The sequence below is a fragment of the Sphingopyxis sp. SCN 67-31 genome (assembly GCF_001725095.1).
The window spans coordinates 1-57544 of sequence record NZ_MEFH01000054.1 but is presented as its reverse complement, the minus strand read 5'-3'; the positions used below and the strand labels follow the sequence as shown (position 1 = coordinate 57544).

Genomic DNA, 57544 nt, shown 5'->3' with positions numbered 1-57544 from the left:
CATCCGTCGCAACGAGACGCTGGGCGGCAAGGTGTTGCAAGGCAGCCTGGATACACTGACGCCGGGATCAGGCAATGTCGCGATCGGCAGCGAACTGGCAAAGAATCTCGGCGCCACCGTGGGGTCGAACATCACGATCATCAACCCGGCGGGCCGTTCGACGCCCTTCGGCACCGTCCCGCGCGAAATCGGCTATCGCGTCTCCGCCATCTTCGAGATCGGCGTCTATGATTTCGACAAGGCCTATGTCGTGATGCCGATGGAGGATGCGCAGTTGCTGCTCCTCACCGGCGACCAGGTCGGGATGATCGAGGTCAAGGTGACCGATCCCGACAAGGTCGGCCCGATCCTTCAGCCGCTTGCCGAGAAGGTGGCGGCGAAGGCGGTCATTTCCGACTGGCGGTCGATGAACAGCGCGCTGTTCGAGGCGCTGTCGGTCGAGCGCGTCGCGATGTTCGTCATCCTGTCGCTGATCGTGCTGGTCGCCGCGTTCAACATCGTCTCCTCGCTGATCATGCTGGTGCGCGCCAAGACGCGCGACATGGCGATATTGCGCACGATGGGAGCGCCGCGCGACGCGGTGCTGCGCATCTTCATGGCGATCGGCCTGTCGATCGGCATCGCCGGGACCCTGTTCGGCATGGCGCTGGGGTTCAGCCTGCTCTATTTCCGCCAGGGCGTCCTGCGCGGCGCCGAGTTCGTCACCGGCCAGCCGCTGTGGGACCCGTCGATCCGCTTCCTCGCCGAACTGCCGTCGAAGCCCGATCCGTTCGAAATTGCCGGCATCGCGGTGATGGCGATCCTGTTCAGCTTCCTCGCGACGCTCTATCCGGCGTTCAAGGCGGCGAACACCGACCCCGTGCAGGTGCTGCGCTATGAATGATCTGGCGCTGGAACTGATCGGCCTGCGGCGCAGCTTCACGCAAGGCGAGGTGACGATCGACGTGCTGCGCGGGGTCGACGCCAGCCTGCGCCGCGGCGAGATCGTCGCGCTGCTCGGCCCTTCGGGATCGGGCAAGTCGACGATGCTGCAGGCCGTGGGCCTGCTCGAAGGCGGCTTCGAGGGAACGATCCGCATCGACGGCGAGGACGTCACGCGCTTCGATCAGGGGCAGCGGACAAAGACGCGGCGCGAGAAGATCGGCTTCGTCTATCAATTCCACCATCTGCTGCCCGATTTCACCGCACTCGAGAATGTCGTGCTGCCGCAGTTGATCCGCGGCGCCGACCAGGCCGAAGCGGAGGGCCGGGCCGCCGACCTCCTCGCCCGGCTCGGGCTCGCCGAGCGGCTGCATCATAAGCCGAGCAAGCTGTCGGGCGGCGAGCAGCAGCGCGTCGCCGTGGCGCGCGCGCTGGCGAACCGGCCGCTGCTGGTGCTTGCTGACGAGCCGACGGGCAACCTCGACGAGGCGACCGCCGACCGGGTGTTCGAGCAGTTCGTGGGGCTGGTGCGCGACCATGGCTCTGCGGCGCTGGTCGCGACGCACAACGAGCGGCTGGCGGCGAAGATGGACCGCGTGCTGCGCTTGCACGAAGGGCATATCGAGGCGTAGGCAGACACCTCCGCTCCCGCTTGCGGGAGGGGCAGCGAGACTTGGTCCGGCGCAGTCGGGCCTAGTCGCAGCGGGGTGGGCTAACGACGGCATGGTTCTGCCCACCCCGTTGCGAGTAGCGAGCAAGCTCGCAACTCTCACTGCCCCTCCCGCAGGCGGAAGGGGGTGAAAAAGGGAGAAGGCGAATGACGCTCTACGATCTTTCGGCGCCGCTGCCGGACGGCGGGACGAAACCGATGGCCGATTATCGCGGCAAGGTGCTGCTGATCGTCAACACCGCGTCGAAATGCGGCTTTACCCCGCAATATAAGGAGTTGGAGGCGCTTTACCGCGATTACAAGGATCGCGGGTTCGAGGTGCTGGCCTTTCCCTGCAACCAGTTCGGCGCGCAGGAGCCGGGCGACGCCGACGAAATCGCCAATTTCTGTTCGCTCACCTATGACGTGAGCTTTCCGGTGATGGCGAAGATCGACGTCAACGGGTCGGGCGCCGACCCGATCTTCAAGCATCTGAAGGACGAGAAGACCGGCCTGCTCGGAAGCGGGATCAAGTGGAATTTCACCAAGTTCCTGGTGGATCGCGAGGGCAATGTGGTGTCGCGCCACGCCCCGACCACGCGGCCGGAATTGCTGCGCGAGGAAATCGAGGCGTTGCTGGGAGCGTGACCGGCGGCACGGTGATTCGTCGGGCCCGGCCCGACCAGGTCGAGGAAATTCGCGGCCTGACGTTGCGGGCCTATGCGAAATGGATTGGCGTCACGCCCGTCAAGCCGCGTCCCATGACCGCCGATTATGACGCCGCGATCCGCGACCATCGTTTCGACTGCCTCTATCGCGACGGCACGCTTGCGGGGCTTGTCGAAACGGTGCCGCAGGCGGACGAATTGCTGATCGTCAATGTGGCGATCGAACCGGGCCATCAGGGTCACGGCCTCGGCACCCGCCTGATGCGCCATGCCGAAACCCTGGCGGCCGAGGCAGGGCTGCGCGCGACGCGGCTCTACACCAACAAGCTGATGGCGGAGAATATCGCCCTTTACGAGCGGCTGGGCTACCGATTCGAGAAGGAAACCCGGCACGGTGAGATCATCGCGGTTCACATGGTGCGCCCGCTGCGGTGACGGGCCTCACTTCTTCGGGCGTGGCGCTCCACTCGACGATTTTGTGAAACCGGCCATGGTCGAATCGCCTCGGGCGCATTAGCGTCGCTCGCATGGCCTACAGCCCCCTCGTCCCTCTGCGCGTCTTTTCCAGTTTCACCATGCTGGAGGGGGCGATCGACCCGAAAGCCATTGCGAAGGCCGCGCGCGAGCGCGGGTTCCCGGCGATCGCGATCGCCGACCGCAACGGGCTTTACGGGGTTATGGCGTTCGGCGACGCATGCAAGGCGGCGGGGGTACAACCGATCGTCGGCACCTTCCTGTCGGTCGCGCGGCCGGGGCAGCGCCTGCCTAATGGCGCGCCGCTGATCGACTGGCTCGCGCTCTATGCGCAGGACGATATGGGCTACGACAATCTCTGCGCGCTCGTTTCGGCGGCGCATCTCGACCGGCCGATCGAGCAGGATCCGCACGTTGCGCTGTCGGCACTCGCGGGAAAGACCGACGGGCTGATCTGCCTGACCGGCGGCGGTGAGGGGGCGCTCGCACGCCTGCTCGCCGATGAACAGGCGAGCGCGGCGGAGGCCTATGTCGAACAGCTCGAAGCGTTGTTCGGCGGGCGCCTCTATATCGAACTGTCGCGCCGGGGGGAGGCAGTCGAGATCGCGGCCGAAAATGCGCTGATCGACATGGCCTATGCGCGCGCGCTGCCTCTCGTCGCGACCAACCCCGCCAATTTCGTCGAGCCGCAATTCCACGCGGCGCACGACGCGATGCTGTGCATCGCGCAATCGGCCTATGTCGAAAGCGAAGACCGCCGGGTGTCGAGCCCCGAGGCGTGGCTGAAGCCCGCCGAAGCGATGGAGGATGCCTTCTCCGATCTGCCCGAGGCGATCCGCAACACACTCGTCGTCGCGCAGCGCTGCGCCTTCATGGCGCCGAAACGCAAGCCGATCCTGCCCAGCCTCGCCGGTGACCGCGAGGGCGAGGCGGCGCAACTGGCGCGCGATGCGCATGCCGGGCTTGAGGCGCGGCTGGCGCTCTATCCTGACCTCAGCGAGGAAGAACGCAATGCCTATGTCGCGCGGCTCGATTTCGAGGTCGGCGTCATCACCCAGATGGGATTCCCCGGTTACTTCCTGATCGTCGCCGACTTCATCAAATGGGCGAAGGCGCACGATATCCCGGTCGGGCCGGGTCGCGGTTCGGGGGCGGGCAGCCTCGTCGCCTGGTCGCTGACCATCACCGACCTCGACCCGCTCAAGCTCGGGCTGCTGTTCGAACGCTTTCTCAATCCCGAGCGCGTGTCGATGCCCGACTTCGACATCGACTTCTGCGAAACGCGGCGCGGCGAGGTGATCCGCTACGTGCAGGAGAAATACGGCCGTGACACGGTCGCGCAGATTATCACCTTCGGAAAGCTGAAGGCGCGCGCGGTGCTCAAGGATACCGGCCGCGTCCTCCAGATGAGCTATGGCCAGGTCGACCGGCTGGCGAAGCTGGTTCCCAACCATCCGACCGATCCCTGGACGCTCGAACGCGCGCTGAACGGCGTGTCCGAGTTGATGACCGAATATAAGCAGGACGATGGTGTCCGCCGCCTGTTCGACATGGCGCGCCAATTGGAAGGCCTGCCGCGTCACAGCTCGACTCATGCCGCGGGCGTGGTGATCGGCGACCGGCCGCTCGACCAGCTCGTCCCGCTCTATCGCGACCCGCGCTCGGACATGCCGGTGACGCAGTTCGACATGAAATATGTCGAGACCGCGGGGCTGGTGAAGTTCGACTTCCTCGGCCTCAAGACGCTGTCGGTGCTGAAGGAGGCGCGGCGGCTGCTCGCGCTGCGCGGGGTCGACGTCGATCTCGATCAGCTCGCGTGGGACGATCCGAGGGTCTACGAACTGCTCCAGCGCGGCGACACGGTCGGGGTGTTCCAGCTCGAATCCGAAGGGATGCGGCGGACGCTGTCGGCGGTGAAGCCGACCAATTTCGGTGACATCATCGCGCTCGTCGCGCTCTATCGGCCGGGACCGATGGACAATATTCCGCTGTTCGGCGCGCGCAAGAACGGGCGCGAGGCGATCGCCTATCCGCACCCGCTGCTCGAGGGCATCCTCGCCGAAACCTATGGCATCTTCGTCTATCAGGAACAGGTGATGCAGGCGGCGCAGATATTGGCCGGCTACAGCCTCGGCGGCGCTGACTTGCTGCGCCGCGCGATGGGCAAGAAGATCAAGGCCGAGATGGACGCGCAGCGCGAGACCTTCGTCAAGGGCTGCGGCGAGCATAACGGCATCGACGCCAAGACCGCGAACGAGTTGTTCGACTTGATCGACAAGTTCGCCGGCTATGGCTTCAACAAGAGCCATGCCGCGGCCTATGCGCTGCTCTCCTATCAGACGGCCTGGCTGAAGGCGCATCACCCGCACGAATTCTTTGCCGCCTCGATGTCGTTCGACAGTCACCAGACCGACAAATTGTCGGTGTTCATCGACGACATGCGCCGGCTCGACATCGCGATCGCGCCGCCGTCGATCAACGAGAGCGAGGCGGATTTTTCGGTCGGCCGCACGGAGGACGGGCTCGCGGTGCGCTATGCGCTCGGCGCGCTCAAGGGCGTCGGCGAAAAGGCGATGGAGGCGCTGGTCGCCGAACGCCGCGCCAAGGGCGATTTCGCCAGCCTCGACGATTTCGCGGGGCGTATCGATCCCAAGCAACTCAACCGGCGCCAGATCGAGGCGCTGGCGGGGGCGGGCGCGTTCGACTGCGTCGAGCCCGACCGCCCGCGCGCCTATGCCGGGGCCGAAGCGCTGCTCGGCTGCGCGAACAGCTCGGCGCACGAGCGATCGACCGGGCAGGGCGGGCTGTTCGGCGGCGATGTCGATCTTGCGCCCGTGCTGCAGCTTCCCGCGGCCGAGCCATGGACGCTCGGGGAGCGGATGACGCGCGAGAAGGAGGCGTTCGGCTTCTATTTCTCGGCCCATCCGGTCGAGCAATATGAAGCGATCCTCGCCGCGCGCGGCGTGCGTACCTATGGCGACATCTGCGACAATGTCGAAATGACGCCGGGCACGCGCATCCCGATGACGATGGCGGCGATGGTTGAAAACGCGCGCGCGCGCGTGTCGCAGCGCGGCAACCGCTTCCTCAACCTGACACTCTCCGACCGAAGCGGCCAGTTCCAGTCGAGTTGCTTCGACGAGGGCGCGGGCAAGGTGCTGGAAGCGCTCGCAGCGGAAGGAGGCTGCGCGCTGCTGTCGGTCGAGCTCGACCTGCTGGAGGGCGAGGAGACGCCGCGCGTGACGGTGCGCGGCGCGCAGTCGCTCACCGACATCGCGGCGACAGCCGCCTTGCAACTGACCTGCCGCGTCGAACTGGCCGAGGCGATGGCCGAGATGGCGGCACTGCTCGAACGCCGCGACGATGCGCGCGGCCGGGTCGTCATCGATACCCGCGATCCGTTGACCGAACGCGATGTTCGCGTCGAACTCGGCCGCGGGTTCGCGCTGGGACCCGACGTCGTCTCGCGGCTCGAAATGATCGCGGGCGTAAGCGACGCGGCGCTGTCGCTCGTCGCGCCGCGCGAGTTCCGGGTGCGGTAGCGTAGGGGCCGCGCCGCTAAGCTGGAAGCGAACAGCAGGCAGGCGGTTTTGTAATAAAATTGCGACTAACGCCCCAATTGCGCCTTTTACAGTAGCTGATTCCCGTCGAACGCGCGCCCCGTCGGTGCGTGAGGCCTTGCATCGAGTGCGCGTCACGCCCTATCGCTGGGACAAATAATCTGGAGGGGTGCCGAAGATGGGAATGCAGGGCCAGCCGTTACTCGTCACGAGCCTGATCGACCACGCCGCGCGCGAACATGCGACGCGGGAGATCGTCACGCGCTGGGCGGATGGCAGCATGACGCGATCGACATGGGGAGAAGTGGGACGCGACGCGCGCCGCTTTGCCGCCGCGCTGACCCGGCTCGGCATGAAAAAAGGCGACCGCATCGCGACGCTGGCGATGAACCATGGGCATCATCTGGTGAGCTGGTACGGCTCTGCGGGAATGGGCGGGGTGCTCCACACGGTCAATCCGCGGCTTTTCGACGAGCAACTCGTCTATATCGTCAACCACGCCGAGGATCGCGTGCTGTTCTTCGACGCGGCGTTCCTGCCGATCGTCGAGCGTCTGCGGCCGCAGTTCCGCACGGTCGAACATTTCGTGCTGTTCGACGCGCCGGCGCGGGACGGCTATCTGTCCTATCGCGATCTGGTGGAGGCCGAGGATGCCGATTTCGAATGGGTCGCCCTCGACGAGCGCGATCCGGTCGGGCTTTGTTACACCAGCGGGACGACGGGCAATCCCAAGGGCGTGCTTTACGAACACCGCTCGAACGTCATCCACGCGATCACTGAAATTCAGCCCGACGCTTTCAACCTGTCGAACCGCAGCGTCATCCTGCCGATCGTGCCGATGTTCCACGCAAACAGCTGGGGCGTGCCCTTCGCCGCCGCGACGGTGGGGGCGAAAATGGTCTTTTCGGCGACCAACGATGCGCAGGTGCTGTGCGACCTAATGCACGCCGAGGGAGTCACGCACAGCGCGGGTGTTCCGACCGTGTGGCTCGCGATGTTCGCGCACATGGACGCGACCGGCATCGGTTACGGGGCGCTTCAGCATGTCACGATCGGCGGCTCGGCGGCGCCGCGCGCGATGATCGAGCGGTTCATGAAAGCGGGCGTCTATGTCGGGCACGCCTGGGGCATGACCGAAACCAGCCCGATCGGGACGATGGGCCGGCGCCCGTGGAACTGGGACAGCATGAGCTTCGACGAACAGGTCGACGTCATCTGCCGCCAGGGCTGCCCGCCGTTCGGCGTCGAACTGCGCATCGTCGACGACGAAGGCCATGTCCTGCCGCGCGACGGCAAGACGAGTGGCCGGCTGCAGTGCCGTGGACCGTGGATCATCCAGCGCTATTTCAAGGCGGAGGAGGATGCCGCCGATGCGGACGGCTGGTTCGACACCGGCGACGTGTCGGTGCTGCACCCCGATGGGGTCATGCAGATCACCGACCGTGCGAAGGACGTCATCAAGTCGGGTGGCGAATGGATCAGTTCGATCGAGCTCGAAAACGCGGCGGTGGGCGCGCCGGGCGTGCAGGAAGCTGCGGCGGTCGGCGTCTTCCATCCCAAGTGGGACGAGCGGCCGATCCTGCTGATCGTGAAGAAGCCCGGCGCCGAGGTGAGCGAGGCGAGCATCATCGATCATCTGCAGGACAAGGTCGCCAAATGGTGGCTGCCCGACGAGATCGTCTTCGTCGACGAACTGCCGCACACCGCGACGGGCAAGCTGTTGAAGCGCCAGCTCCGCGACGATTACAAGGATTACAAGCTGAAGTCGCTAGCGGAGGCGTAGGTCGGGCCAGACTGGAACAGGATGATCGTCATTGCGAGCGGCGAAGCCGTGCGGCAATCCAGAGCAGGCACAAACCGCCCTGGATTGCTTCGCTCCGCTCGCAATGACGAAGCGCATCGATCCAAGGTTACTAGAATCTAGAAAAGCTCCATCTGACCGTCCCTTTCCGGCGGTCTGAACAGATCGCAGCGGATCGGCGGGAAGCCCCCGTCCAGTCCGTGCGCGCGGGCGGCGCGCCGAACTCGCGTGCGGATAAGTTGCGCCCAGACGCCGCGTCCCTTCATCCGGCTGAAGAAATCAGGATCATTGTCGCGCCCGCCCCGGATGTCCTGCACGATATGCATGACCTTGTCGGCGCGGTCGGGGTAATGGGCGCCCAGCCAGGCGCGAAACAGCGGCGCGACCTCGAACGGCAGGCGGAGCAGGATGTAGGAGGCGCGGATCGCACCCGCGTCGGCCGCCGCGGCCATGATCGCCTCGATCTCCGGGTCGGTGATCGCCGGGATGATCGGCGAGATGTTGACCTGCGTCGGCACGCCGGCATCGATCAGCGCCCGGATCGCGGCCAGCCTGCGCCGCGGGTGTGGCGCGCGCGGTTCCAGCGTGCGCGCGAGCGCGGGATCGAGCGTCGTCACCGACACCGCAACCCCGACCAGATCGTTGCGCGCCATCCGCGCGAGCAGGTCGATATCACGCAGCAGCCGGTCGGACTTGGTGGTGATCAGCAGCGGGTGCTTGGTCTCGGCGAGCACCTCGATAACCTGTCGCGTGATGCGCCATTCGCGTTCGATCGGTTGATAGCCGTCGGTGTTGGTCCCGATCGCCAGCGGCGCCGGCTTGTAGCCGCGCTTCGCCAGTTCGCGCCGTAGCAGCGCCGCGGCGCCGGGCTTGGCGAACAGGCGGCTTTCGAAGTCGAGGCCCGGCGACAGGTCGTGAAAGGCGTGCGTCGGCCGCGCGAAGCAATAGATGCAGCCATGTTCGCAGCCGCGATACGGATTGATCGAGCGGTCGAAACCGATGTCGGGCGAGCTATTGCGCGCGATGATCGTCTTTGGGTGCTCGACCGTCACCGTCGTGCGCAGCGGCGGCGCGCCGCCGTCGATCTCCGCCGCCGCGTCGAGCCAGTCGCCGTCGGCCTCGCGATCCGGCGACCCGGTGCGTGTCGGGCGTGGATTCGCCGGTGCGCCGCGACCGGCGATCGGGGGCAGGGGCTTGGCGACCATCGGCGCAGGATAGAGCGCGGATAAGAACAAAGAAAGAACATTCTTGCCGTCTCAAGGCGACAGCCGGGACGGGTCGAAGAGATTCAGGGCGCGGTCAATTGGCGCTGGCGAGGCCGGTCGGGGCCGCATGGGTCAGGCGCACCCGGTCCTTGCCGTCCGGAAAGCGCGGCCACTGGCCCTGCGCGAGCGCGGCGCGGCTGACCGACGGCTTGCCTTGCTGCGCCTCGTACATCCAGTAATTGCGCAGCACGATGCCGACATAGCCGCGCGTCTCCCAATAGGGGATCGATTCCATGAACAATAGCGGATCGCCATTGTCGCGCACTTCGGTCGCCCAGCGCGCGACCGGCGCCGGACCGGCGTTGTAGGCGGCGATCACCTTGGGCAGCAAGCCGCCGGTCGATGCGTCGCGGCTCAGATATTGCAGATAGCTCTGGCCGAAATCCATGTTCACCGCGGGGATGCGCAGATCGGTCGTCGCCACCGCCTCGCCGCGCCACCGCGCGACATCGCGCGCGGTGCCGGGCAGCACCTGCATCAGGCCATAGGCGCCCGCCGGGCTCACCACCGCACGCTGGAACCGCGATTCCTGGAGGGTGTGCGCAAAGACGAGAGCCGGATCGACCTTCCAGCCGCCGTTGGGCTCCCATTTGGGCTGCGGATAGCGCGACGCGGCGGCGAGCTTGCGGCCACCGGGAGTGTTGTGCGCGAGATAAAGCTGGGTTTCGGGCAGGCTGAGCGCCTGCGCCATGCCGATGAGCTGGCCGTGCTGGCCAGGGTTGCCGATGCGCGCCTGGTGTTTCAGCGCGTCGCCGGCATATTGATCTTCGTCGATCTCGGCAAAGGCCATCGCGACGCGGACGTTGGGCAGATCCTCCAGCGCGCGCCATGCGCTGCGGTCGGCGCGGACATTCTCGCGCTGGCTTCCCGTTTCGATACCCAGCGTTTCGGCGGCGAGCAGGCCGTAGAGCGTTTCTTCGTTGGCTGCGGCGGCGCGCAGGCGCTGCTGCACCGACGCCGGCTCGCCGCTGGCGATCGCCGCGCGCGCGGCCCAGTAATAGCCGGCGGCGCGCAGTTCGCTGTCGGGCGCTTCGCGGCCGACCCGATCGAAGGCGACGAGCGCGGTGCGATAGTCGCGCAGTCGCCATGCCGCCAGACCCTGCACCCAGGCGCCCTGCGTCGCCCAGCCATTGTGGCCCGAGGCGCAGGACAGGGCGAGGCGCAGCGCGTTCGCGTCGTCATTCTCGATATAATAGGACCAGGCGACCTTTTGCGTCCATTCGGCGCGCGCGTCGGGCGAAAGCTGGTCGATCACCGCGTTGAGCAACGCCTCGGCCCCCGCCGGGTCGTCATTCTTGATCCGGTCGGGAATGGTGCGCGCGAGGCTGGCGGCCACCGGGTCGTTGACCGAATCGGCGCCGACGCGTCGCGGCGCGCTGCCTGCCCAGGCGAGACGCGTCTGCGGCGGCAGTGTCGGCAGGTCGGTGGCGCCGCGCTTGGCCGCCAGACGGCCGAGCCGGTCGGCTTGCGGGAGCCATGGCGCTCGTGCGAGCAGCGGCATGATGTCGGCGACCTCAGCGCGCGGACTGCCCGCCGCGAGCAGCAGTTCGGCGCGTAGGAAATCGCTGAGCGGAGCGCCCTTCGCGTCCTGGTCGGCCCCGTCGAGCAGCGTCTTCGCCTCCGCCCAGCGCTGGCCGCGGATCGCGGCGAGAACCTGCTTGTAGAAGGCCTTCTGCTTCGACGAGAGAATGTCGGGCACGGTCTGCGGCGGCGCCGTCATCTCGGGCGCACCGGCATCCGCGGCGAGCGCGGGCGCACCGCCCGCGGCGATCGAAAACAGGAGAGCGGCGGTCACCGCCGTGATCGTTCTGGTCATCTGTCAACGTCCCCGGTTGAACAGTTTCAGGCTATCCCAGGCGGCCGCCTTCTGGACCGGCCGGGCAAGCAGAGTCGCGGGATGTGCGACTGCCACCGCCTCCACCTTGCCGCCATCTTGGTTAATATCGAGTAACCTTCCGCGCGCGTCGGGAAGGGCGATGCCCGCCGCCATTCGCACGATGTCGCCGCCGATCAGCAACAGCCGCCGCGGCCTCGCGAGCCGCAGATGGTGCCAGAGCAGCCGGTCGAGTTCCGCCGCGTCGCGGGCGTCGCAGCGTCCGCCGGGCGGCCGCGTGACAGCGAGGCTCGCGACATAGCAGTCGGCGCGCGAAAGGCCGATTGCGCGCAGCATTGCGTCGAGCAGCTTGCCCGCCGCATCGGCAAAGAGAATGCCTTCGCGCTGATCGTCGATCTCCGGCCACGCGGTAAGCAGCATCAGCGGCGCCTCGGCCGTGCCGGCAGGCAGCACGCGACGCGCGTCCCATTGGCTGCCGGGAACGTCTTCGCCTTCGCAAAGCCAGGTCTGGAATGCCTGCCAGTCACCGGGAAACACCGCGGGCGTTTTCGCCTGCGGCGCGGCGGGGGCCTCCTGGCGCTGAAGGGCGGCGTGCAGGACGACGCGCTCGGGTTCGGCCGTCGGCGCCGGGCCGGACCTTGCGGCGCCCGTCTGGCCTGCGACGTCGTTCGCCACGGGCACGTCGAGCCAGCCCGCCGGAACCTCGCCGACGAGCGAGTCCACACCGGCCAGTGACCACCAGTCGCAATAGCTTTCGGCCAGCAAGGCTGAATATCGCCCACCCATGAAAATGTTTGAAACAGGAGGTTGACGGGCGCGTCAATTGGAAGGCATCGCAATTCGTGACAGAATGAGCGCGGGACGCGATGAATGATCCGCGCGGGGACGGCAGAAAGGTGATTGCGGTGAGCGAACGGGAATCGATGCCCTATGACGTCGTGATCGTCGGCGCGGGGCCTGCGGGGCTTTCGGCGGCGATCCGTCTCAAGCAGCTGGCGAACGAGGCCGGCGGCGAATTGTCGGTGTGCGTCCTCGAAAAGGGGTCGGAAGTCGGCGCGCATATCCTGTCGGGTGCGGTGATCGATCCGAAATCGCTCGACGAGCTGTTGCCCGATTGGCGCGATCAGGGCTGTCCGCTCGCCGAAGTGCCGGTGAATGACAATCAGCACTGGATGCTGACGAAGAAGAAGAAGTTCGGCATTCCGCACATCATCACGCCGGGCTTCATGCACAACAAGGGCACCTATACCGGCAGCCTCGGCAACCTCTGCCGCTGGCTGGCCGAGCAGGCCGAAGGGCTGGGGGTCGAAATTTTCCCGGGCTTTCCCGCCGCCGAAATCCTCTACAACGACGACGGATCGGTGAAGGGCGTCGCGACCGGCGACATGGGCGTCGCACGCGACGGCAGCCACAAGCCCGACTATGCCCCGGGGCTCGAACTCCACGCCAAATACACTTTCTTCGCCGAGGGCGTGCGCGGCCATCTGACCAAGATATTGAAGCCGCAATTCGCGCTCGACGCCGAATGCGAGCCGCAGGTCTACGGCATCGGGGTCAAGGAACTGTGGGACATCGAACCCGCCAAGCACGCGCCGGGGCGTGTCATCCACACGCAGGGTTGGCCGCTCGATGAGAACGCCAACGGCGGCGGGTTCCTCTATCATCAGGCGAACGGACAGGTCGCGTTGGGCTTCGTGACCTGGCTCAACTATCGCAATCCGCACATCTCCCCCTTTCAGGAGATGCAGAAGTGGAAGACGCACCCTGCGATCGCGGAGATACTGAAGGGGGGCAAGCGTGTTTCCTATGGCGCGCGCGCGATCAGCGACGGGGGGTGGCAGTCGGTGCCGAAACTCGCCTTCCCGGGCGGCGCGCTGATCGGCGACACCGCGGGATTCCTGAACGTGCCGCGCATCAAAGGCACGCACACGGCGATGAAGTCGGGCATGATGGCGGCGGAAGCGGCTTTTGCAGCCGTCGCGGCGGGGCGTGAGGGCGATGTCCTAACCGCCTATCAGGACGCCTATGACGAAAGCTGGGTGAAGAAGGAACTCGGCATCGTCCGCAACGTGCTGCCGCTGGTCGAGAAGTTCGGCGACCTCGCGGGCACGATGCTGGCGGGCATGACGATGTGGCTGGAGAATTTCGGCATCCGCGTACCCTTTACCATGAAGCATCATCCGGACAACACGACGCTCTATCGCGCCGACCAGATGAAGAAGCCCGATTATCCGAAGCCTGACGGCGTGCTGACCTTCGACCGGCTGTCCTCGGTGTTCCTGTCGAACACCAATCATGAGGAGGATCAGCCGATCCACCTCCAGCTCAAGGACCCGTCGATCCCGATCGAATATAATCTGCCGCTGTATGACGAGCCGGCGCAGCGTTATTGCCCCGCCGGCGTCTATGAGGTGGTCGGGCAGGACGAAGGCGACCCGAAGTTCGTGATCAACGCGCAGAATTGCGTCCATTGCAAGACATGCGACATCAAGGACCCGACCCAGAACATCAATTGGGTCACTCCCGAAGGTGGCGGAGGCCCCAATTACCCGAATATGTAAGTCTGTCGGCCTGATGACGGGGGCCGCGCTGCTCGCGGCCTTCACGGCGGCTGCGCCCGCGCAGGCGACCGAGAGCGGACGCGAGGTGCTGAATGCGCTGGCGCGCGCGCGCCTTGCGGAAGAGGCCGGCGATCCACGCGCCGCGCTGACGGCGCTGACCGATGTGGCGAGCCGGGCGCCCGGCCTGCCCGGGCTGCGCGGGCGGATACTCGAACAGGCGATGCAGGGCGGCGACCTGGCGGCGGCGCGCAGTGCGGCGATGCAGCTCTGGACCAGCGGCGAGCGGCGTTTCGATGCGCGTCTGGTGTTGACGGTCGACGCGGTGCGGCGATCCGACTGGCGCGCGGCGCGCACCTTCGCCGGGGTGGATGGCGACAAGACCGGCGGCGACCCGATGACGCGGCTGCTGTTGCCCGTGATCGGCGCCTGGATCGAGGTCGGTGCGCGCGGCAAGCTGCCCGAGCGGCCTTTGCTCGCGGCGGGTGCCCGGGGGCGACCCGAGCCCGCCTTCATCCTCGAGGCGGCGCTGGTGCAACTTGCGGCAAAGCGGCCCGCCGACGCCGTCGCGCTGGCTGGCGCGACGATGCTGACCGATCGCACCAGCCAGCTTGTCGCGCTGCGGCTTGCCGCGACGCTCGACGCGGCGGGCGAGGGCGAAGCGGCAAAGCGGCTGCGCGGCCGGATCGCGCTGGCGACCGGCGGGCGCGAGGACCCGCTGCTGCTGCTCTCGGACCGGCCGGTGTCGACGCCGCGCGGCGGGATCGCGCATTGGCTGGCTCTGCTCGCCGATGGATTTGCGCGCGCACCGGTCGGCAACTCGCGCCTTCCGCTGATGATCGCGCGCAGCGCGTGGTGGCTCGACGCCAGCGATCCGACGGTGCGCTCGGCGCTGGTCGAGGCGCTCGACCGGGACGGACAGCGGCAAGCGGCGCTCGCGCTGCTCGCGGACAATCGCGGCGCGCCGCCGCTTCCGGCGCTTGCGATGCGCAAGGCCGAACTGCTCGCCGACGCCGGCGATCTGGGCGCCGCGACAACGCTTGCCGAGGCGGCGGCCGCGCAGGCGCCGGCGTCGCGCAGCCTGCTCGTGCGCTTTGCCGACATTGCGCGGCGATCCGACGATGGGGCTGCGGCCGAGCGTGCCTATGCGCGGCTCGAGGCCGATCTCGGTGACAGCGAGGAGGATCGCGCGCTGCATGCCACCATCCTGATCGCGCGTGCCGATCTGTTGTTGCAGAAGGGAGAGTGGGACAAGGCGCAACCGATGCTCGACCGGGCGGTCGCACTGCGTCCGGGCGATCCGACCATCCTCAACTTCGCCGGTTATTCAGCGCTCGAACGGCGGCGGAACATCGATGCGTCGCTCGCGCAGATCGAGGCGGCGTGGAAGGCGGAGCCGCAGAATCCGAGCATCACCGATTCGCTCGGCTGGGCCTATGTGCTGACCGGTCGGATCGCCGAAGCGGTGCCGCTGCTCGAAGCGGCGCAGCGCGGCGAACCCGAAAATCCGGTGATCGTCGAGCATCTGGGCGATGCCTATTGGCAGGCGGGGCAGCGCTTCTCCGCGCGCTATGTCTGGCGCGCAGCGGCGCTGATCGCCGACGCCGACATGGCGACGCGGCTGGAGGCGAAGCTGCGTGACGGATTGACGCCGGCGACAATGGCGCCGTGATGGCGGAAATGCGCGAAACCGGCTGGGCAAAGATCAATCTGGCGCTGCATGTCCGCGCCCGCCGCGCCGACGGCTATCACGCCATCGAGACATTGTTCGCCTTTGTCGACGCAGGGGATGCGCTGGTCGCGGAAGTGGCGGACAGCGATTCGCTGGTCCTCGACGGTGAGTTTGCCGAGGAATTGAGCGCGGGCGAGGACAATCTGGTCCGGCGCGCGCTGGCGCTGCTGCGCGCGCGTCACGGCGCGGGACGGGTGCCGCCACTGGCGCTGCGGCTGACCAAGACGCTGCCCGTCGCGGCGGGGATCGGCGGCGGGTCGGCCGACGCCGCAGCGCTCGCCCGGCTGGTGCGGCGCCATTTCCTGCCCGAGGTCGGCAATGCCGCACTGGAAAGGCTGGTGCGACCGCTCGGCGCCGACGTCGCCGCCTGTGTCGCGAGTGAGACCTGCCTTGGCGTCGGGACGGGCGCCGAATTGAGCCCGGCACCCGAACTGGCGCTGTCGGGCACGCCGGTGCTGCTCGTCAATCCGCGCCAGCCGGTGGCGACCGGACCGGTCTTCGCGGCGTGGGACGGGGTCGATCGCGGGCCGCTGTTCACCGGCGCCGACCTGCGCGCGCAGCTTTTCGCGGCGCGCAACGATCTGCAGCGCCCGGCGATTGCGCAATGCCCGGCGGTCGCCGACGTGCTCACCGAACTCGGCGGCCTGCGTCCGTGGCTGGCGCGGATGTCGGGGTCTGGTGCGACCTGTTTTGCGCTGTTCGACGCGCCCGCCGAGCGCGATGCCGCTGCGCTGCACCTGAAGCAGCGCCGCCCCGGCTGGTGGCAGATGGCGGGAGCTTTGCGGTGATCGAGGCGTGGCGCGACCTGGGCCGCCCGCGTGCCGGCGGCGTGCTGCTGATCGGCGATCATGCCTCCGCGCACGTGCCCGCGGACATCGACCTCGGCATCGATCCCGCGCTGCTGAGCAATCATATCGCGATCGACATCGGCGTCGCCGAGGTGGCCGGGCGCCTGGTCGCCGGCGGCGCGGTCGATGCCGCGATCCTGGGCGGCGTGTCGCGGCTGGTGATCGACTGCAACCGCGACGAGAGCGCGCCGGGCCTGATCCCGATCGCCAGCGACGGCCATGCGATTCCGGGCAACGCGCTGGGCGAGGCGGACCGCGCGGCGCGGATCGCGCGCTTCTTTCGCCCCTATCACGACCATATCGCCACGACGATCGCGGCGGCGCGCCCGGCAATGATCGTTTCGCTGCACAGCTTCACCCCCGAACTGGCGAGCGACCCGGCGCAGCGGCGGCCGTGGCACGTCGGCGTGCTCTACAATGACGACGACCGGCTGGCGCCGCTGGCGATCGCGGCGCTGCGCGAGGAAGGGCTGACCGTCGGCGACCAGCTTCCCTATTCGGGCAAGCTGCTCAACGCGACGATGAACCGCCATGCCGAAGCGAACGGCATCCCCTATATCGGCATCGAGATGCGGCAGGATCTGGTCGCCGATGCCGCCGGGCAGGCGCTGTTCGCCGACCGGCTTGCGCACATGGTTCGGAAAGCGTCGTTGAAACTGGCCGAAGAGGCGTGTAGAGGCGCTTCTATCCGCTCATTCGCGAAATAATATTATCAGGAATCCTCTCCATGCCTTCTTATCGTTCACGAACCACCACTCACGGGCGCAACATGGCGGGCGCGCGCGGCCTGTGGCGTGCGACCGGCATGAAGGACAGCGATTTCGGCAAGCCGATCATCGCGGTCGTCAACAGCTTCACCCAGTTCGTGCCGGGCCATGTCCACCTGAAGGACCTGGGCCAGATGGTCGCGCGCGAGATCGAGGCGGCGGGCGGCGTCGCCAAGGAATTCAACACCATCGCGGTCGATGACGGCATCGCGATGGGGCACGACGGCATGCTCTATTCGCTGCCGAGCCGCGACCTGATCGCCGACAGCGTCGAATATATGGTCAATGCCCATTGCGCCGATGCGATGGTGTGCATTTCGAACTGCGACAAGATCACCCCCGGCATGCTGATGGCGGCGCTGCGCATCAACATCCCCGTGGTGTTCGTGTCGGGCGGGCCGATGGAGGCGGGCAAGGTCGTCCTCAAGGGCAAGGAGGTCGCGCTCGATCTGGTCGATGCGATCGTCGCCGCCACCGATGAGCAGTATAGCGACGCCGAAGTCACGGCGATCGAGCAGTCGGCGTGCCCGACGTGCGGAAGCTGTTCGGGCATGTTCACCGCCAATTCGATGAACTGCCTGACCGAGGCGCTGGGCCTGTCGCTGCCGGGCAATGGATCGACGCTGGCGACGCATGCCGACCGCAAGGCGCTGTTTCTGCGCGCGGGACGCATTGCGGTCGAAATGTGCCGCCGCTATTATGAGCAGGATGACGCCAGCGTGCTGCCGCGCAATATCGCGACCTTCGAGGCGTTCGAGAATGCGATGAGCCTCGACATCGCGATGGGCGGTTCGACCAACACGGTGCTCCACCTGCTCGCCGCCGCGCACGAGGCGGAGGTCGATTTCACCATGGCCGACATCGACCGGCTGTCGCGCCGCGTTCCCTGCCTGTCGAAGGTCGCCCCGGCGAAGGCCGACGTCCATATGGAGGACGTCCACCGCGCCGGCGGGATCATGGCGATCCTGGGCGAGCTGGAGCGCGCGGGGCTGCTCCATGCGCATCTGCCGACGGTGCACAGCGCGACGCTGGGCGATGCGCTCAGCCAGTGGGACATCGGGCGGACGAACGACCCGGCGGTGCGGACCTTCTTCATGGCCGCCCCCGGCGGGGTGCCGACGCAGACGGCGTTCAGTCAGGACCGGCGCTGGGAATCGCTCGACCTCGACCGCGAAAACGGCGTGATCCGTTCGGCCGAGCATGCCTTCAGCGAGGACGGCGGGCTGGCGGTGCTGTCGGGCAATGTCGCGCGCGACGGCTGCATCGTTAAGACCGCTGGGGTCGACGATTCGATCCTGAAATTCGCGGGGCCCGCCAAGGTCTATGAAAGCCAGGACGCGGCGGTCGCGGGCATCCTGACCGGGCAGGTCGAGGCGGGCGACGTCGTCGTCATCCGCTACGAAGGGCCGAAAGGCGGGCCGGGGATGCAGGAAATGCTCTATCCGACCAGCTACCTCAAATCGAAGGGGCTCGGCGCCGCCTGCGCGCTGATCACCGACGGGCGCTTCTCGGGCGGCACGTCGGGCCTGTCGATCGGCCATGTCTCGCCCGAGGCGGCCGAGGGCGGGGCGATCGGCCTCGTCGAGGACGGCGACCGGATCGAGATCGACATTCCGGGCCGCACGATCACCCTCGCGATCCCCGAATCCGAACTGGCGGCGCGCCGCGCGGCGATGGAGGCGAAGGGCGACGCGGCCTGGCAACCCGCCAAGCCGCGTCCGCGCAAGGTGTCGGTCGCGCTGCAAGCCTATGCGGCGATGGCGACGAGCGCGGCGCGGGGCGCGGTGCGCGACCTGTCGCAGCTCAAGGGGCGGTGATGATGAGACGGCCGGGGGCTATCGGCGCGGTGCTGCTGCTCGCGGGCTGCAACGGCGCGCCCGACAATGGCACGCTGGCGGAAGCCGAGGCGCGGGGGGCGAAGAGCGCCGCCGCCGACGGCCGTATCGAGTGCGCGCTCGAGGGCGCGAAGCTGTTCGACCGCACCTGCACCGTGACCGAGATGAGCGGCGCCGATGGCGCGATCCTCGTCGTCGGGAAACAGGATGTCGGTTATCGGCGGCTCCAGATCACGACCGACGGGCGCGGCGTCGTATCGGCCGACGGCGCAGAGCCCGCGAAGGTGGCGATCGTCGGCGAAGGGGTGATCGAGGTGACGGTCGGCGGCGACCGCTATCGCCTGCCGGCCAATACGAGCGGGGCGCAATAATCATCCTTTGCGCCTGCACCGCCCGCAGACGATGACTGGGGTGGCTCGGCTTCGCTCGACAAGAACGGAATTGAAGCGTTTCCACCCCATGGCATCCGGTTTATGCCCGTGGGGTTTCGGGCGTCCGCTCCGTTTAGCCTTTCGTCACCCTGAACTTGTTTCAGGGTCCATGGCCCGCCCTCGAATGAAGGCGGCGCAAAAGGAAAGGCCCGGCCATGGATGCTGAAACGAGTTCAGCATGACGAAGGGATGGGGCAATGCGTCGAAATCCAAATCCCCACAAGCTTAGGACCGGCGGATGACCGTGCCAGCCGATGCCCCGATCCTGACCGCCGACGCGATGCGCGCCGCCGAGGCCGCGTGCGCGGCGGCGGGCGTGTCCCTGTCCGAACTGATGGAGCGCGCGGGCGCGGCGGTGGCCGAAACCGCGTGGCGGATGGCGGCGGGCGCGCCGGTCCTGATCCTGTGCGGCCCCGGCAACAATGGCGGCGACGGCTATGTCGTGGCGCGCCTGTTGAAGGCGCGCGGCGCGACGATACGGGTCGCCGCGCTGGCGCCGCCGGCCACCGATCTGGCGAGGGCGGCGCGCGCCGCGTGGGACGGGCCGGTCGAGGCGTTCGCGTCCGACACCGTGCCGGCGCCGCTGATCGTCGACGCCTTGTTCGGCGTCGGACTGACGCGCCCGCTGTCGGACGAATGGGCCGCGATGCTGCGCCGCTTCGCAAGCCGGCGCGTGCTGGCCGTCGACGTGCCGAGCGGGATCGAGAGCGACGGCTTGCAGGACTGGCTGCCGCCGCTTCCCGCCGCCGTGACGCTGGCGCTGGGCGCGCTCAAGCCCGCGCACCTGCTGTTGCCGGCCGCACCGGCCTGCGGACGCGTGCTGCTGGCGCCGATCGGGATCGATGCGGAGCGGCGGATGCGGACGCTGCCGCCCCTGCGGCCGGAGACGCCGACCGCCGACGCGCACAAGTTCAGCCGCGGCATGGTGCTCGTCCGCGCCGGGCCGATGAAGGGCGCCGCCGGGCTTTCGGCCGCGGCGGCGCTGCGCGCGGGGGCGGGCTATGTGGTACTCGAAGATGGCGGGCCGGCGCCGCTGTCGGCGATCATCGCCGAAGCGCCCGCGGCGTTCCGCGCGCGGCTGGATGATCCGCGCGTCGGCGCCATCGTCGTCGGTCCCGGCTTTCCGGCGGGCGATGCCCTCGCGGCGGCGGTCGGGGAGGTGCTGGACACCGGCAAGCCGCTGGTGCTCGATGCCGCGGCGATCGGCGCGGCGCTGCCCCGCCTTGGCAAGGACGCGCCGGCGGCGATCCTGACGCCGCACGAGGGCGAGTTCGCGCGCGCCTTTCCGGATCTGCGGGGCAGCAAGATCGAACGCGCGCTGGCGGCGGCGCGGCGGGCGCAAGCGGTGGTGATCTACAAGGGCGCCGACACCGTCATCGCCGCCCCCGACGGGCGCGTCGTGGCGGCGTGGCCGGGCAGCCCCTGGCTTGCGACGGCGGGAACGGGCGATGTGCTCGCGGGGGTGTGCGGCGCGATGCTGGCGCGCGGCGGCGATGCGTTCGACGCGGCGGTCGCGGCGGTCGGCTGGCATATCGCGCGGGCGCGCTCTATAGGCCGCGGCCTTGTTGCGGATGACCTGGTGAAGACTACGAAATGAGTGATGACAATCTGATCGTGCGCATCGCCGCGCGCGGCGACGGCGTGACGGGGGACGGCCGCCACGTCGCCGGCGGCGTGCCGGGCGACCGCGTCGCGGCCGACGGCGCGTTGGTGCCCGGCCCGCACCGCGCCGATCCGGTCTGCCGCCATTTCGGCCAATGCGGCGGCTGCCAGCTCCAGCATGTCGCCGAGGACGCGCTTCTCGCCTATGTCGGCGACCGGGTGGCGGGGGCGCTTGCGGCGCAGCAGGTGACGGCGGATGCCATCCGTCCCGCGCTTCTGTCGCCGCCGCACAGCCGCCGCCGCGCGGCGCTGACCGCGCTGCGGGCGGGCAGGCGGGTCGCCATCGGCTTCAACGCCGCGCAGAGCAGCCAGATCGTCGACATGCGCGAATGCCCGCTGCTGTTGCCCGAGCTGTTCGCGCTCGTCCAGCCGCTGCGCCGGCTGCTCGAAACGATCGCGCCGCAGCGCCGGCCGGTGAAGGTCAAGCTGCAAAGGCTCGATCAGGGCGCCGAGGTGCTGCTCGAGGGCGTGCGCGCCGAGGGGCTCGACGCGGCGATGGCGTTGCAGGATTTCGCCGCGGCGCATCGGCTGGCGCGGCTCGCGATCGACCAGGGCGACGGGGTCGAGACGGTCTGGCAGCCCGAGCCTCCGACGGTGCGCTTCGGCGCGATCGCGGTCGAGGTGCCGCCCTTCGCCTTCCTGCAGGCGACGGCGGCGGGCGAGGCGGCGCTGGTCGCGGCGGTGCGCGAAGCGATCGGCGAGACGAGCGCGGTGGCCGACCTGTTCGCGGGCATCGGCACCTTCGCGCTGTCGGTGCAGGCGGGGCGCAAGCTCTATGCCGCGGAGGGCGCGCGCGACGCGCTGCTCGCGCTGACCGGCGCGGCGAACCGCGCGCGGGCGCTGGTCGCGACCGAGCACCGCGACCTGTTCCGCCGTCCGCTGATCCCGGCGGATCTGAACCGCTTCGGCGCGGTGATCCTCGACCCGCCGCGGGCCGGGGCGGAGGAGCAGGTGCAGCAGATCGCGGCGTCCACGGTGCCCGTGATCGCCTATGTCAGCTGCAATCCCGCGAGCTTCGCGCGCGACGCGAAGCGGCTCGTCGCGGGCGGCTATCGCCTCGACTGGGTGCAGCCGGTCGGCCAGTTCCGCTGGTCCACCCACGTCGAACTGGCGGCGCGCTTCATGAAATAATCTCCCCTCCCGCAAGCGGGAGGGGCAGCGAGACTTACGAGCTTGCTCGTTAGTCGCAGCGGGGTGGGCTTCTGCCCCGTCGCTGCCCACCCCTAACCCCTCCCGCAAGCGGGAGGGGAATCATCAATGCAGCACGAACCCCATAAACGCATGCACGCACAGCGCCAGCAGCGCGAGGCTGGCCAGCGCGAACACCGCGAAGCGCCACATCACCCGGTTCACCGTCGCCTGGATCAGGCTGTGGAGGATGCGCAATCCGACATAGGCCCAGGCGAGCTGCGCGTTGAGCCCGCCGCCCAGGCCGCCGACTGCGAGTGCCAGCGCGACGGCATAGAAGACCGTCGGCTGCTCCATCAGATGGTTGTAGTTGTGCGCCTTCCACTGCACCTCGGCGGGCAGCACCTCGTCGAGATTCTTGCCGGTTCCGCCGACCATCTTCGCGGCGTCGATCTTCGCGCGGCTCATCGCGGGGATGCGCGTCGCGTACATCCACACCCACATGACCATCGACCACAGCGCGAGCGTTGCGACCGGTCCCAGTATCGCGTTCGTATCCATGTCTTTCCCCCCTCAACCCAGCGTCGCGATGACGGCGAGCACCGACAGCGCCAGCAGGCACAGCGTCGACAGCGCGAAGATGGTGAAGCGCACCGGGACGCGGTTCACCGTCGCCTGCCACAGGCTGTGGACGATGCGCAGCACGACATAGGCCCAGGCGAAACCCTGCGTCAGCGCGGTGTCGCCGCCCGACAGGTGCAGGAAGACGATCACTGCATAGAAAAGCGTCGGCTGTTCGAGCAGATGCGTGTAATTGTGGGATTTCCAGTTGGTTACGGGCGGCAGCACGCCCTCCAGATCGACCCCGCGCCCGCCCGGCGGCGCGGTCTTGAGGTCGACGCCGGCCTTGGCCAGCGCCGAAAAGCGCGTCGTCGCGGTCCACAGCAGCATGACGAGCGTCCACAGCACGAGCACCGCGCCGGCCGCCAACAGATTTCCTGGCATCGCATTTCCCCTTCCCCGGCGGCGGGTCACGGCCCGGCCGTCCGGGGCGCGATGCTAGGGCATGCGGCGCGAGATGCAATGGGGCGCGCGCATCAGCCTCTGCGCGCCGCGGCCTCGGCGCGGATCGCCTCTCCATCCTGGTCGATCCGCGGCGCGAACCCCAGTTCGCCGGCCCGCGCGGCGCCATATTTCACCGGCGGCCGCATCTCGACGAAGCCGCCCGCCTCGGGATGCTCGCGGCGGCGGAAAAAGCCGATTGCGGACAGATGCGGATCGTCGCGAACCTCTTCCAGGTCGTGCGCGGCCATCGCCGGGATCGCATTCTCGGCAAAGATGGCGAGCCATTCGGCGGTGGTCTTTGCCGGCGTCCGCCGCGCAATCTCCTCATAGATCAGCGTCATCTGCGTGCCCGCGGCCTTCGCGGCCGTATATTCGGGGCTGGCGAGCATATCCTCGCTGCCGAGCAGTTCCATCAACCGCGCGGTCGATGCGGGCGTATAGGGGACGATGGCGAGATAGCCGTCGGCGGTCGGGAAGGGCTGGCGCGCGGGGTCGAGCTGGCGCGGATAGCCCGCCGGGCCGATTGGCGGGTCGAGTGTCGCGTCGCGCAGATGCTCGGTCAGCATGAAGGCGGTGAAGCATTCGAACATCGGCACTTCGACATGCTGGCCCTCGCCGGTCCGCAGCTTGTGGACCAGCGCGGCGAGGATGGCCTGCGCGCCGAACTGCCCCGCGACCTTGTCGGCGATCAGCGACGGGATATAGCGCGGGCGCGGATTGCCGTCGACGCGCGGCAGCAGGCTGGTGGTCCCGCTCGCGGCCTGGATGACGTCGTCATAGGCCTGTAGATCGGCATAGGGGCCGTCCTGCCCGAACCCGGTGCCGTGGACATAGATGATGTCGGGCTTGATCGCCCTGCAGCTTTCGTAATCGAAGCCGAGCCGCGCGATCGCCTTGCCGCGGATATTGTGGAAGAAGACGTCGGCGGTCGCGATGATGTCGGTCAGCACCGCGGCGTCCTCCGCCTGCTTGAGATCGAGCGCGATCGAGCGCTTGCCGCGGTTCACCGTAAGGTGGATCGACCCCATCGTCGGATCGGGCTTGCCGGTGCCCAGATAGCGCGACACGTCGCCGAGCCCCGGCGTTTCGACCTTGATCACCTCGGCGCCGAGGTCGGCGAGCATCTGCGTCGCATAGGGGCCGAAGATGACGGTGGTCAGATCGACGATCCGGATTCCCTCGAGCATGGCCATCTTCGCCCCCTTTTCGCCGATCAGACGACGCCCAGCGCGCTCATCGCCTCCGCGACGCGCACGAAGCCGGCGATATTCGCGCCCAGCACATAATTGCCGGGGGCGCTATATTCGTCGGCGGTCGCGGCGCAATCGTCGTGGATGCCGCGCATGATCTGCGCGAGGCGCGCTTCGGTCTGCTCGAAGCTCCAGCTGTCGCGCGAGGCGTTCTGCTGCATTTCGAGCGCGGAGGTCGCGACGCCGCCGGCGTTGGCCGCCTTGCCCGGCGCGAACATCACGCCCTGGCCGTGGAACAGGTCGACCGCATCGGGGGTGGAGGGCATGTTGGCGCCTTCGCCGACCACCTCGACGCCGTTCTTGATCAGCGTCGTCGCGTCCTTGCCGGTCAGTTCGTTCTGCGTCGCGCAGGGCAAGGCGATCTGGCACGGGACGTCCCAGATCGATCCGCCTTCGATATAGCGGGCGCCCGGCCCCTTGAGCTCGACATAGGTCGACAGGCGGGCGCGGCGGACCTCCTTGATCTCGCGCAACAGGGCGAGGTCGATCCCCTCTTCGTCGACGATATAGCCGTTCGAATCGGAGCAGGCGACGACGGTCCCGCCGAACTGGCGGACCTTGTCGATCGCATAAATGGCGACATTGCCCGACCCCGACACGACGACGCGCTTGCCGTCGAGCGACTGGTCCCTGGTCGCGAGCATCTGCTGGACGAAATAGACGAGGCCGAAGCCCGTCGCCTCGGTCCGCGCGCGCGACCCGCCATAGGCGAGCCCCTTGCCGGTCAGGACGCCGGCCTCGTAGCGGTTGGTCAGCCGCTTGTACTGGCCGAACATATAGCCGATCTCGCGCCCGCCGACGCCGATGTCGCCCGCGGGAACGTCGGTATATTCGCCGAGGTGGCGGTGCAGTTCGAGCATGAAGGCCTGACAGAAGCGCATGATCTCCCGATCCGAGCGGCCGCGCGGGTTGAAGTCCGACCCGCCCTTGCCGCCGCCGATCGGCATGCCGGTCAGTGCGTTCTTGAAGATCTGTTCGAAGCCCAGGAACTTGATGATGCCGAGATTGACCGACGGGTGAAAGCGGATGCCGCCCTTGTAAGGGCCGAGCGCCGAATTGAACTGGACGCGAAAGCCGCGGTTGATCTGGACCTGGCCGTCATCGTCGATCCACGGAACGCGAAAGATGATCTGCCGTTCGGGTTCGCAGATGCGTTCGATCAACGCGTGGTCGGCATAGTCGGGATGTTTCGCGACGACGCGGCCCAAGCTTTCCAATACCTCTTTAACCGCCTGGTGAAACTCGGCTTCGCCCGCGTTGCGGCGTAATACTTCATCAAGAACCGGCTGCAACTTTTCATCAATCTTGCTCAAAAGAACCTCCCGACAGCATGAATCGAACGTGCCTGTGGACCATGCGAGCCGATGTCGCAAGCTTCGCTTGTGCCGCGAAGGGACGAAAGGGCGGAGGTCGGGCGAGCCATCGACGAGGGCGCTTCACCCGCGAACCGCGAAACCGTGCGGCAATCCGGATGGGGCGTAGAGCGGCGTGCCGTAAATCCGCATCACCCTGTTCTGCCGTTCGTGCTGAGCTTGTCGAAGCACCGCTCTTCTTCTTGCGGCGCCAAAAGAAAGAACGGCCCCCTTCGACTGCCTTGCAGGCGCTCAGGACAGGCTTCGACAAGCTCAGCGCCTGCCCCCGCGAAAGCGGGGGGCAAACGGTTCAGATTTAATGCTCGATGCTCCAATCACTCTGGATTGCTTCGCTGCGCCCGCATGACGAAGCGGGTCCGCCATTCCATCGAACTCCGGCACCGCCAAAAGAAAAGGGCCGGCTCGCACATTGGCGAACCGGCCCTGCAACTATCGGCGCGGCAAAGCGATCAGAACAGCTTCGTCACTGTCGCCGTGCGGCGTTCGGGTTCGACCTCGCCGGTGTAGAGGCTGGTCATCGGCTCGTCGCTGACGACGTGGATTTCCTCGGCTCCGAAACCGTTGAACTTCGTCCGCATCGCGCAGCCATAGGCGCCGAGCATGCCGATCTCGATGAAATCGCCCGGCTTGACGTCGGCGGGCAGGTAGAAGGGTCCCGCCATATGGTCGAGGTCGTCGCAGGTCGGCCCATAGAAGCTGAATGCCGCCAGTTCCTCGCTCGCCGTATCGCGCAGCAGCGTGACCGGAAAGCGCCAGCCGACATGCGCGGCGTCGAACAGCGCGCCATAGGCGCCGTCGTTGATGTAGAGCTCGTCGCCGCGGCGCTTTTCGACCCGCACGATCAGCGAGCTGTATTCGGCGGACAGCGCGCGACCGGGCTCGCACCACAGTTCGGCCGAATAGCTGATCGGCAGGCTTTCGAAGCTGCGGTGGATCGTGTCGAAATAGGCATCGAGCGGGGGCGGCTCCATGCCGGGATAGCTCGACGGGAAGCCGCCGCCGACATCGACGATGTCGACGGTGACCGACGCCGCGACGATCGCGGCGCGGACGCGCTCCATCGCCTGCGCATAGGCGTGCGGGGTCATCGCCTGGCTGCCGACATGGAAGCAGATGCCGAGCGCGTCGGCGGCCTGACGGGTCGCCATCAGCAGTTCGGCGACCTCGTCGGGCTCGGCGCCGAACTTGGCGGCGAGGCTCAGCTTTGAATGGTCGGACGATACGCGCAGGCGCACGAGCAGGTTGAGGTCGGCCGCGTTTCGGGTCGCGCGGACGATCTTCTCAAGCTCTTCCATCGTGTCGAGCGAGAAGGTGCGGACGCCGTGCTGCCAATAGGCTTCGGCGATCGCTTCCTCGGCCTTCACCGGGTGCATGAAGCAGAGCGTCGCCCGCGGCAGGGTGCGCGCCACCAGCCGCACCTCGGCGATCGAGGCGACGTCATAGTGGGTGACACCCGAATCCCACAGCAGGCGCAGCAGGTCGGGCGACGGATTCGCCTTGACCGCATACATGGTCGTGCCGGGAAATCGCTCGATGAAAAACCGCGCCGCACGCCGCGCGGCGTGCGGGCGGACAAGCGTGACAGGTTCGATCGGCGAAAGTGCCTGAATCAGCCCGTGGGCGCTATGATGCTGGTGCAACTCAAGGGACCCCCAAAAAATAAGTTAAACGACAAGAGCTGCCTTGCGGTTATTGGAAGTCCCCATGGGGCAGCGGAGGGCGCATATATGGTCGGGGGACCCCCATGTAAAGAGCGAATCCGGCTTGCCATGCGACGGGGCGGCCCGCAGTAACGCTATGCGGTTTAGCGAAGGAAGCGGGGTAGACGCCGTGACGGAAGGTTCGACGCAGGCGAAGGGAGCGCCGCCGGAATTGCGGGCGGTCGAGCTGTCGCGCGAAACGGCGGCGCGCCGCCACGCGCTGATGGAGGCCTATGCCCACGACGTTTATATTCCCGCTTTCCCCGATGCGGTGATCCGCGAGGATCCGCGCTATTGGGTCGATCTGCTCGACGCCGCCGAGCCGCCGCCTCCGCCGCAGCCGCGAATCGAGGTCGTGCTGTTGCTCGACGCGGAGGACCATCCGGTGGCGGGCGTGACGATCGAATATTATCGCGCCGCCCGGATCGGTCTGCTCACCTATATCGCGGTCGCGGAGGGCGCGCGCGGCAAGGGAATCGGGCGTCGCCTGATCGCCGCGGCGCGCGCCTGGCTTGACCGGACCGCCGACGCCGCGACGCCGATGCTGGCGGAGACCGAACGCTATCAGGACGCGCATGACGATGCCGAGCGGGGCGAGACCGACCTTCGGCAGAAAAGGCTCGCGGGGCTCGGCGCGCGCATGCTCGATTTCGATTATGTGATGCCGCCGCTGCGCCCCGAACTGCCGCCCTATCGGCTGCACCTGATGTGTTTCCTGCGCGACGGTGAGGTGCGGGACAGCCTGCGCGCGCCGCAGGTCGCGGCCTTCCTGCGCGAACTGGCGGCAGCGCTCGGCGCCGACCTGGCGGCGCATGCCGACACGGCGGACATGATGGCGGCGCTGGAGACGCGCGACACCCTGCACCTGCTGCCGCTTCCGAGGGCGAAGGGATGACGGTGGCAATGCCGCGTTACGCCGAATGCCCGGTGTTCCCCGACATCGCCGATTTCGCGCTGACCTTTCTGTTCGAACTGCCGGTGCGGATCGGCGAAAGCGGCCATCCGGCGGCTTTCCGCCTCGAATCGATCCACCGCGCGATCGAACCGGACGACGAATCCGATTCGCGCTTCCCGGCCTATGATGCGCTGGTCGAGCCTGTCCGTTCCTATCTGGACGATGTGACCAACGGCGGGCCGGGCCGCGGCGGCCGGCCTCTGATCTTCCTGGCCCAGCCCGAAAAGATCGAAGACGACCGCCGCCGCCTGACGCTTCATTGCCCCGCCCAGTGGCGATACCGTTCCGAGGGGCGCACGATGGAGATGACGAGCGCCTGCGGCGGCGCGAAGACGATCGCGCTGCGCTATCGCGACGCCTTCTGTCTGTTCGAAAGCGGGCGGCTTTTCTATTGCTTCAGCATGTTTCCCGAGGCCGACGGCAGCGGCAAGGGGGTCGACGAATATACGCTGATCGCGATGCAGCGGCTTGCGGCGGCAAAGCCGGATCAGCAGGTGGTCAAGGGATGGCGTTTCGCTCTCGACGGCGAATCGCCTGTTTCGCTGACCGACATGGCGACGGCGCGCCTCGCGATGCTCGCCGCCGACGACAGCGCGACGCACAATGGGCTGCGCCGCTATCTGCAACGCGCGCTGGGACTGAAGCCGCCCTTCGAGGTCGGTCCGCGCGCGGTGCGCAACCTGTTGATTTCGATCGAGGACGAACGGCTGCTCGGCATCGCCTCCTTTTCGGACGCGTTGCAGGAGGATTTTGCGCTGACCGACGAGGCGCGCGAGGCGGCGGCCGAACTGGCGGCGCGGCGCGCGGCGTGCCTCGCGGGTGCGCAGCCGCACTATCCGGCCGAAAATCCGGACGAACTATTGCCCTTTCTGGCGCTGTCGGGCGTGCTGCAATCGGTGGTCGATTTCCCCTTTCAGGACCCGGCCGAACTTTATGATTCGACGCGTCCGGCGATCCGCGGCGAAAGCTTCTTCAACTATGCGCACCCGCGCTATCATATCGAGATCAGCGAGGATTCGCGCTCGATGCACGACGCGCGGCTCGCGCTCGGCAACTGCCCCTATCTGACGCTGATGTGGCTCGTCGCCGTGCACGACGAACTGATGGTGACCGAGATCGAGGAGGCGATCGACGTCCTCATCTATGGCAATGACGAAGCCGAACTGATCGCAGAGCCGCTGCGCCCGCTGGCGCAGGCCGTCCGTGCCATCACCTTGCCCTGGCGCTCGCCGATCCGCGAATTGCGCCGCAATCTGGAGGCGCGCTTCGATCTGTTCCGGCGCTATTCGATCAACCAGTCGAGCCATCTGTTCCGCTATGAAAAGGAACGCGAGGCTCTGGCGGCGGTCGAGGCGGGGATGGGCAATCGCGACCGTTACGAGCGGGCGCACCGGATGATCGACCGCATCGAGGGGCTGGTCGAGGACATGCATGCGGTCAACGGCGCCTACAACAGCGCGCGGACCGGGCGCATGGTGATGTTCATCACCCTGCTCGGGCTCATCAATTTCTACGACCAGCTGACCAGTGGGCTGGTCAGCATCTTCCGGATGGAATTGCTGGGGCAGGCGGCGTTCGTCCTGCTGCTGATCGTGCTGCTGCTGCTGTCCTTCCCCTCCGAAGTCACGGCGTTTCCGCGTCGCGTCTGGCAAGGCGCGACGCGGCTGCTGCGGCCGCGCGACCGGATGGGGTAGGCGCGCTCAGCCGAGGCGCGTCCTGACGGGATCGCCGGTCATGCGTCCGGTCCGGCGCTCACCAGATCCACATGGGACACGCCGAGCGCCATCGCCAGTTCATAGAGGCTGACGATGGTCGGGTTTCGCTTTCCCTGCTCGAGCCCGCTCAGATATTGCTGGCTGAAACCGCTCCGCTCCGCAAGTTGCTCCTGCGTGAGTCCGGCGGCCAGCCTCGCTCGCCGCACATTCTCTCCAACGACGCGCCGCATATCCATGCGGTCCCTGTTGACCTTCAATCGCCGACGGGTTTATCAACTATATTATGTATAGAGGACCAGATAAGGGACGATGGACGGCGATCGGGTGGGGAAGGGATGGCGGTGAGTGACGGTTATGGGCGCCATGCGCCGACTTTCCTGTTCCGGCTGTGGCGCCCCATGTCGTGGCCGCGCCGGATCCGGCGGGCTTTCCTTCTCCTGCTGCCGCTGGCGCTGCCGATTTGGGCGCTGCTGAACCTCGCGAGCGTGTCCGGTGCCTTTCTGCGGGCTCTCGGCAGACTGATGGGCAAATATTGGAACGGTCCGCAGCGCCGTTATCGTCGCTACGGCAGCTATTACGGCCATGTCCGCGACCGGCGTCGCGGATCGTCCCGTTCTGCCGATGACGTCAGCTGAGGCGCGTCCTGAAATCCTCATAGCCGAAGCGGCGGATTTCCTTCAGTTCGTCGGTCTCGCTGTCCCATAGCCAGATCGAGGGCAGGGGGACGCCGTTGAAGCTGTTGGTCTTGACCATCGAATAATGCGCCTGGTCGAGGAAGGCGAAGCGCCCGCCGATGCGCGCGCCGCCGGGCAGGCGATAGTCGCCGATCACGTCGCCGGCGAGGCACGAGGGGCCGCCGAGCCGCACCACGGCGCCGGTGGTGTCCTCGCCCAGCATCGCCGGGCGATAGGGCGCCTCGATTACGTCGGGCATGTGACAGGTGGCGCTGACGTCGGTGATGCCGATCGGCATGCCGTTGTCGAACAGGTCGAGGATCTCGCCGACGAGGATTCCGGCATCGAGCGCGACCGCTTCGCCGGGCTCGATCATCACGTCGCAGTCGGTCGCCGCGCGCACCCGTTTCAGGAAGGCGATCAGGTCGTCGATCTGATAGTCGGCGCGCGTGACGTGGTGTCCGCCGCCGAAATTGATCCAGCGGAGCTGGCGGACGAAGGGATGCAGCATCGGCTGCACCGCCGCCCATGTCCGTTCGAGCGGCGGAAAATCCTGCTCGCACAGCGTGTGCATGTGGATGCCGTCGACCCCCTGCATATGCTCGGGCAAAAGCTGGCTGACCGGGAAGCCGAGCCGGCTGCACGGCGCCGCCGGATCATATTTCGCCACCTCGCCCTCGCTGTGCATCGGGTTGATGCGCAGGCCGATATCGAACTGCTCGCCCTCCGCGCGCAGGCGGTCGAGCAGCGGGCGGAAGCGCGCGATCTGTCCCGGCGAATTGAAGATCAGATGGTCGGAGAGCCGCGCGATCTCGGGCAGTTCGCTCTCCTTGTAGCCGGCGCAATAGGTCGCGACCTCGCTGTGCTTGCCGGGGGCGGCATATTCCTCGCGTCCCAGCTTCGCCTCGTAGAGGCCGGAGGCGCAGACGCCGTCGAGATATTCGGCGACGACCGGCCCGAGCGACCACATCGAAAAGGCCTTGAGCGCGGCGAGCACGCGCGCGCCCGACGCATCGCCGATATGGCGCAGCACCGCCAGGTTGGCGCGGACCTTCGCCGCGTCGACGACGAAGGCGGGCGTCGGGACGCGGCTGAGGTCGAAGCGGGCAAAGGCTCCGGGGTCGCCGGCTCTGGTTTCCATGATGCAATCGATCCTGTCAGGCCGCGATCGGCCCCCTGAAGATGAAGAAGGCGCCGGCCGCGATCAAGGCGAAGCCGACCAGATGGTTGTAGCTGAGCTTTTCGCCAAGCCAGAAGGTCGCGAAGCCGGCGAAGACGATCAGCGTGATCACCTCCTGCATCGTCTTCAGCTCGGCGGTCGAATAGACCGAATGGCCGATGCGGTTCGCCGGCACCGCCAGGCAATATTCGAAGAAGGCGATGCCCCACGCCAGCAGCACCGCGAGCCACACCGGGCGCGACAGGTCGCCGAGGTGGCCGTACCAGGCAAAGGTCATGAAGATGTTCGATGCGAACAGCAGGCCGATCGGCAGCAGATAGGCGGTCATGGACGGTCCTTGGTCAGCGGCAGCACGTCGCGAAGCAGCGCGGCGAAAAAGAGCCCCGGCTCCTCGACCATCGGCATATGCGCCGAATGCTCGAACCAGACGAGTGTCTTCGACGGCGCCCGGGCCTTTGCGAACCAGGCGGCCGCGACGGGCGACGGGACGGTATAGTCGTGGCGCCCGAGAAGGAAGACGATCGGAATGTCGATCGCCCGCGCCTGCGCGAAGCTGACATCGGCGAGCCGTGGCCACAAGGTCGTGACCGTGAACGCGCTGCCCTTGCCCCACGCTTGCCGGTCGGCCTCCGTATATTCGGGCGACAGCCGCGGCTGCTCGAAATAGAGCGTCGTCGCGGGTGGGCGATTGTAGAGCAGCGAGCCATAGGGCATCGCATATTTGCGCCAGCCGTCCGCCTGTTCGATCGTGAACGGCCCCGACGAAGGATAGGGGGCGAGTGCGTCGATAGCTGCGACCGCCGCGCGGTCGCCCGCCGCGAGCGCTTTGGCGCGCGTCCACGCCATGCCCACCTTTTCGCCCTCGCGAAAGTCGATGCCCTGGCCGACGCCGACATAGGCGTGGAGCAGGTCGGGACGTTCGAGCGCGACCGCGAGCCCGACGAACGAGCCCCAGCTATGCCCCATCAGCACGACCTTGCGCTGGCCGTAGCGCTTTTGCAGCAATTCGATCAGTTCGATCGCATCGTCGCGATAGCGGTCGAGCGTCATCGTCGGCGCCAGCGTCGCGGGGTCGTTCAGCGGATAGGAACGCCCGGCGCCGCGCTGATCGTACTGGACGACCGTAAAGACGTCCTCCCACGGCCGCTGGAAGGCCCAGGCGAAGGGCATCTCGACCGCGCCCGGACCGCCGTGGACGAAAAGCAGGATCGGATTGTCGCGGTCCGCACCGCGCACGTTCACCACCTGCTTCGCGCCGCCGAGCGTCGCGACGAAGGTCTCCTGCACGCCGTTCGGCGTCACGATCCGGTTGAGGTCGGCGACGATCGCGCGCGCGGGCGCATAGGCGTCGTCGCCCTGCGCCTGCGCCGGTGCGGTGACGAGGACGGCGGCAAAGGCTGCCGCGACGAATCCCAGCAGCGACTTCATCATGGCCTCAGAACTCCAGCGGCGCATCCAGTTCCTTCACCTGCCACGGCAGGCCGTGCCTGTTCAGCATGTCCATGAAGGGATCGGGGTCCATCTGCTCGATGTTGAACACGCCCTTTCCGGACCAGGTGCCCGTCACCATCATCGCGGTGCCGATCATCGCCGGGACGCCGGTCGTGTAGCTGACCGCCTGGTTGCCCGTCTCGGCATAGGCGTCCTCATGGTCGCAGATATTGTAGAGATAGAGAGTCTTTTCCTTGCCGTCGCGGCCGAGGCCGGTCGCGATGACGCCGATGTTGGTCTTGCCCTTGGTCGTCTCGCCCAGGCTCGACGGTTCGGGGAGCACCGCCTTCAGGAATTGCAGCGGGACGATCTCGCGCCCTTCGTAGATCACCGGGTCGATGCGCGTCATGCCGACGTTCTGGAGCACGGTCAGATGCTGGATATAGGCGTCGCCGAAGGTCATCCAGAAACGGATGCGCCCGATCTCCGGCAGGTGCGTCTTCAGGCTTTCGATTTCCTCGTGGTACATCAAGTACATGGTCTTCGGCCCGACGCCTTCGAAGTCGAAGTTCTGCTTGACCGACATCGGCGGCGTTTCGACCCAGTCGCCGTTTTCCCAGTGGCGCGCGACCGCGGTCACCTCGCGGATATTGATCTCGGGATTGAAATTGGTCGCGAAATGCTGGCCGTGATCGCCGCCGTTGCAGTCGAGGATGTCGAGCGTGTCGATGCGCTCGAAATGATGCTTCTTCAGCCAGGTGGTGAAGACGCTCGTCACGCCGGGATCGAAACCCGAACCGAGCAGCGCCATCAGTCCGGCGTCCTTGAAGCGGTCCTGATAGGCCCATTGCCAGTGATATTCGAACTTCGCTTCGTCGCGCGGTTCGTAATTGGCGGTATCGAGATAATGCGCGCCGGTCTTCAGGCACGCCTCCATGATCGTGAGGTCCTGGTAGGGAAGCGCGAGGTTGACGACATGCGTCGCACCGACCTGACGGATCAGCGTCGCGGTCGCGTCGATGTCGTCGGCGTCGACCTCCGCCGTTGCGATCGTCACCCCGGTGCGCGCCTTCACCGACTCGGCGATCGCGTCGCACTTGAACTTGCGGCGGCTCGCCAGCGTGATGGACGGGAAGATGTCGGCGTTCATCGCCATCTTGTGCACCGCGACCGAACCGACGCCGCCGGCGCCGATCACCAGAACCTTGCTCATCGAAAAATCTCCTGCGCGGCGTGTCGCCGCTTGTCATCCATGCCGCGCCCTATAGGACGAAGCCATGACACAGCAAAGCCCCGATCCCCTGCGCGACCCCGCGCGCGCGCCGACGCTCGCTGGCGTCGAGCGCGCCGCGGCGAAGGTCGCCGCCATCCTGCCGCCGACCCCGCTGTTGCCGCTGGAGGTCGACGGCGCGACGCTCTGGTGCAAGGCCGAATGCCTCCAGCCGGTGGGCGCCTTCAAGATTCGCGGCGCGTGGCACCGGCTGAGCGACCTGACTCCGGAAGAGGCGGCGGCCGGCGTCGTCGGCGTGTCGAGCGGCAACCATGCGCAGGGCGTTGCCTGGGCGGCGAAACGGCTGGGGATCAGGGCGACGATCGTCATGCCGGGCAATGCGCCGCAGATGAAGCTGGCGGCGACGCGCGCGCTGGGGGCGGAGGTCGTGCTCTATGACCGCGTCACCGAATCGCGCGACGCGGTGGCGGCGGCGCTGATCGCTGAGCGCGGGGGAACGCTGGTGCACGCCTATGGCGACCCGTGGATCATCGAGGGGCAGGGGAGCGCCGGGATCGAGGCGACCGCGCAGATGCGGGCGCGCGGCATCGCCGGGCCCGACACGGTCGTCGCCTGCTGCGGCGGGGGCGGATTGTCGGCCGGGCTCGCGCTGGCCTGCGGCGACGCGGATATTTTCGCCGTGGAGCCCGAAGGGTGGGACGATGTGACGCGCAGCCTGGCCGCCGGCGAAATCCTGTCGGTCGCGGACATGAGCTATCCGACCGAATGCGATGCGCTCCAGACGCCCGAGACATGGCCGATCAATTTCGCGGTGTTGCAGGCGCGCGGCGTGCGCGGAGTCGTGGTCACGCGCGAAGAGGTGCGCCACGCGATGCGCGTCGCCTTCGAAAAGCTGCACCTTGTCGTCGAACCCGGCGGTGCGGCGGCGCTGGCCGCGGTGCTCGCGGGCAAGGTGACGCCGGGCGCGGCAACGCTGATCACGCTGTCGGGCGGCAATGTCGATCCGCAGAAATATGCGGAGATACTGGCGGGCTGACGGACCTTCCAAAGGCCGGCAGCGCATCCCGGGCGGAAACTTATGCCGCGCGATGCGTTGCGCCGGTGGAAGGAGACGCATGATGAAGATGAGCCTGATCCTCGCGGCCCCGGTGGCGCTGGCGCTGCTCGCCGGCTGCGAAAAGGCGGAGGCGCCGGCCCCGGCGCCTACCGACACCACCGAGGTCCCGGTCGAAACCGTGCCGCCCGTCGATACCGCGGCGCCCGATGCAGGGACCGATCCGGCGACCGCGTCGCACCGCTTCGCAAGCTGGGCGGGCAAATGGACCGGGGTCGAGGGCATGTATGTGACGATCGCCCCGGCTGCCGAGCCCGGCAAATACAAGCTGGAGATGCAGTCCGACCTCGACACCAGGGGGACCTATGACGGGCAGGACAGCGAGCATGGCATCCAGTTCCGGCGCGGCGGCGAGCAACTGTCGCTCCATCGCGGCAACGGCGACGAAACCGGGCTCAAATATCTGGCCGGCAAGCAGCAATGCCTGATCGTCAAGCAGGGCGAGGGCTATTGTCGCGATTGAGATGCCGCGGCGAGCATCGATACCCCCGGCGAGGAGCGAAGCGACGCGGCAATCCGGAGCTTGCATAAACCGCTCCGGATTGCTTCGCTTCGCTCGCAATGACGAATCGTGCAAACCGGACGGACCAAATCCTCGAGGCATGCGACGACGATCGGCCTGCCCTGGTCGAAACGCTGGCGCAGGCGTTTCAGACCGATCCCGCCCTGTCGTGGATATTGCCCGAACCCGACGGCCGCGCCCGCGCGTTGCGCGGCCTGTTCCGCGCCCTCGTTCCCGCCGACATGCGTGCGGGCGTGGCGTTGCGCGGGGCGGACGACGAATCGGCTTCGTTGTGGCGGGCGCCGGGCCGTGCTCACAGCGGCAGCCTCGAATTTCTGCGCACCGTGCTTCCGCTCGTCGCGGCCTTCGGCGCGACGCTGCCGCGCGGTCTGAAGGTGCAGGGAAGCATCGACGCGCACCGGCCGCCGGGGCGCTTCTGGTATCTCCATTATGTCGGCGTGCGTCCCGCGCATCAGGGAAAGGGGCACGGCGGGCGGATCATCCGCGCGCAGACCGCGAGGGCCGATGCCGAAAGGCTGCCCTGCTGGCTGGAAACCGCGACGCCGCACAACGTGCCGCTTTACGAGCGGCTGGGGTTCGTCGCGCAGGTCGAATGGGACGTGCCCGGCGGCGGACCGCATTTCTGGGGAATGATGCGCCCGGCGGCCTGAGCGTCGTTTCGGCTTGAGAAGCCGAGTGCACCCGCGCAGGCGGGAAGCCAGAGTGGGAAGAGCCAAAATTGGCGCTACATCGCTCCGGGTCCCCGCCTGCGCGGGGACTCGGCATGGTTCATCCAAACATGAACGCCCTAGTCGTCGAAGCCGACGAAGCGGACGGCCTCGTCGACGCTCTTGCGGTTCGACACGACGGCGTTGGCGGGGAACGTCTCGTCGGGCCAGCCCATGGCGACGCAGATCATGATGACCTGATCGTCGGGGATATGCGCATGCTCGCGCACCACGGGGCTTTGCATGATCCCCTGGCTGTTGATGACGCAGCCCAGCCCGCGCGACCATGCCGCGTTGACCAGCGCATTGGTCACCGCCCCGCAGTCGAAGGGGGCGATGTCGCTGCCGAGTAGCGCGCGATCATAGGTGACGACGATGCTCACCGGCGCGTCGAACTGCCGGAAACCGCGCAGCACCCAGTCCTGCCGCGCGTCCCGATCGTCGCGCGCGATTCCCATCGCGCCGAACAATTGCTTGGCGATTTCGATCTGGCGCGTTCGGTGCGCGTCGACGACCCGGTCGAAGCGGCGGAATTCGCGGCTGTCGGGCTTGCCGGCCAAGATGCCCTCGCTATTGCCGCGGCGGATCGCGTCGAGCGGTGCGCCGGTGACGACCGAGAAATTCCAGCACTGGTTGTTGAAGGAGGAGGGCGCGCGCATCGCGACCTCGATGATCTCGGCGATCAGCGCGCGCGGAACCGGCTTGTCGAGGAAGCCGCGGATCGACCGGCGACCGCGGACCACCTCGTCATAGGGCAATGCGCCCGTCACGCCGCCTTCTGGAATTCCAGTTCGAGCCGATCCCAGATTTCGACCAGCGCCGTGGTCAGGTCGCGCATCATCGCCTCGTCGTGCGTCGGGCCGGGCGTGAAGCGCAGCCGTTCGGTGCCGCGCGGCACGGTCGGGAAATTGATCGGCTGGACGTAGACGCCATATTCGGCGAGCAATATGTCGCTGATCTTCTTGGCGCGCACCGGGTCGCCGACCATCAGCGGCACGATGTGCGTCGTCGAATCCATCACCGGCAGGCCCGCGTCGCGGAAGCTCTGCTTGAGATAGGCCGCCGCCGCCTGCTGCGCGTCGCGCTCGACGCTCGACTGCTTGAGGTGGCGGACCGCCGCGAGCACTCCGGCGACCAGTACCGGCGACAGGCTGGTGGTGAAGATGAAGCCGGGCGCATAGCTGCGGATGACGTCGATGATATTCCGGTCGGCGGCGATATAGCCGCCCATCACGCCGAACGCCTTGCCGAGCGTGCCTTCGATGATGTCGACACGGGAAGCGCACTCGTCGCGGTCGGTGATGCCGCCGCCGCGCGGGCCGTACATGCCGACCGCGTGGACCTCGTCGCAATAGGTGAGCGCGTTATATTTCTCTGCGAGGTCGCAGATCGCGTGGATCGGCGCGATGTCGCCGTCCATCGAATAGACGCTTTCGAACGCGATGACCTTGGCCGCCTGCGGATCGTCGGCGGCGAGCAGTTCCTCGAGATGATCGAGGTCGTTGTGGCGCCACACGCGCTTTTCGCAGCCCGAATTGCGGATGCCCGCGATCATCGAGGCGTGATTGAGCTCGTCCGAATAGATGATGCAGCCCGGCAGCAGCTTGCCCAGCGTGCCGAGCGTCGCCTCGTTCGAGATATAGCCCGAGGTGAAGAGCAGCGCGCCTTCCTTGCCGTGCAGGTCGGCGAGTTCGGCCTCCAGATCGATATGATAATGGGTGTTGCCCGCGATGTTGCGCGTACCGCCGGCGCCCGCGCCGACGTCGTGCAGCGCTTCCTCCATCGCGGCGACGACCTTCGGGTGCTGGCCCATCGACAGATAGTCGTTCGAGCACCAGACGGTGATTGGCTTCGGTCCGTTGTGCCCGGCAAAGCAGCGCGCGTTGGGAAAGGCGCCCTTGTTACGCAGGATGTCGATGAAGACGCGGTAGCGGCCTTCCTCGTGCAGCCGGTCGATGGCTCGGGCGAAAATATCGTCGTAGTTCACTTGCATGCCCCGCAGCTTCGGGTGCGCCGCCCCCTCCGGCGACGAACGGACGGGGCAATAGCGTCGATTTTCCGCGAAGGCCAGTGCGAACGATTCGCAAGCATGGGTCAAATTGTCTCAGTCCGCCCAATGCCATAGGGGCGCAGCGCGGCGAGCGGCGGCGGCGGAATCGCGTCGCTGCGGGTGAAGGCGGCAAGGCCCGGAGATGCGGTGATGGGCCAGTCCTGCCCCGCGGTCAGCTGGGCGACGCGCCGCGCGATGCCCGCCGCGCCGTCGATCAACTGCACGCCGGGGCCCGCCGCGGTTTGCAGCTCATCGAGCAGCAGCGGGAAATGGGTGCAGGCGAGCACGATGACGTCCATCGCATCGCCGCCGGGTTGATCGGTCAGGCCCGCGATCGCGCGCGCCACCACCGCCGGGTCGACCGTCTCGCCGCGCAGCCGCGCTTCCGCCGCCGTCACCAGTTCGGGGCTGCCGTGGCGCAGCACCGTCTTGCCTGCGGCGAAGCGCGCGCTGAGGTCGTCGACATAGGGCTGGCGCACCGTCGCCTCGGTACCGAGCACGCCGATAACGCCGCTATGGGTCAGCGCGGCGGCGGGCTTGATCGCGGGGACGGTGCCGACGATCGGCAGGTCGAGCGCGGCACGGACATGCGACAGCGCGATCGTGGAGGCCGTGTTGCAGGCGATCACGGCCAGCCGCGGCTGAAAGCGCTCGACGAGCCGACCGAGCAGCGCGGGAACGCGCGCCGCAAGCTCCTCGTCGCTTTTCCGGCCATAGGGCAGGCCGGCATAGTCGGCGGCATAGACGAAGGGCGCGTTCGGCAGCAGGGCGCGCGTCGCGGCGAGCACGGTCAATCCGCCGAGACCGCTGTCGAAGAAGAGGATCGGGGCGTCGAGGGCAGGGGGGGGCATGACCGGCGCCTAGCAGGCGCGCGCGTCGCGCTCAATCGCTTCGCGCCGAACGGCTTTCGCAGGGACGACGTTGGTCCGTTTTGGCAGTCATCCGATCCGAATCCGTTGATCGCCGGGCGCATTGGCTGCACAGTGCGGCCCGGAGAATATTGGGGGACCGAGATGACCGTCTATCTGCTGATCGCCGCAGGCTACCTGCTCGGCTCCATCCCCTTCGGCGTCCTGCTGACGCGCATGTTCGGCGCGGGCGACCTTCGGCGGATCGGGTCGGGCAACATCGGCGCGACCAACGTGCTGCGGACCGGGCGCAAGGGACTCGCGGCGGCGACGCTGCTGCTCGACGGCGCTAAGGGCGCGGTCGCGGTGCTGCTCGCACGCCATTTCGTGCCCGGGCTCGGCGATCATGGCGCGATGATCGCGGGCGCCGCGGCGATGATCGGTCATTGCTACCCCGTCTGGCTGCGCTTTCGCGGCGGCAAGGGGGTGGCGACGCTGCTCGGCGTGGCGCTCGCGCTCGCCTGGCCGATCGGGCTCGTCTTCGCCGCCTTCTGGCTCGGCGCCGTGCTGCTGCTCCGCATCTCGTCGCTCGGCGGCATGGCGGGAGCGGTCGCGGCGCCCGTCGCGGCGCTCGTCCTCGGCTATCCGGTCTATGCCGTCGGGCTGGCCGGGCTGGCGGCGATCCTGCTGTGGCGGCATCGGGAGAATATCGCCCGGCTGCGTGCAGGGACCGAACCCCGCATCGGGGCGGGGAAGGGCGCGCCCGAACCGGACGCGGCCGCGTGACCGATGCCGAACGGCTGGCGCGGCTGCGGCTGATCCGCACGCCGCACGTCGGCCCGGTGAGCTGGCACCAGCTGATGCAGCGCTTCGGGTCGGGCGAAGCCGCACTTGCGGCGCTCCCCGACCTTGCGCTGCGCGGCGGCGGCAAGCCACGCATCGCCCCGGCCGACCTCGCCGAGCGCGAGATCGCCCGCGTTTCGGCGCTCGGCGCGCGCCATGTCTTCAGCGACGAAGCCGATTATTCGCCCTTGCTGCGCGAGGTGGAAAGCGCGCCGCCGGTGCTGATCGTGCGTGGCGACGGCGCAATGCTCCATCGTCCCTGCGTCGCGATCGTCGGTGCGCGCAACGCCTCCGCCGCCGCCTGCCGCTTCGCGCGCCAGCTCGCCGCCGATCTTGCGGCGCGCGGTGTCACCGTGGTCAGCGGGCTGGCGCGCGGGGTCGACACCGCGGCGCATGTCGGCGCGCTGGGCGGCGCGACCGCGGCGGTGATCGCGAGCGGTATCGACATCGCCTTCCCGACGGAGAATGCCGCCTTGCAGGACCGGATCGCGGCCGACCATCTGCTGATGACCGAACAGCCGCCGGGTACCGAACCGCTCGCGCGCCACTTTCCAGCGCGCAACCGGATCATCGCCGGGGTGGCGCAGGGAACGGTGGTGATCGAGGCGGCGCCCCGGTCGGGATCGCTGATCACCGCGCGCCGCGCCGGCGACTATGGACGCGAGGTGATGGCGGTCCCCGGCTCGCCGCTCGACCCGCGCGCGCAAGGGTGCAACCTGCTGATCCGCGAAGGCGCGACGCTGGTCCAGAATGCCGACGACGTGATCGAGGCGCTCGGGCCGATCGACGCCCGCATGACGCGCGCGGCCCCGCGGCTCCGCGATGTCGCATCGACCGGGCCGCAGGTGGCGGAGGGCGACCGCGGCGCCATCGCCAGCCTGCTCGGCGCCACCCCCGTCGCCATCGACGAACTGGTGCGCCAGTCGGGCCGCCCGGCGGCGGCGGTGCAACTCGTGCTGCTCGAACTCGAACTGGCGGGCCGCCTGGAACGCCACGCCGGCGCCCGGGTCAGCGTCGCCTGAGACCGGTGACCTCGGCCGTTAAGCCATGGTTCAGCGCCCCGCCGACAGGTTGATGATATTGTATCACATGGTGGGGAGGGGGACGATGCGGAGTCGCTTGCTGACGGGCGCAACGATGGCGGGACTGCTTGCCGCCGGGCCGGCACCGCTTCCGGCGGCAAGTGCCGCCGCGAAGCCCGTGACGGGGCAGCAGGGTTTTTGCCGCGCCGCCGATCCGCTCCCGCGCCTGCCTGCGGAGACCGAGGCGGGGCAGCAGCGGCCCGACCGCGCGCTCAAATCCCGTGGCGGCTCCGGACGCGACCGTGCGATGTCTGCCGAGCCACCGCCGCCACCAGCTCCTCCTCCCCCGCCGCCCCCTCCGCCCCCGCCGCCGGCGATGGCGCCCATGGCGGCGGACGCGGTCGCGGTAACGGGTGCGCGCGCTGCGGGCGATGCGTCGCGGACTGCCGAGAGCGCGGCACCCGGATCGTCCGACGCCTCCCGCTACCCGCCATCGCCGCGGCCCTGGCCGCAGCCGCAGCCCCAGTCGGGCATCCTGACCGCGGGCGAGCATGACGACCTGCTCAATCCCGAACTCTACGCCGCCTATGTCAATCGCAGCGACCTGGGGCAGGAGGTGCGCGCCCTGCCGCGCGTCGACACGATGCGCGTGGTGACGGTCCGGGTCGCCGACCGCAACGGCCAGCCGATTCCCTTCGCCGACGTCGTCGTGACGTGCAGCGACGGCAACAGCATCACCATGGCGACGCAGGCCGACGGCAGCGCGGTCTTCTTTCCCGGCCTCGACCGGCTGAGCGAGCGGATCACCGTGTCCGCGCGCCAGGCGGGCCGGGCGATCGCCGACGCGCGCCCGGTGCTGGTGTCGGCGGCGGCCGGCGGCCAGCTCGTCGGCCTCACCGCGGACCGGACGGCGGCGAAGGCGACGAAGCTCGACCTGATGCTCGTCGTCGACACCACGGGCAGCATGGGCGACGAGATCCGGTATCTGCAGGCCGAACTGCGTTCGATCATCGCCGCGATCACCGCCAGGCATCGCGACCTCGATATCCGTGTCGGCTTCGTCTTCTATCGCGACGAGGGCGACGATTACGTCACCCGCAGCTTTGCCTTCGACCGCGACATCGGCGCGGTGCAGGGGCGGCTCGCGCAGCAATATGCGAGCGGCGGCGGCGATTATCCCGAAGCGATGGACCAGGCGCTGATCCGCGCGGTCGGGCAGGACTGGCGCCTCGATGCGGTGAAGTCGCTGCTGCTCGTCGCCGACGCGCCGCCGCATGACGATCGCTTCGGGCGGACGTGGCAGGCGGCGGAAGCCGCGCGCGCAAAGCGGATCCACATCACCCCGGTCGCCGCGTCGGGCGTCGCCGACAAGGCCGAATATGCGATGCGCGCGATGGCCGCGGCGACCCAGTCGCGCTATCTGTTCCTGACCGACGACAGCGGCGTCGGCAATCCGCATGCGCCGCCGGCGATCGACTGCTATCTCGTCACCCGGCTCGACGCGCTCGTCCGCCGCGTGATCGACAGCCAGATCAGCGGCCGCCGCATCGAACCCGAACGCAGCGAGGTGATCCGCAGCGTCGGCGATTACGACGCCGGCAAATGCCGCCTGCCCGCGGGCTTCCGGTGGGACAATCAGTAAGCGATTGACACGCCCTCGCATCTGGCGGATGCGCGGGATCGTGGGTTGCTTCGCGAACATCTCGCACCGCCGGGCGGTCGCGGGGTGCGGAGGAACGACCCATGAGGAAATTGCTGTCGGCGCTCGCCGTCGCGGCGCTGCTGGCCCAGCCTGCCGCCGCCATCGCCAGGGACCAGGAACCGGTCAAGATTTCGGGGCCCGCCAATGCGAAGGGCGTCGGCACCGTTGCGATCGGCGCGTTCAACGTCGGCTTCATCTTCGAATCGATCGACCAGACGCAGGCGAGCGGCGGCCTGATGGGCGCCTTCGGCGGCACCACCAAGGCAAAGAGCGAACTGGTCGGCGTGACGCCGGCGATGATGCAGACGATCACCGATGCGGCCTATGCCGATTTCGTCTCCCGACTTCAGGCGAGCGGCTATACCGTCCAGACGCCCGCCGACCTGTTCGGTCACGCGGCGCTCGGCAAGAGCAAGTCGCAGGACGTGCCGCTCGACATCAATATTGCGCTCGAAAAGGGCAGCAAGGGCAAGGCAACCTATTTCAAGCCCAATGACCTGCCGTCGCTGCTGATGATTCCCGGCGACTTCCTGGGGTCGGGGATGAGCAGCATCGGCATCAACATGGCCGCGGGCCAGACCGGCATGGCCTTCGCCAACTATGCGAAACAGGCGGGGGTCGGCGTGATCGACGTCGTCTATCTGATCGACTTTTCGAACCAGAAGCGTCCCGGCGCCTTCAGCTTCGGCGGCATTCAGGTCAACAGCGGCCTGTCGGTCGCGGCCGACTATTCGCGCCTGACGCTGATCGCGCCGAGCGGCAAGCAGTCGGTCATCACCGTCAAGGCCCCGGTCGCGGTCGAGGGCGATTTCATCGAAAAGGACGATGCGACCAGCGGCGCGGACAAGGCGCTGCAATCGGGCGCCAACGTCGCGGGCGGCCTCGCGGCGGTCGCCGGGCTGGGCGGCCTGCGCTTCGGCAAGACGCGCAAGTTCGAATTCGCGGCAAAGCCCCGCGCCTATGAAGAGGGTGCGGCCAAGGCGGCAAGCCTGGCGAGCGAGATGCTGATCGGGCGGCTGGGCGCCTTGCGCTGATCCCCACCGTCGCCCCGCGAAGAGGGGACCGCCGGCAGCCTTGTGCGACACCGCGAGCGGTCCCATCTTCGCGGGCGGCGACGGTTGCGCCAAATCCCTCTTGACGAAGGGCCAAGCCCTCCGCAACCCTCGCGCACACGTGTAAGGGTTCCCAGCGAACGGATTTTCAATGCAATTGGTAATTGTCGAATCGCCTGCCAAGGCGAAGACGATCGAGAAATATCTCGGCCGTGATTTCAAGGTGCTCGCATCCTACGGCCATGTCCGCGACCTGCCGCCCAAGGACGGTTCGGTCGATCCGGACGACGGCTTCGCGATGCAGTGGCAGCTCTATCCCGACAAGGCGAAGCGGCTGAAGGAGATTCAGGACGCGGCGAAGCAGGCCGACCGCCTGATCCTCGCGACCGACCCCGATCGCGAGGGCGAGGCGATCAGCTGGCATGTGCAGGAATTGCTGCGCAGCAAAAAGGCGCTGCCGCAGGCGGTCGAACGCGTCACCTTCAACGCGATCACCAAGCAGGCGGTGACCGATGCGATGGCGCATCCGCGCGACCTCGACACCGATTTGATCGATGCCTATCGCGCGCGGCGCGCGCTCGACTATCTGGTCGGTTTCACCCTGTCTCCGGTGCTGTGGCGCAAGCTGCCCGGCGCCAAGTCGGCTGGCCGTGTCCAGTCGGTCGCGCTGCGGCTGGTGGTCGAGCGCGAGCGCGAGATCGAGGCGTTCGTCACGCAGCAATATTGGTCGGTGACCGGGCTGTTCGAAATGGGCGGCACACCGTTCAGGGCGCGCCTCGCGCGCTGGCGCGGCGACAAGATCGAGCGGCTGTCGATCACGACAGAGGCTGATGCGCGCGCCGCCGAGGCCGATGTGAAGGCGGGCCATTTCACCGTCGATGCGGTCGAGACCAAGCCGCTGACCCGCAACCCGCCGCCGCCCTTCACCACCTCGACGCTCCAGCAGGAGGCGGCGCGCAAGCTCGGCTTTTCCGCCAGCCACACGATGCGCGTCGCGCAGGACCTCTACGAGGACGGCGCGATCACCTATATGCGGACCGACGGCGTCCAGATGGACGGCAGCGCGATCAGTGCCGCGCGTCGCGCGATCGCCGACCGCTACGACGGCGGTTATGTCCCCGACAAGCCGCGGCAGTATCAGACCAAGGCGAAGAACGCGCAGGAAGCGCATGAAGCGATCCGGCCGACCGATTTCGGCAGGGACCGCGTCGGCGGCGGCGACCATGCGCGGCTCTACGAACTGATCTGGAAGCGCGCGCTAGCCAGCCAGATGGCGTCGGCGCGGCTCGAACGCACCAGCGTCGACCTGTCCGACGGCACCGGCAAGACGATGCTGCGCGCGACGGGGCAGGTGGTGAAATTCCCCGGCTTCCTCGCCCTTTATGACGAGGGGCGCGACGATAACAGCGACGACGAGGATGGTCGTCTGCTCCCCGCGATGGACAAGGGCGATGCGCCGGCGAAGACCGGCGTCGAGGTCGAGAGCCACGAGACGCAGCCGCCGCCGCGTTATTCCGAGGCGAGCCTCGTCAAGAAGATGGAGGAACTCGGCATCGGGCGGCCCTCGACCTATGCCTCGATCCTCCAGGTGCTCAAGGACCGCGCCTATGTGCGCATCGAGAAGAACCGCTTCATCCCCGAGGAAAGCGGGCGGCTGCTGACGGCGTTCCTCGAACGCTTCTTCGCGCGCTACGTCGGCTATGATTTCACCGCCGGGCTCGAGGAGGAGCTCGACGACGTGTCGGGCGGCCGCGCGCAGTGGCAGGCGGTGCTCGACCGCTTCTGGCGCGATTTCAAGCCGCGCACCGGCGAGGTGATGGAACAGAAACCGTCGGAGATTACCGCGGCGCTCGACGAATTCCTCGGCGCCTATCTCTTCCCCGACAAGGGCGACGGCAGCGATCCCCGGCTTTGTCCCAATTGCGGCACCGGCCGGCTCGCGCTGCGCGGCGGGCGTTTCGGGCCGTTCATCGCATGCAGCAATTATCCCGAGTGCAAATATACCCGCAAGTTCGCGCAGCCGGGCGGTGCGGACAACGGCGCCGACAACGGCCCCGAGGCGATGGGAACCGACCCCGACAGCGGGCTCGAGGTGACGAAGCGCAGCGGTCGCTTCGGCCCCTATATCCAGCTCGGCGAGGGCAAGGAGGCGAAGCGTTCGTCGATCCCCAAGGATATCCCTGCCGAGGATTTCGACCTCGACTATGCGTTGCGGCTGCTCAGCCTGCCGCGCGAGGTCGGCATGCATCCCGAAAGCGGCAAGCCGATCGTCGCGGGGCTGGGGCGCTATGGTCCCTATCTGCTCCATGACGGCAAATATGCGAAGTTGACCGGCACCGCCGAAATCTTCGAGATCGGCATGAACGCCGCGGTGGCGCGCATCGCCGACGCGGCGAACGGCGGCGGCCGCGGCGCGCGCGCCAAGGCAGAGCCGCTCAAGACCTTCGGCCCGCACCCGACGAGCGGCGGCGAGATGAAGCTGATGGCGGGGCGTTTCGGCCCCTATGTCACCGACGGCACGACCAACGCGACGCTGCCCAAGACGGTCGAACCCGACGCGCTGACGGTCGAGGAAGCGGTCGCGCTGATCGACGCGCGCGCCGCGAAGGGACCGGCCAAGGGGAAGAAGAAAGCCGCGCCGAAGAAAAAGGCGCCCGCGAAGAAGGCCCCGGCGAAGAAGAAGGCGAAGGAATAGAATTCCGCGTGTTAACCCAACCCCGTTCGCCCTGAGCACGAACGAAGGCAAGGATAGTCCAGGCGACTTCAGGGCAGGATCAATCGACCCAGTCGAGCCCCATGTCGCGATAGACGCTGCGATCCTCGTCCCAGTTCTCCTTCACTTTCACGTGCAGGAACAGGTGGACCTTGCGCCCCATCAACTCGGCCAGCTCGGCGCGCGCCTTCGCGCCGATTTCCTTGATCCGGCTGCCCCCCTTGCCGAGGACGATCGCGCGCTGGTTGTCGCGCGCGACGAGGATCTGCTGATGGATTTCGGCGCTGCCGTCGGGGCGCGACTTGAACAGCTCGGTCTCGACCGTCGACTGATAGGGGAGTTCCTCGTGAAGCTGGCGATAGAGTTGCTCGCGCGTGATTTCGGCCGCGAGCATGCGCTCGGGCGCATCGCTCACCTCATCCTCGGGGAAATGCCACGGTCCCTCGGGCATCAGCGAAGCCAGATGCGCCTTGAGGTCGGCGACGCCGTCGCCGCTGCTCGCAGCGATGAAGAAGGTTTCGTCGAAGGGCAGCTTCGCATTCAACTCGGTCGCGATCGTCAGCAGCTTGTCCTTGCGCGTCAGGTCGACCTTGTTGAGGACAAGGAACTTTTTCTCGGGCCGTCCCGCGACGCCTTCCAGCACGCGCTCGACGCGGCCGCTCAGCTTCGCCGCGGCATCGACGATGACGAGGGTCGCCTCCGCCTCCTCCAGGCTGCCCCACGCGGCGGCGACCATCGCGCGGTCGAGCCGGCGCGTCGGCGCGAAGATGCCGGGGGTGTCGATCAGCACGATCTGCGTGTCGCCCGCCATCGCGACGCCCATCAGCCGGGTGCGCGTCGTCTGCGCCTTGGGGCTGACGATCGCGACCTTCTGGCCGACGAGCGCATTGACGAGGGTCGACTTGCCCGCATTGGGGGCGCCGACAACGGCCACGAAGCCGCAGCGTTGGGTCATTGTTTCTCTTCCTGTGTCAGCCGGTCGAGCAGAGCGGCCGCCGCGGCCTTTTCGGCCGCCTGCTTCGATGCGCCTTCGCCTTCGGCCTCGGCGAGCTTGCCGACCGCGACCGCGACGCGAAAGCGCGGCGCATGGTCGGGGCCTTCGCGGCGGACGAGGCGATATTCGGGCGGACGCCGCTTGCGGGCGAGCGCCCATTCCTGGAGCGCCGCCTTGGGATGCTTGGGCGCCGCGGTCTGCCCCTCGATCATCGCGCCCCATTCGCGGACGATGAAGGCGCGTGCCGCCACCTCGCCCCGGTCGAGCCACAGCGCGCCGATCAGCGCTTCGAGCACGTCGGCGGCGACATTGTCGCTCTGCCGCCCGCCGTCGCTGATCGCCTGCGCGCCGAAGCGGACATGTGCGTTGAGGTCGAGCCGCTGCGCGATGCGCGCACAGGTTTCGCCCGATGCCAGCGCGTGCAGGCGCGACGAAAGCTCGCCCTCGCTCGCTTTCGGAAACCGGCGGAACAGCTCGGACGCGATCACCAGCCCCAGCACCCGGTCGCCCAGGAATTCAAGCCGCTGATAATCGCCCGCGCCGCTGCTGCCATGGGTCAGCGCGCGGTGATAGAGGCCAAGGTCGCCGGGCGGCGCGCCGGTGATCGCGGCGATGGTTTCGGCGGACGCGCCTTCGCTCAAAAGCCGTCCCCGATGCGGCTCCACCGCGCGGCGGTGAACCAGCTGATCGGGTTGAGCCAGCTCGCCGAGCCGTCGGTCGAGAACATGCCGACCAGCGCGTGGCCGACCAGATTCTCTTCGGGAACCAGGCCGATCCCCTCATTCTCCACCGCCGGGAAGCGGCTGTCGGCGCTGCGGTCGCGATTGTCGCCCATCAGGAACAGATGCCCGGCCGGCACCGTGACCGGCGGCGTATTGTCCTGCTGGATCGTCGTGATGTCGAGGATCGGATAGCTTTTGCCGTTCGGCATCGTCTCGCGGAACTGCTTGTAGCGGCACTGGCGCCCGCCGTCGGCGGCGGTCTCCTCGAACTCGGGCGAATAGCAGGGCAGGGTGCCCATCGCGCGCGAGGCGTCGATCATGTTCTGCGTCACCGGAATGACGAAATCGGGCATCGGCTCGCGCTTCAGCGGCCGGCCGTTCAACCAGACGGCGCCGTCCTTCACCTGCACCGTGTCGCCGGGCAGGCCGATGACGCGCTTGATATAGTCGTTGTCGCCCACCGGCGGCGCCTTGAACACGACGACGTCGCCGCGTTCGGGGGTGCGCGGAAAGATGCGGCCGGGGATCAGCGGCACGCTGAACGGCAGGCTGTATTTCGAATAGCCATAGGCCATCTTGTTGACGAGCAGGTAATCGCCGATCAGCAGCCGCGGCTGCATCGATTCCGACGGAATGTTGAAGGGCGACAGAAAGAAGCTGCGGAAGATCAGCACCGCGACCGCGAGCAGCGCGAGGAAGCGGATGGTGTCGACCGCCTCCTCCTTTGCGGACATCGGAGCGGGGGCCGGGGGCGCGGGAGTCGGGGCGGCGGAATTTCTGGCGGTTGCGCTGGCGTCGGTCATGCCGCGCATTGGCGACGAATGGACGCGAAGGTCAAGCGAATATCGGCGGACGACGCTGGCATGGGCACCGCCGCTGGCTTATGGAGAAAGCCACATCCCGATCCCGTTCGCATCGAGCGGAAACCAAGAGGACATCCGATGACCACCGCCACCGAAGCCTGGCAGGCCCTCGCCGACTGGCAGCCCCGTCCGCTCGCCGAGCTTGTCGCCGCCGATCCCGATGCGCGGCTTCAGGCGTTCGTCCGCCGCGTCGCCGACATCCGCTTCGATTTCGCCAAGACGCACCTCGACGATGCGGCGGTCGCCATCCTGTCGCGGCTGGCCGAGGCGCAGGATTTCGCGGGCCGGCGAAAGACGCTGTTTTCGGGCGGCATCGTGAACCCCACCGAGGAGCGCGCCGCCGAGCACAGCGCCGAGCGCGGCGACGGCGCGCCCGATTCGGTGCATCGCGCGCAGGCGCTCCACCAGCGGATGCGCATGCTGGTCGACGCGATCGAGGCCGGGGCGTTCGGCGAAATCCGCCACCTGCTGCACATCGGCATCGGCGGTTCGGCGCTCGGCCCCGACCTGCTCGTCGACGCGCTCGGGCGGCACGACCGGCGCTATGACGTCACCGTCGTCTCGAATGTCGACGGGGCCGCGCTGAGCGAGGCCTTCGCGAAATTCGACCCCGAATATACGCTGGTCGCGGTCGCATCGAAGACCTTCACGACCACCGAGACGCTGCTCAACGCCGCGTCGGCGCTGCAATGGCTGGAGGAGGGCGGGGTCGAGGACCCCAGCGGACGCTTCGTCGCGCTGACCGCCAATCCCGACAAGGCGATGGAATGGGGGATCGACGAAACGCGCATCCTGCCGTTCAGCGAGACGATCGGCGGGCGCTATTCGCTGTGGTCGTCGATCGGCTTTCCGGCGGCGCTCGCGCTCGGCTGGGACGCCTTCGCCGAACTGCTCGAAGGCGCGGCGGAGATGGACCGGCATTTCCGGCTGGCCGAGGGTGCCGACAACATCTGCCTGCTCGCCGCCTTTGCCGACCAGCTCTATGCCAACCGCCTCGGCTGCCAGACGCGCGCGGTCTTCGCCTATGACGAGCGGCTGCGGCTGCTTCCCTCTTATCTGCAGCAGCTCGAAATGGAATCGAACGGCAAGGGCGTCACGCTGGACGGCGAGCCGCTGGGCCGCGCGAGCGCCGCGATCACCTGGGGCGGCGTCGGCACCGATGCCCAGCATGCGGTGTTCCAACTGCTCCATCAGGGCACGCATCTGGTCCCGGTCGAATTCGTCGTCGCGCGCGAGGCCGACGATCTGCTCGACGCCGCGCACCACGAAACGCTCGTCGCCAACTGCATCGCGCAGGGGGCGGCGCTGATGGCCGGACGTGCGAGCGAGGACGGCGCGCGCGCCTATCCGGGCAACCGGCCCTCGGCGACGATCCTGCTCGAACAGGTCACGCCGCATCAGCTGGGCGCGCTCATCGCCTTCTACGAGCATCGCGTCTTCGCCAACGCGGTGCTGCTGGGCATCAACCCGTTCGACCAGTTCGGGGTCGAACTGGGCAAGGAAATGGCGAAGGGTCTGGCCGAGGGGACGGTTGCCTTCGATCCGGCGACGCAGGCGCTGATGCAGGCGGCGCTGGGGGAATAACCCATAGGGTCATTGCGAGGAGCATGGCGACGCGGCAATCCGGAGTTGCGTACACCGCTGTAGATGACTCCCCCAGATCTAGTCGGCGTTCATGCCCTTGAGACAATGATGCTGGTGATCCCCGGCGAAAGCCGGGGTCCAGATGCGTGCGCCTGCCTCGCATGGGCCCCGGCTTTCGCCGGGGAACGGTTACCTGCCGAAAAGGGATAATTGCCGATCCGTCCGGGGCCGCAACGACAAGTGTTTCGCACTGACCGCAAAATTCGATTGGCAAGCCGGCGCCGCCCACCCACATAGGCGCCAGCCAATCATTCCAGTGCGGGGGCTCTTCCATGTCCAAGTTCGACTATGATCTTTTCGTCATCGGCGCCGGGTCGGGCGGGGTGCGCGCCAGCCGCGTCGCGGCTTCGCACGGTGCGCGCGTCGCTGTGGCGGAGGAGCATCGGGTCGGCGGCACCTGCGTCATCCGCGGCTGCGTCCCCAAGAAGCTGCTCGTCTATGGCGCCCATTTCGCCGAGGACCTGAAGGACGCGCGCCATTTCGGCTGGGACGTTCCTCCCGATTGCCGCTTCGACTGGGCGCGGCTGCGCGACAATGTGCTGGCCGAGGTGACCCGGCTCGAAGGGCTTTACGGGCAGACGCTCGACAATCACCAGGTCGAGGTCTTCAAGACGCGCGCGACGGTCGCCGGGCCGCAGACCGTGCGCCTGGCCGACGGGCGCGAACTGACTGCGGAGCGCATCCTGATCGCCACCGGCGGCTGGCCCTTCGTCCCCGACTTTCCGGGCAGCGAGCATGCGATCACCTCGAACGAGGTCTTTCACCTCGAAACGCTGCCGCAGCGCGTGGTGATCGCGGGCGGCGGCTATATCGCCAACGAATTCGCCGGCATCTTCAACGAGTTCGGCAGCAAGGTGACGATCGTCAATCGTGGCGACGCGATCCTGCGCGGCTATGACGAGCAGATCCGCGACCGGCTGTTGCAGATCTCGATGACCAAGGGCATCGAGTTCCGCTTCAACGCCCCCTTCCAGTCGATCGAGAAGCAGGCCGACGGCTCGCTGATGGTTCATCTCGCCAATTGCGACCCGATTCCCGCCGACGCGGTGCTGGTGGCGACCGGACGGGTACCGAACACCCGCGGACTGGGGCTCGCGGAGGCGGGCGTCGAGCTCGACGCCGACGGGGCCGTGAAGGTCGACGAGGGCAACCGCTCGTCGGTGCCGAGCATCTATGCCGTCGGCGACGTGACCAACCGCATCCAGCTCACCCCCGTGGCGATCCGCGAGGGGCAGGCGTTCGCGGACTCGGTCTTCGGCGACAAGCCGACGACGGTCGATTATGCCAATGTTCCGAGCGCGGTGTTCAGCCATCCGCCGATCGGCGCCGTCGGCATGACCGAGGCCGAGGCGCGCAATAAACTGGGCTCGATCCGGGTTTATACGAGCGATTTCCGCGCGATGAAGAATGTCCTCGCCGGCCGCAACGAACGCGCGCTCTACAAGATGGTGGTCAACGAGGCGACCGACCAGGTCGTCGGCCTGCACCTGATCGGCCCCGACGCGCCGGAGATATTGCAGGCAGCGGCGGTCGCGGTGAAGGCTGGGCTGACCAAGGCCGATTTCGACGCCACGGTGGCGCTGCACCCGAGCATGGCCGAGGAACTGGTGCTGCTGAAGTAATCGCTCCCCTCCCGCAAGCGGGAGGGGAAGCGAGAGTTGCGAGCTTGCTCGCTACTCGCAGCGGGGTGGGCAGAGGCACCGTCGCAGACCCACCCCCAGCCCCCTCCCGCAAGCGGGAGGGGAATTGGTCACCCGATCCGATAGGGCACCACGTCCCTTCGATCAGGATCGACCAATATCGGCCGGTCGCTCGGCGGGAAGGCGCGCTGGTCGCAGTCGTCGCGCGGACAGATGCGGCACGACGGGCCGATGCGTGCCGCAGCCTGCGGCGCATCGACGTCGACCCCGTCGGCATAGACGAAGTCGGCGGCGTATCGCGCCTCGCACCCCAGCGCGACGGCATAGCGGCGCGGGGCGCGGGCATAGCTGCCCGACGGCTTCACCAGCCCCTTGGCCATCGAGACGTAGCGCAGGCCGTCGGGCGTCTCGGCGAGCTGGAACAGGATGCGGTCGGGGATCGCCGCCGCCTCGTGGACGATCCACAGCGGGCAGGCGCCGCCGAAGCGCGCGAATTGCAGCCGCGTCGCGCTGTGCCGCTTGGTGATGTTGCCCGCCATGTCGACGCGGCAGAAGAACATCGGGATGCCGCGCGCGCCGGGGCGCTGGAGCGTCGAGAGGCGGTGGCACGCCTGTTCGAAGCTGACCCCATATTCGAGCCGTAGCCGGTCGATATCGTGCCGCACCGCGCGGGCGCTGGCGCGAAAGGGCGTATAGGGCATCAGCACCGCGCCCGCCGCATAGTTGGCGAGACCGACGTGGAGCAACTGGCGCGCCGCGGCGGTGCGCAGCGGCGACGCCTCGACCACCGCCGCGATCTCGTCCGCGAGCGCCAGCGCCGCGAGCTGGTGCGCGAGCTGGAAGCGGCGGCTTTCGGGCGGTTGCGACGGGTCGATGACGAGGTGGCGCATCGTCGCGTCATAATCGCGCAGCGCCTGCGCCTGATTGTAAACGATCGAGATGCCGAGCGCATCGCGCAGCCGCCGCTCGATCGTCTCGACCGCAGGAGAGGGGGCAGAGGACGCGCCGCGCAGCCCCTTCGCCAGTTCCTCGGCGGCGCGGTCGAGCCGGTCGACGTAATTGCCCGCGTCGTGAAACCAGTCGCGCACCTCCTCCCATGGCAGGCGGCTGCCTTCCGCGGTGCCGCCGGTCAGCGCCTCGTCGATGATCTGGAGCCGCTGTCCGGCGCGGCGATAGGCGGCGTGCAGCGCGACGAACTGGTCGGCGAGTTGCGGCTGCTGAAGCGCCGCGCGTTCGAGCTGTTCGGGCGCGATCGGGGCGGCGGCGAACAGCGGATCGGCCGCCGCCTCGCGCAGCGCGCCCGCGCGCCGGTCGCCCGCGTCGGCGGCGACCTCCTCCCATTCGAGCGGGAACAGTCTTTGCAGCCGGTCGAGCAGCGCGGGGGTCAGCGGCCGGTCGTCATGCTCGATCTGGCTGAGGTAGGAGGTCGAGATGCCGAGCCTCGCAGCGAACCCGGCCTGCCGCAGGCCGCGCTCGGCGCGAAGCTGGCGCATGCGGCTGCCGGCGAAGATGCGTTGGCGGGTCATGGCACGAAACCTCTCATTTCCGTTCGTGTCGAGCGAAGTCGAGACACCCATCAGTGTGGCGCAAGGTCGCTGGGTGTCTCGCCTTCGCTCGACACGAACGGCCTATGGTGTGGCTCTACTTTGCAAATTCCGACTTCGCAACTTTGCAAATTCACATTTGCCACCGGGCGCCGAACGGGGCAGGGCGGACCGCTCAATATCCGTGGAGAGCCGCATGTCTGCCAATATCGCCGAAATGGAACGCCGCCGCGCCGCCGCCGCGCTGGGGGGCGGGCAGAAGCGCATCGACGCGCAGCACGCCAAGGGCAAGCTGACCGCGCGCGAGCGGCTGCTCGTGCTGCTCGACGAGGATTCATTTGAGGAGCTCGACACTTATGTCGAGCATGATTGCGTCGATTTCGGGATGCAGGACCAGAAAATCCCCGGCGATGGCGTGGTGACCGGATCGGGGACCATCAACGGCCGGCTCGTCTATGTCTTCAGCCAGGATTTTACAGTCTTCGGCGGTTCATTGTCGAAACGCCATGCGGAGAAGATCTGCAAGGTGATGGAAAAGGCGATGCTGGTGGGGGCGCCGGTTATCGGCCTCAATGACTCGGGCGGCGCGCGAATTCAGGAGGGTGTCGCATCGCTCGGCGGTTATGCCGACGTGTTTCAGAAGAATGTTCTGGCGTCGGGGGTGGTGCCGCAGATTTCGCTCATCATGGGGCCGTGCGCGGGCGGCGCGGTCTATTCGCCCGCGATGACCGACTTCATCTTCATGGTGAAGGATTCGAGCTACATGTTCGTCACCGGTCCCGACGTGGTCAAGACGGTGACCAACGAGGTGGTAACGCAGGAGGAACTGGGCGGCGCGATCACGCACACGACGAAAAGCTCGGTCGCCGACCTGGCGTTCGAGAACGACATCGAGGCGCTGCTCGCGGCGCGTGATTTCTTCGACTATCTGCCCGAGAACAACCGCGCCGGCGTGCCCGTGCGCCCGACGAGCGATCCCTACGACCGCGCCGAGGACAGCCTCGACACGCTGATCCCGCCTAATGCGAACCAGCCCTATGACATGCACGAGCTGATCCGCAAGACGGTCGACGAGGGCGATTTCTTCGAGGTGCAGCCGGCGCACGCCGCGAACATCATCTGCGGCTTCGGGCGCATCGAGGGGCGCACGATCGGCATCGTCGCCAACCAGCCGCTGGTGCTGGCGGGCGTGCTCGACATCAATTCGTCGAAGAAGGCGGCGCGCTTCGTACGTTTCTGCGACGCGTTCGAGATTCCGATCGTCACCTTCGTCGACGTTCCCGGCTTCCTGCCCGGCACCGCGCAGGAATATAACGGCATCATCAAACATGGCGCGAAGCTGCTCTTCGCATATGCCGAGGCGACGGTGCCCAAGATCACGGTCATCACGCGCAAGGCCTATGGCGGCGCCTACGACGTCATGGCGTCGAAGCATCTGCGCGGCGATTTGAACTATGCGTGGCCGACCGCCGAGATCGCGGTGATGGGCGCGAAGGGCGCGGTCGAAATCATCTTCCGCAGCGACATCGGCGACGCGCAGAAGATCGCCGAGCGCACGAAGGAATATGAGGATCGCTTCGCCAACCCCTTCGTCGCGGCATCGCGCGGCTATATCGACGAGGTCATCCATCCCCGCAACACGCGGAAAAGGATCGCGCTGGGGCTGCGGAAGCTGCGGAACAAGCAGTTGGAGAACCCGTGGAAGAAGCATGACAATATTCCGCTGTAGTTTGGCGTCGCCCCGGACCTGATCCGGGGTCCCGCTATCCTTGTTCCGCGAGGTCTAAGCGGGATGCCGGATCGGGTCCGGCATGACGAAACTGGAGAGACTTTGATATGAAACTGGGCCGCCTCAACCACATCGGCGTCGCGACGCCGTCCATCGCCGACAGCATCGCCTTCTACCGCGACGTGATGGGCGCGACGACGATCTGCGAGCCGTTCGACATGCCCGATCAGGGCGTCAAAGTGTGCTTCGTCGATACGCCCGGCGAGGGTGGGACGAACGGCACGCAGATCGAGCTGATCGAGCCGCTGCCCGGCAATGCGTCGATCGCGGGCTTCCTCGAACGGAACCCGCAGGGCGGGCAGCATCATATGTGCTATGAGGTCCCCGACATCCACGCCGCCAAGGCGGAGTTCGAGGCGATGGGCAAGCGCGTGCTCGGCGAACCGCGGATCGGGGCGCACGGGACGCCGATCTTCTTCGTCCATCCGCGCGACATGGGCGGGGTGCTGACCGAGATCATGGAGACGCCGAAGGGGGCGCACTGACATCATTTTCCGGTCGTGCTGAGCTTGTCGAAGCACCGTCCTTTCTTCGTTCAAGACAAGAACGGCCCTTCGACAAGCTCAGGGCGAACGGTTTTTGGGAAAAAGAGACTGCATATGACCGACAAACCGACCCTCGACCAATGGGCGGCCGCCGCTGACAAGGAAGTGAAGGGTAAAGACCTTACCTGGCACACGCCCGAGGGGATCGACGTCAAGCCGCTCTACACGGCCGAGGACATCCAGACCGACCCCGGCCTGCCCGGTTTCGCGCCCTTCACGCGCGGTGTACGCGCGTCGATGTATGCGGGGCGGCCGTGGACGATCCGGCAATATGCGGGCTTCTCGACCGCCGAGGAATCGAACGCCTTCTATCGCCGCAACCTCGCCGCAGGGCAGAAGGGGCTGTCGGTTGCCTTCGACCTTGCCACCCACCGCGGCTATGACAGCGACCATCCGCGCGTCGTCGGCGACGTCGGCAAGGCGGGGGTGGCGATCGACAGCGTCGAGGATATGAAAATCCTCTTCGACGGCATCCCGCTCGACCAGATGTCGGTCAGCATGACGATGAACGGCGCGGTGATC

Annotated in this window: 50 protein-coding genes (1 of these 50 cut by a window edge); 30 read left to right on the top strand and 20 right to left on the bottom strand. The window is 67.6% G+C overall.

What is annotated here, in order from left to right; translation table 11 throughout:
- From ABS88_RS08450 to ABS88_RS08425, 6 genes are all read left to right on the top strand, one after another.
- Positions 1 to 883, top strand: the 3' portion of a protein-coding gene (locus ABS88_RS08450; protein WP_076074999.1) for a lipoprotein-releasing ABC transporter permease subunit. It extends 368 nt beyond the left edge of the window; only the last 883 of its 1251 coding nucleotides appear in the window; its start codon lies beyond the left edge, outside the window; it ends in the stop codon at positions 881 to 883.
- A complete protein-coding gene (locus ABS88_RS08445; RefSeq protein WP_067106451.1) occupies positions 876 to 1553 on the top strand; it encodes an ABC transporter ATP-binding protein in 678 nt (225 codons plus the stop codon). The genes ABS88_RS08450 and ABS88_RS08445 overlap by 8 nt, the downstream gene beginning before the upstream one ends.
- Positions 1554 to 1738: 185 nt before the next feature.
- Positions 1739 to 2218 (top strand): glutathione peroxidase, encoded by a 480-nt coding sequence (locus ABS88_RS08440; protein WP_076075001.1) that lies wholly within the window; start codon positions 1739 to 1741, stop codon positions 2216 to 2218.
- Between the two features lie 11 nt (positions 2219 to 2229).
- Positions 2230 to 2673 carry a GNAT family N-acetyltransferase gene (locus ABS88_RS08435; RefSeq protein ID WP_234002653.1) on the top strand — a complete coding sequence of 148 codons (444 nt, stop codon included), beginning with the start codon at positions 2230 to 2232 and terminating at the stop codon, positions 2671 to 2673.
- Positions 2674 to 2765: 92 nt separating this feature from the next.
- Positions 2766 to 6254, top strand: coding sequence for a DNA polymerase III subunit alpha (gene dnaE / locus ABS88_RS08430; RefSeq protein ID WP_076075004.1), 3489 nt, complete (start codon positions 2766 to 2768; stop codon positions 6252 to 6254).
- 196 nt (positions 6255 to 6450) lie between these two features.
- Positions 6451 to 8055, top strand: coding sequence for a long-chain fatty acid--CoA ligase (locus ABS88_RS08425; protein ID WP_076075006.1), 1605 nt, complete (start codon positions 6451 to 6453; stop codon positions 8053 to 8055).
- 137 nt (positions 8056 to 8192) lie between these two features.
- Here ABS88_RS08425 and ABS88_RS08420 read toward each other — a convergent pair whose 3' ends face one another.
- The 3 genes from ABS88_RS08420 to ABS88_RS08410 all read right to left on the bottom strand — a co-directional run bounded on the left by ABS88_RS08420 (position 8193) and on the right by ABS88_RS08410 (position 11958).
- Positions 8193 to 9278 carry a PA0069 family radical SAM protein gene (locus ABS88_RS08420; RefSeq protein WP_286749621.1) on the bottom strand — a complete coding sequence of 362 codons (1086 nt, stop codon included), beginning with the start codon at positions 9276 to 9278 and terminating at the stop codon, positions 8193 to 8195.
- A 94-nt stretch (positions 9279 to 9372) separates the two neighbouring features.
- Positions 9373 to 11154 (bottom strand): lytic transglycosylase domain-containing protein, encoded by a 1782-nt coding sequence (locus ABS88_RS08415; RefSeq protein ID WP_076075011.1) that lies wholly within the window; start codon positions 11152 to 11154, stop codon positions 9373 to 9375.
- Between the two features lie 3 nt (positions 11155 to 11157).
- Positions 11158 to 11958: a uracil-DNA glycosylase family protein gene (locus tag ABS88_RS08410; protein ID WP_076075013.1), complete on the bottom strand. Its 801-nt coding sequence runs from the start codon at positions 11956 to 11958 to the stop codon at positions 11158 to 11160.
- Positions 11959 to 12077: 119 nt separating this feature from the next.
- Between ABS88_RS08410 and ABS88_RS08405 the strand changes: the two genes are divergently transcribed.
- The 8 genes from ABS88_RS08405 to ABS88_RS08370 all read left to right on the top strand — a co-directional run bounded on the left by ABS88_RS08405 (position 12078) and on the right by ABS88_RS08370 (position 22136).
- Positions 12078 to 13733 carry an electron transfer flavoprotein-ubiquinone oxidoreductase gene (locus ABS88_RS08405; RefSeq protein ID WP_076077765.1) on the top strand — a complete coding sequence of 552 codons (1656 nt, stop codon included), beginning with the start codon at positions 12078 to 12080 and terminating at the stop codon, positions 13731 to 13733.
- Positions 13734 to 13746: 13 nt separating this feature from the next.
- On the top strand, positions 13747 to 15402 hold the full coding sequence (locus ABS88_RS08400) for a tetratricopeptide repeat protein (protein ID WP_286749611.1): 1656 nt from the start codon (positions 13747 to 13749) through the stop codon (positions 15400 to 15402).
- Positions 15402 to 16250, top strand: coding sequence for a 4-(cytidine 5'-diphospho)-2-C-methyl-D-erythritol kinase (locus ABS88_RS08395; RefSeq protein WP_076075016.1), 849 nt, complete (start codon positions 15402 to 15404; stop codon positions 16248 to 16250). The genes ABS88_RS08400 and ABS88_RS08395 overlap by 1 nt, the downstream gene beginning before the upstream one ends.
- The gene (locus ABS88_RS08390; protein WP_076075019.1) at positions 16247 to 17017 is read left to right on the top strand and encodes an N-formylglutamate amidohydrolase; all 771 of its coding nucleotides are present in this window, start codon (positions 16247 to 16249) and stop codon (positions 17015 to 17017) included. Before ABS88_RS08395 ends, ABS88_RS08390 begins: the two co-directional genes overlap by 4 nt.
- A 20-nt stretch (positions 17018 to 17037) precedes the next feature.
- Complete coding sequence (gene ilvD, locus ABS88_RS08385) at positions 17038 to 18894, top strand: dihydroxy-acid dehydratase (RefSeq protein ID WP_076075021.1); 1857 nt, start codon at positions 17038 to 17040, stop codon at positions 18892 to 18894.
- Complete coding sequence (locus ABS88_RS08380; RefSeq protein ID WP_199775085.1) at positions 18894 to 19283, top strand: hypothetical protein; 390 nt, start codon at positions 18894 to 18896, stop codon at positions 19281 to 19283. Before ilvD ends, ABS88_RS08380 begins: the two co-directional genes overlap by 1 nt.
- Positions 19284 to 19581: 298 nt before the next feature.
- Positions 19582 to 20940: an NAD(P)H-hydrate epimerase gene (locus ABS88_RS08375; RefSeq protein ID WP_286749610.1), complete on the top strand. Its 1359-nt coding sequence runs from the start codon at positions 19582 to 19584 to the stop codon at positions 20938 to 20940.
- Positions 20937 to 22136, top strand: a complete 1200-nt coding sequence (locus tag ABS88_RS08370; RefSeq protein ID WP_104959721.1) for a class I SAM-dependent RNA methyltransferase — start codon at positions 20937 to 20939, stop codon at positions 22134 to 22136. The genes ABS88_RS08375 and ABS88_RS08370 overlap by 4 nt, the downstream gene beginning before the upstream one ends.
- A 123-nt stretch (positions 22137 to 22259) precedes the next feature.
- Here ABS88_RS08370 and ABS88_RS08365 read toward each other — a convergent pair whose 3' ends face one another.
- From ABS88_RS08365 to ABS88_RS08345, 5 genes are all read right to left on the bottom strand, one after another.
- Entirely contained in the window at positions 22260 to 22694 is a 435-nt protein-coding gene (locus ABS88_RS08365) for an MAPEG family protein (protein ID WP_104959720.1), read from the bottom strand.
- A gap of 12 nt (positions 22695 to 22706) precedes the next feature.
- Positions 22707 to 23138, bottom strand: a complete 432-nt coding sequence (locus ABS88_RS08360) for an MAPEG family protein (RefSeq protein WP_076075032.1) — start codon at positions 23136 to 23138, stop codon at positions 22707 to 22709.
- 92 nt (positions 23139 to 23230) lie between these two features.
- A complete protein-coding gene (locus ABS88_RS08355) occupies positions 23231 to 24391 on the bottom strand; it encodes a CaiB/BaiF CoA transferase family protein (RefSeq protein ID WP_076075035.1) in 1161 nt (386 codons plus the stop codon).
- Between the two features lie 20 nt (positions 24392 to 24411).
- Positions 24412 to 25761 carry an NADP-specific glutamate dehydrogenase gene (gene gdhA, locus ABS88_RS08350; protein WP_076075038.1) on the bottom strand — a complete coding sequence of 450 codons (1350 nt, stop codon included), beginning with the start codon at positions 25759 to 25761 and terminating at the stop codon, positions 24412 to 24414.
- Positions 25762 to 26270: 509 nt separating this feature from the next.
- Positions 26271 to 27461: a type III PLP-dependent enzyme gene (locus ABS88_RS08345; protein ID WP_067109469.1), complete on the bottom strand. Its 1191-nt coding sequence runs from the start codon at positions 27459 to 27461 to the stop codon at positions 26271 to 26273.
- Between the two features lie 190 nt (positions 27462 to 27651).
- Between ABS88_RS08345 and ABS88_RS08340 the strand changes: the two genes are divergently transcribed.
- Together ABS88_RS08340 and ABS88_RS08335 are read left to right on the top strand one after the other, a co-directional pair.
- The gene (locus ABS88_RS08340) at positions 27652 to 28416 is read left to right on the top strand and encodes a GNAT family N-acetyltransferase (protein ID WP_076075041.1); all 765 of its coding nucleotides are present in this window, start codon (positions 27652 to 27654) and stop codon (positions 28414 to 28416) included.
- Positions 28413 to 30170 (top strand): hypothetical protein, encoded by a 1758-nt coding sequence (locus ABS88_RS08335; RefSeq protein ID WP_286749607.1) that lies wholly within the window; start codon positions 28413 to 28415, stop codon positions 30168 to 30170. Before ABS88_RS08340 ends, ABS88_RS08335 begins: the two co-directional genes overlap by 4 nt.
- Before the next feature lie 38 nt (positions 30171 to 30208).
- Here ABS88_RS08335 and ABS88_RS08330 read toward each other — a convergent pair whose 3' ends face one another.
- On the bottom strand, positions 30209 to 30427 hold the full coding sequence (locus tag ABS88_RS08330; protein WP_067109478.1) for a helix-turn-helix domain-containing protein: 219 nt from the start codon (positions 30425 to 30427) through the stop codon (positions 30209 to 30211).
- A 105-nt stretch (positions 30428 to 30532) separates the two neighbouring features.
- On the opposite strand from ABS88_RS08330, the gene ABS88_RS08325 reads away from it, so the two are divergent.
- Complete coding sequence (locus tag ABS88_RS08325; protein ID WP_156483058.1) at positions 30533 to 30826, top strand: hypothetical protein; 294 nt, start codon at positions 30533 to 30535, stop codon at positions 30824 to 30826.
- Here the strand turns inward: ABS88_RS08325 and ABS88_RS08320 are convergent.
- From ABS88_RS08320 to ABS88_RS08305, 4 genes are read right to left on the bottom strand one after another with little or no spacing between them, the layout of a single operon-like run.
- On the bottom strand, positions 30819 to 32006 hold the full coding sequence (locus tag ABS88_RS08320; protein ID WP_104959718.1) for a carboxynorspermidine decarboxylase: 1188 nt from the start codon (positions 32004 to 32006) through the stop codon (positions 30819 to 30821). The genes ABS88_RS08325 and ABS88_RS08320 overlap by 8 nt on opposite strands.
- A gap of 16 nt (positions 32007 to 32022) precedes the next feature.
- Positions 32023 to 32373 (bottom strand): DMT family protein, encoded by a 351-nt coding sequence (locus ABS88_RS08315; protein WP_067183163.1) that lies wholly within the window; start codon positions 32371 to 32373, stop codon positions 32023 to 32025.
- Positions 32370 to 33476, bottom strand: coding sequence for an alpha/beta fold hydrolase (locus ABS88_RS08310; protein WP_083675067.1), 1107 nt, complete (start codon positions 33474 to 33476; stop codon positions 32370 to 32372). The genes ABS88_RS08315 and ABS88_RS08310 overlap by 4 nt, the downstream gene beginning before the upstream one ends.
- A gap of 4 nt (positions 33477 to 33480) precedes the next feature.
- On the bottom strand, positions 33481 to 34689 hold the full coding sequence (locus tag ABS88_RS08305; protein WP_076075042.1) for a saccharopine dehydrogenase family protein: 1209 nt from the start codon (positions 34687 to 34689) through the stop codon (positions 33481 to 33483).
- Between the two features lie 64 nt (positions 34690 to 34753).
- On the opposite strand from ABS88_RS08305, the gene ABS88_RS08300 reads away from it, so the two are divergent.
- The 3 genes from ABS88_RS08300 to ABS88_RS08290 all read left to right on the top strand — a co-directional run bounded on the left by ABS88_RS08300 (position 34754) and on the right by ABS88_RS08290 (position 36994).
- Entirely contained in the window at positions 34754 to 35743 is a 990-nt protein-coding gene (locus ABS88_RS08300) for a threonine ammonia-lyase (RefSeq protein WP_067109495.1), read from the top strand.
- Between the two features lie 79 nt (positions 35744 to 35822).
- Entirely contained in the window at positions 35823 to 36284 is a 462-nt protein-coding gene (locus ABS88_RS08295; RefSeq protein ID WP_234002651.1) for a hypothetical protein, read from the top strand.
- 98 nt (positions 36285 to 36382) lie between these two features.
- Positions 36383 to 36994: a GNAT family N-acetyltransferase gene (locus ABS88_RS08290; protein ID WP_104959717.1), complete on the top strand. Its 612-nt coding sequence runs from the start codon at positions 36383 to 36385 to the stop codon at positions 36992 to 36994.
- Between the two features lie 137 nt (positions 36995 to 37131).
- Here the strand turns inward: ABS88_RS08290 and ABS88_RS08285 are convergent, their stop codons facing one another.
- The 3 genes from ABS88_RS08285 to murI form a co-directional block, all read right to left on the bottom strand.
- Entirely contained in the window at positions 37132 to 37821 is a 690-nt protein-coding gene (locus tag ABS88_RS08285) for a nitroreductase (protein ID WP_067109501.1), read from the bottom strand.
- Positions 37818 to 39044, bottom strand: a complete 1227-nt coding sequence (gene hemA / locus ABS88_RS08280; protein ID WP_404950414.1) for a 5-aminolevulinate synthase — start codon at positions 39042 to 39044, stop codon at positions 37818 to 37820. The genes ABS88_RS08285 and hemA overlap by 4 nt, the downstream gene beginning before the upstream one ends.
- 101 nt (positions 39045 to 39145) lie before the next feature.
- Positions 39146 to 39952: a glutamate racemase gene (gene murI / locus ABS88_RS08275; protein ID WP_067109504.1), complete on the bottom strand. Its 807-nt coding sequence runs from the start codon at positions 39950 to 39952 to the stop codon at positions 39146 to 39148.
- A 162-nt stretch (positions 39953 to 40114) separates the two neighbouring features.
- On the opposite strand from murI, the gene plsY reads away from it, so the two are divergent.
- The 5 genes from plsY (at position 40115) to topA (ending at position 47263) form a co-directional block, all read left to right on the top strand.
- Positions 40115 to 40735: a glycerol-3-phosphate 1-O-acyltransferase PlsY gene (plsY, locus tag ABS88_RS08270; RefSeq protein WP_076077781.1), complete on the top strand. Its 621-nt coding sequence runs from the start codon at positions 40115 to 40117 to the stop codon at positions 40733 to 40735.
- Complete coding sequence (gene dprA / locus ABS88_RS08265) at positions 40732 to 41814, top strand: DNA-processing protein DprA (RefSeq protein ID WP_199775084.1); 1083 nt, start codon at positions 40732 to 40734, stop codon at positions 41812 to 41814. Before plsY ends, dprA begins: the two co-directional genes overlap by 4 nt.
- Positions 41815 to 41899: 85 nt before the next feature.
- Positions 41900 to 43456, top strand: coding sequence for a VWA domain-containing protein (locus ABS88_RS08260; RefSeq protein ID WP_234002650.1), 1557 nt, complete (start codon positions 41900 to 41902; stop codon positions 43454 to 43456).
- A 101-nt stretch (positions 43457 to 43557) separates the two neighbouring features.
- Positions 43558 to 44550 carry a hypothetical protein gene (locus tag ABS88_RS08255; protein ID WP_076075048.1) on the top strand — a complete coding sequence of 331 codons (993 nt, stop codon included), beginning with the start codon at positions 43558 to 43560 and terminating at the stop codon, positions 44548 to 44550.
- A gap of 169 nt (positions 44551 to 44719) precedes the next feature.
- Positions 44720 to 47263: a type I DNA topoisomerase gene (gene topA, locus ABS88_RS08250; protein WP_076075050.1), complete on the top strand. Its 2544-nt coding sequence runs from the start codon at positions 44720 to 44722 to the stop codon at positions 47261 to 47263.
- Between the two features lie 79 nt (positions 47264 to 47342).
- On the opposite strand, the gene era is transcribed toward topA, so the two are convergent.
- From era to lepB, 3 genes are read right to left on the bottom strand one after another with little or no spacing between them, the layout of a single operon-like run.
- Positions 47343 to 48236, bottom strand: coding sequence for a GTPase Era (gene era / locus ABS88_RS08245; RefSeq protein ID WP_076075051.1), 894 nt, complete (start codon positions 48234 to 48236; stop codon positions 47343 to 47345).
- Complete coding sequence (rnc, locus tag ABS88_RS08240) at positions 48233 to 48916, bottom strand: ribonuclease III (protein WP_104959716.1); 684 nt, start codon at positions 48914 to 48916, stop codon at positions 48233 to 48235. The genes era and rnc overlap by 4 nt, the downstream gene beginning before the upstream one ends.
- Entirely contained in the window at positions 48913 to 49731 is an 819-nt protein-coding gene (gene lepB, locus ABS88_RS08235; RefSeq protein ID WP_067109538.1) for a signal peptidase I, read from the bottom strand. The genes rnc and lepB overlap by 4 nt, the downstream gene beginning before the upstream one ends.
- Before the next feature lie 207 nt (positions 49732 to 49938).
- On the opposite strand from lepB, the gene pgi reads away from it, so the two are divergent.
- On the top strand, positions 49939 to 51444 hold the full coding sequence (pgi, locus tag ABS88_RS08230; RefSeq protein WP_104959715.1) for a glucose-6-phosphate isomerase: 1506 nt from the start codon (positions 49939 to 49941) through the stop codon (positions 51442 to 51444).
- Between the two features lie 332 nt (positions 51445 to 51776).
- Complete coding sequence (gene gor / locus ABS88_RS08225) at positions 51777 to 53126, top strand: glutathione-disulfide reductase (RefSeq protein WP_104959714.1); 1350 nt, start codon at positions 51777 to 51779, stop codon at positions 53124 to 53126.
- Between the two features lie 128 nt (positions 53127 to 53254).
- Here the strand turns inward: gor and ABS88_RS08220 are convergent, their stop codons facing one another.
- Positions 53255 to 54670 (bottom strand): helix-turn-helix domain-containing protein, encoded by a 1416-nt coding sequence (locus ABS88_RS08220; RefSeq protein WP_104959713.1) that lies wholly within the window; start codon positions 54668 to 54670, stop codon positions 53255 to 53257.
- Between the two features lie 214 nt (positions 54671 to 54884).
- Here ABS88_RS08220 and ABS88_RS08215 point away from each other — a divergent pair, with 214 nt between their 5' ends.
- From ABS88_RS08215 to ABS88_RS08205, 3 genes are all read left to right on the top strand, one after another.
- Positions 54885 to 56417 (top strand): acyl-CoA carboxylase subunit beta, encoded by a 1533-nt coding sequence (locus ABS88_RS08215; RefSeq protein ID WP_067112987.1) that lies wholly within the window; start codon positions 54885 to 54887, stop codon positions 56415 to 56417.
- A 107-nt stretch (positions 56418 to 56524) separates the two neighbouring features.
- The gene (gene mce / locus ABS88_RS08210; protein WP_104959712.1) at positions 56525 to 56962 is read left to right on the top strand and encodes a methylmalonyl-CoA epimerase; all 438 of its coding nucleotides are present in this window, start codon (positions 56525 to 56527) and stop codon (positions 56960 to 56962) included.
- Between the two features lie 114 nt (positions 56963 to 57076).
- Positions 57077 to 57544, top strand: a 468-nt coding sequence (locus ABS88_RS08205) for a methylmalonyl-CoA mutase family protein (RefSeq protein WP_286749599.1), incomplete at its 3' end; no start/stop codon positions are given.

Bases quoted from the DNA above. Each gene is read 5' to 3' on its own strand.
- ABS88_RS08445 (WP_067106451.1), top strand. From the start codon at position 876: ATGAATGATCTGGCGCTGGAACTGATCGGCCTGCGGCGCAGCTTCACG.
- ABS88_RS08440 (WP_076075001.1), top strand. From the start codon at position 1,739: ATGACGCTCTACGATCTTTCGGCGCCGCTGCCGGACGGCGGGACGAAA.
- dnaE (WP_076075004.1), top strand. From the start codon at position 2,766: ATGGCCTACAGCCCCCTCGTCCCTCTGCGCGTCTTTTCCAGTTTCACC.
- ABS88_RS08425 (WP_076075006.1), top strand. From the start codon at position 6,451: ATGGGAATGCAGGGCCAGCCGTTACTCGTCACGAGCCTGATCGACCAC.
- ABS88_RS08420 (WP_286749621.1), bottom strand. From the start codon at position 9,278: ATGGTCGCCAAGCCCCTGCCCCCGATCGCCGGTCGCGGCGCACCGGCG.
- ABS88_RS08415 (WP_076075011.1), bottom strand. From the start codon at position 11,154: ATGACCAGAACGATCACGGCGGTGACCGCCGCTCTCCTGTTTTCGATC.
- ABS88_RS08410 (WP_076075013.1), bottom strand. From the start codon at position 11,958: ATGGGTGGGCGATATTCAGCCTTGCTGGCCGAAAGCTATTGCGACTGG.
- ABS88_RS08400 (WP_286749611.1), top strand. From the start codon at position 13,747: ATGACGGGGGCCGCGCTGCTCGCGGCCTTCACGGCGGCTGCGCCCGCG.
- ABS88_RS08395 (WP_076075016.1), top strand. From the start codon at position 15,402: ATGGCGGAAATGCGCGAAACCGGCTGGGCAAAGATCAATCTGGCGCTG.
- ilvD (WP_076075021.1), top strand. From the start codon at position 17,038: ATGCCTTCTTATCGTTCACGAACCACCACTCACGGGCGCAACATGGCG.
- ABS88_RS08380 (WP_199775085.1), top strand. From the start codon at position 18,894: ATGATGAGACGGCCGGGGGCTATCGGCGCGGTGCTGCTGCTCGCGGGC.
- ABS88_RS08375 (WP_286749610.1), top strand. From the start codon at position 19,582: ATGACCGTGCCAGCCGATGCCCCGATCCTGACCGCCGACGCGATGCGC.
- ABS88_RS08370 (WP_104959721.1), top strand. From the start codon at position 20,937: ATGAGTGATGACAATCTGATCGTGCGCATCGCCGCGCGCGGCGACGGC.
- ABS88_RS08365 (WP_104959720.1), bottom strand. From the start codon at position 22,694: ATGGATACGAACGCGATACTGGGACCGGTCGCAACGCTCGCGCTGTGG.
- ABS88_RS08360 (WP_076075032.1), bottom strand. From the start codon at position 23,138: ATGCCAGGAAATCTGTTGGCGGCCGGCGCGGTGCTCGTGCTGTGGACG.
- ABS88_RS08355 (WP_076075035.1), bottom strand. From the start codon at position 24,391: ATGGCCATGCTCGAGGGAATCCGGATCGTCGATCTGACCACCGTCATC.
- ABS88_RS08335 (WP_286749607.1), top strand. From the start codon at position 28,413: ATGACGGTGGCAATGCCGCGTTACGCCGAATGCCCGGTGTTCCCCGAC.
- ABS88_RS08330 (WP_067109478.1), bottom strand. From the start codon at position 30,427: ATGGATATGCGGCGCGTCGTTGGAGAGAATGTGCGGCGAGCGAGGCTG.
- ABS88_RS08320 (WP_104959718.1), bottom strand. From the start codon at position 32,006: ATGGAAACCAGAGCCGGCGACCCCGGAGCCTTTGCCCGCTTCGACCTC.
- ABS88_RS08315 (WP_067183163.1), bottom strand. From the start codon at position 32,373: ATGACCGCCTATCTGCTGCCGATCGGCCTGCTGTTCGCATCGAACATC.
- ABS88_RS08310 (WP_083675067.1), bottom strand. From the start codon at position 33,476: ATGATGAAGTCGCTGCTGGGATTCGTCGCGGCAGCCTTTGCCGCCGTC.
- ABS88_RS08305 (WP_076075042.1), bottom strand. From the start codon at position 34,689: ATGAGCAAGGTTCTGGTGATCGGCGCCGGCGGCGTCGGTTCGGTCGCG.
- ABS88_RS08300 (WP_067109495.1), top strand. From the start codon at position 34,754: ATGACACAGCAAAGCCCCGATCCCCTGCGCGACCCCGCGCGCGCGCCG.
- ABS88_RS08295 (WP_234002651.1), top strand. From the start codon at position 35,823: ATGATGAAGATGAGCCTGATCCTCGCGGCCCCGGTGGCGCTGGCGCTG.
- ABS88_RS08290 (WP_104959717.1), top strand. From the start codon at position 36,383: ATGACGAATCGTGCAAACCGGACGGACCAAATCCTCGAGGCATGCGAC.
- hemA (WP_404950414.1), bottom strand. From the start codon at position 39,044: ATGCAAGTGAACTACGACGATATTTTCGCCCGAGCCATCGACCGGCTG.
- murI (WP_067109504.1), bottom strand. From the start codon at position 39,952: ATGCCCCCCCCTGCCCTCGACGCCCCGATCCTCTTCTTCGACAGCGGT.
- plsY (WP_076077781.1), top strand. From the start codon at position 40,115: ATGACCGTCTATCTGCTGATCGCCGCAGGCTACCTGCTCGGCTCCATC.
- ABS88_RS08260 (WP_234002650.1), top strand. From the start codon at position 41,900: ATGCGGAGTCGCTTGCTGACGGGCGCAACGATGGCGGGACTGCTTGCC.
- ABS88_RS08255 (WP_076075048.1), top strand. From the start codon at position 43,558: ATGAGGAAATTGCTGTCGGCGCTCGCCGTCGCGGCGCTGCTGGCCCAG.
- topA (WP_076075050.1), top strand. From the start codon at position 44,720: ATGCAATTGGTAATTGTCGAATCGCCTGCCAAGGCGAAGACGATCGAG.
- era (WP_076075051.1), bottom strand. From the start codon at position 48,236: ATGACCCAACGCTGCGGCTTCGTGGCCGTTGTCGGCGCCCCCAATGCG.
- lepB (WP_067109538.1), bottom strand. From the start codon at position 49,731: ATGTCCGCAAAGGAGGAGGCGGTCGACACCATCCGCTTCCTCGCGCTG.
- pgi (WP_104959715.1), top strand. From the start codon at position 49,939: ATGACCACCGCCACCGAAGCCTGGCAGGCCCTCGCCGACTGGCAGCCC.
- gor (WP_104959714.1), top strand. From the start codon at position 51,777: ATGTCCAAGTTCGACTATGATCTTTTCGTCATCGGCGCCGGGTCGGGC.
- ABS88_RS08220 (WP_104959713.1), bottom strand. From the start codon at position 54,670: ATGACCCGCCAACGCATCTTCGCCGGCAGCCGCATGCGCCAGCTTCGC.
- ABS88_RS08215 (WP_067112987.1), top strand. From the start codon at position 54,885: ATGTCTGCCAATATCGCCGAAATGGAACGCCGCCGCGCCGCCGCCGCG.
- mce (WP_104959712.1), top strand. From the start codon at position 56,525: ATGAAACTGGGCCGCCTCAACCACATCGGCGTCGCGACGCCGTCCATC.